36 protein-coding genes, 4 tRNA genes and 1 pseudogene are annotated in these 48994 nt (G+C 46.9%); 12 read left to right on the top strand and 29 right to left on the bottom strand.

What is annotated here, in order from left to right; genetic code table 11:
* Nucleotides 1-105: 105 nt before the first annotated feature.
* The 24 genes from ACERC8_RS05960 to ACERC8_RS05845 all read right to left on the bottom strand — a co-directional run bounded on the left by ACERC8_RS05960 (nucleotide 106) and on the right by ACERC8_RS05845 (nucleotide 29471).
* Nucleotides 106-2517: a glycogen/starch/alpha-glucan phosphorylase gene (locus tag ACERC8_RS05960; protein ID WP_373658984.1), complete on the bottom strand. Its 2412-nt coding sequence runs from the start codon at nucleotides 2515-2517 to the stop codon at nucleotides 106-108.
* A gap of 48 nt (nucleotides 2518-2565) precedes the next feature.
* The gene (gene glgA / locus ACERC8_RS05955) at nucleotides 2566-3993 is read right to left on the bottom strand and encodes a glycogen synthase GlgA (RefSeq protein WP_373658983.1); all 1428 of its coding nucleotides are present in this window, start codon (nucleotides 3991-3993) and stop codon (nucleotides 2566-2568) included.
* Entirely contained in the window at nucleotides 3990-5123 is a 1134-nt protein-coding gene (gene glgD / locus ACERC8_RS05950) for a glucose-1-phosphate adenylyltransferase subunit GlgD (RefSeq protein ID WP_373658982.1), read from the bottom strand. Before glgD ends, glgA begins: the two co-directional genes overlap by 4 nt.
* Nucleotides 5113-6252 carry a glucose-1-phosphate adenylyltransferase gene (locus tag ACERC8_RS05945; RefSeq protein ID WP_373658981.1) on the bottom strand — a complete coding sequence of 380 codons (1140 nt, stop codon included), beginning with the start codon at nucleotides 6250-6252 and terminating at the stop codon, nucleotides 5113-5115. The genes glgD and ACERC8_RS05945 overlap by 11 nt, the downstream gene beginning before the upstream one ends.
* Nucleotides 6253-6280: 28 nt before the next feature.
* Nucleotides 6281-8152, bottom strand: a complete 1872-nt coding sequence (gene glgB, locus ACERC8_RS05940) for a 1,4-alpha-glucan branching protein GlgB (RefSeq protein ID WP_373658980.1) — start codon at nucleotides 8150-8152, stop codon at nucleotides 6281-6283.
* Nucleotides 8153-8224: 72 nt separating this feature from the next.
* Nucleotides 8225-10543, bottom strand: a complete 2319-nt coding sequence (pulA, locus tag ACERC8_RS05935) for a type I pullulanase (RefSeq protein ID WP_373658979.1) — start codon at nucleotides 10541-10543, stop codon at nucleotides 8225-8227.
* 21 nt (nucleotides 10544-10564) lie between these two features.
* A complete protein-coding gene (locus ACERC8_RS05930; RefSeq protein WP_373658978.1) occupies nucleotides 10565-11587 on the bottom strand; it encodes a diacylglycerol kinase family lipid kinase in 1023 nt (340 codons plus the stop codon).
* A gap of 11 nt (nucleotides 11588-11598) precedes the next feature.
* Nucleotides 11599-13557 (bottom strand): NAD-dependent DNA ligase LigA, encoded by a 1959-nt coding sequence (ligA, locus tag ACERC8_RS05925; protein WP_373658977.1) that lies wholly within the window; start codon nucleotides 13555-13557, stop codon nucleotides 11599-11601.
* A gap of 80 nt (nucleotides 13558-13637) precedes the next feature.
* Complete coding sequence (gene nt5e / locus ACERC8_RS05920; RefSeq protein ID WP_373658976.1) at nucleotides 13638-15608, bottom strand: cell surface ecto-5'-nucleotidase Nt5e; 1971 nt, start codon at nucleotides 15606-15608, stop codon at nucleotides 13638-13640.
* A 99-nt stretch (nucleotides 15609-15707) separates the two neighbouring features.
* Nucleotides 15708-16361 carry a uracil-DNA glycosylase gene (ung, locus tag ACERC8_RS05915; RefSeq protein ID WP_373658975.1) on the bottom strand — a complete coding sequence of 218 codons (654 nt, stop codon included), beginning with the start codon at nucleotides 16359-16361 and terminating at the stop codon, nucleotides 15708-15710.
* A 69-nt stretch (nucleotides 16362-16430) separates the two neighbouring features.
* A complete protein-coding gene (locus ACERC8_RS05910) occupies nucleotides 16431-17102 on the bottom strand; it encodes an amino acid ABC transporter permease (RefSeq protein ID WP_373658974.1) in 672 nt (223 codons plus the stop codon).
* A 673-nt stretch (nucleotides 17103-17775) separates the two neighbouring features.
* Nucleotides 17776-18639: a transporter substrate-binding domain-containing protein gene (locus ACERC8_RS05905; RefSeq protein WP_373658973.1), complete on the bottom strand. Its 864-nt coding sequence runs from the start codon at nucleotides 18637-18639 to the stop codon at nucleotides 17776-17778.
* A gap of 108 nt (nucleotides 18640-18747) precedes the next feature.
* Nucleotides 18748-20238 (bottom strand): amidase, encoded by a 1491-nt coding sequence (locus tag ACERC8_RS05900; RefSeq protein ID WP_373658972.1) that lies wholly within the window; start codon nucleotides 20236-20238, stop codon nucleotides 18748-18750.
* A 391-nt stretch (nucleotides 20239-20629) separates the two neighbouring features.
* A complete protein-coding gene (gene thrB / locus ACERC8_RS05895) occupies nucleotides 20630-21496 on the bottom strand; it encodes a homoserine kinase (protein WP_373658971.1) in 867 nt (288 codons plus the stop codon).
* 1 nt (nucleotide 21497) lies between these two features.
* The gene (locus ACERC8_RS05890; RefSeq protein ID WP_373658969.1) at nucleotides 21498-22781 is read right to left on the bottom strand and encodes a homoserine dehydrogenase; all 1284 of its coding nucleotides are present in this window, start codon (nucleotides 22779-22781) and stop codon (nucleotides 21498-21500) included.
* 276 nt (nucleotides 22782-23057) lie between these two features.
* Nucleotides 23058-23831, bottom strand: coding sequence for an alpha/beta hydrolase (locus ACERC8_RS05885; protein ID WP_373658968.1), 774 nt, complete (start codon nucleotides 23829-23831; stop codon nucleotides 23058-23060).
* Nucleotide 23832: 1 nt separating this feature from the next.
* Complete coding sequence (locus ACERC8_RS05880; RefSeq protein ID WP_373658967.1) at nucleotides 23833-24354, bottom strand: N-acetyltransferase family protein; 522 nt, start codon at nucleotides 24352-24354, stop codon at nucleotides 23833-23835.
* On the bottom strand, nucleotides 24355-24729 hold the full coding sequence (locus tag ACERC8_RS05875) for a DUF1722 domain-containing protein (protein WP_373658966.1): 375 nt from the start codon (nucleotides 24727-24729) through the stop codon (nucleotides 24355-24357). It abuts the gene before it with no gap.
* Entirely contained in the window at nucleotides 24726-25052 is a 327-nt protein-coding gene (locus tag ACERC8_RS05870) for a hypothetical protein (protein ID WP_373658965.1), read from the bottom strand. The genes ACERC8_RS05875 and ACERC8_RS05870 overlap by 4 nt, the downstream gene beginning before the upstream one ends.
* Nucleotides 25053-25061: 9 nt before the next feature.
* Entirely contained in the window at nucleotides 25062-25775 is a 714-nt protein-coding gene (locus ACERC8_RS05865; protein ID WP_373658964.1) for a pseudouridine synthase, read from the bottom strand.
* Between the two features lie 3 nt (nucleotides 25776-25778).
* Entirely contained in the window at nucleotides 25779-26684 is a 906-nt protein-coding gene (locus ACERC8_RS05860; protein ID WP_373658962.1) for a YihY/virulence factor BrkB family protein, read from the bottom strand.
* Nucleotides 26684-27544 (bottom strand): methionyl aminopeptidase, encoded by an 861-nt coding sequence (locus ACERC8_RS05855; protein WP_373658961.1) that lies wholly within the window; start codon nucleotides 27542-27544, stop codon nucleotides 26684-26686. The genes ACERC8_RS05860 and ACERC8_RS05855 overlap by 1 nt, the downstream gene beginning before the upstream one ends.
* A 93-nt stretch (nucleotides 27545-27637) precedes the next feature.
* Nucleotides 27638-28921, bottom strand: a complete 1284-nt coding sequence (gene spxR / locus ACERC8_RS05850; RefSeq protein ID WP_373658960.1) for a CBS-HotDog domain-containing transcription factor SpxR — start codon at nucleotides 28919-28921, stop codon at nucleotides 27638-27640.
* A complete protein-coding gene (locus ACERC8_RS05845) occupies nucleotides 28914-29471 on the bottom strand; it encodes a GNAT family N-acetyltransferase (RefSeq protein ID WP_373658959.1) in 558 nt (185 codons plus the stop codon). Before ACERC8_RS05845 ends, spxR begins: the two co-directional genes overlap by 8 nt.
* Before the next feature lie 708 nt (nucleotides 29472-30179).
* Here ACERC8_RS05845 and ACERC8_RS05840 point away from each other — a divergent pair.
* On the top strand, nucleotides 30180-35189 hold the full coding sequence (locus ACERC8_RS05840; RefSeq protein WP_373658958.1) for a S8 family serine peptidase: 5010 nt from the start codon (nucleotides 30180-30182) through the stop codon (nucleotides 35187-35189).
* A gap of 105 nt (nucleotides 35190-35294) precedes the next feature.
* Here the strand turns inward: ACERC8_RS05840 and glmS are convergent, their stop codons facing one another.
* A complete protein-coding gene (glmS, locus tag ACERC8_RS05835) occupies nucleotides 35295-37109 on the bottom strand; it encodes a glutamine--fructose-6-phosphate transaminase (isomerizing) (protein WP_373658957.1) in 1815 nt (604 codons plus the stop codon).
* A 348-nt stretch (nucleotides 37110-37457) separates the two neighbouring features.
* On the opposite strand from glmS, the gene rplS reads away from it, so the two are divergent.
* The 11 genes and pseudogenes from rplS (at nucleotide 37458) to ACERC8_RS05780 (ending at nucleotide 48009) form a co-directional block, all read left to right on the top strand.
* Nucleotides 37458-37805 (top strand): 50S ribosomal protein L19, encoded by a 348-nt coding sequence (rplS, locus tag ACERC8_RS05830; protein WP_018367386.1) that lies wholly within the window; start codon nucleotides 37458-37460, stop codon nucleotides 37803-37805.
* A 161-nt stretch (nucleotides 37806-37966) separates the two neighbouring features.
* A complete protein-coding gene (gene rimM / locus ACERC8_RS05825) occupies nucleotides 37967-38485 on the top strand; it encodes a ribosome maturation factor RimM (RefSeq protein WP_373658956.1) in 519 nt (172 codons plus the stop codon).
* Nucleotides 38475-39188 (top strand): annotated as a pseudogene (gene trmD / locus ACERC8_RS05820) (tRNA (guanosine(37)-N1)-methyltransferase TrmD); the annotation flags it as partial. The gene rimM and the pseudogene trmD, both read left to right, overlap by 11 nt.
* Nucleotides 39189-39890: 702 nt before the next feature.
* Nucleotides 39891-40886, top strand: a complete 996-nt coding sequence (locus tag ACERC8_RS05815; protein WP_373658955.1) for an NAD(P)/FAD-dependent oxidoreductase — start codon at nucleotides 39891-39893, stop codon at nucleotides 40884-40886.
* A 168-nt stretch (nucleotides 40887-41054) separates the two neighbouring features.
* Nucleotides 41055-42404: an NADP-specific glutamate dehydrogenase gene (gdhA, locus tag ACERC8_RS05810; protein ID WP_373658954.1), complete on the top strand. Its 1350-nt coding sequence runs from the start codon at nucleotides 41055-41057 to the stop codon at nucleotides 42402-42404.
* A 128-nt stretch (nucleotides 42405-42532) separates the two neighbouring features.
* Complete coding sequence (gene mvk / locus ACERC8_RS05805) at nucleotides 42533-43411, top strand: mevalonate kinase (protein ID WP_373658953.1); 879 nt, start codon at nucleotides 42533-42535, stop codon at nucleotides 43409-43411.
* Nucleotides 43393-44316, top strand: coding sequence for a diphosphomevalonate decarboxylase (gene mvaD, locus ACERC8_RS05800; RefSeq protein ID WP_373658952.1), 924 nt, complete (start codon nucleotides 43393-43395; stop codon nucleotides 44314-44316). The genes mvk and mvaD overlap by 19 nt, the downstream gene beginning before the upstream one ends.
* Entirely contained in the window at nucleotides 44313-45302 is a 990-nt protein-coding gene (locus ACERC8_RS05795) for a phosphomevalonate kinase (protein WP_373658951.1), read from the top strand. Before mvaD ends, ACERC8_RS05795 begins: the two co-directional genes overlap by 4 nt.
* Entirely contained in the window at nucleotides 45295-45834 is a 540-nt protein-coding gene (locus ACERC8_RS05790; RefSeq protein WP_373658950.1) for a GNAT family N-acetyltransferase, read from the top strand. The genes ACERC8_RS05795 and ACERC8_RS05790 overlap by 8 nt, the downstream gene beginning before the upstream one ends.
* Nucleotides 45827-46834, top strand: coding sequence for a type 2 isopentenyl-diphosphate Delta-isomerase (gene fni, locus ACERC8_RS05785; RefSeq protein ID WP_373658949.1), 1008 nt, complete (start codon nucleotides 45827-45829; stop codon nucleotides 46832-46834). Before ACERC8_RS05790 ends, fni begins: the two co-directional genes overlap by 8 nt.
* Nucleotides 46831-48009, top strand: coding sequence for an acetyl-CoA C-acetyltransferase (locus ACERC8_RS05780; RefSeq protein ID WP_373658948.1), 1179 nt, complete (start codon nucleotides 46831-46833; stop codon nucleotides 48007-48009). The genes fni and ACERC8_RS05780 overlap by 4 nt, the downstream gene beginning before the upstream one ends.
* 440 nt (nucleotides 48010-48449) lie before the next feature.
* Here the strand turns inward: ACERC8_RS05780 and ACERC8_RS05775 are convergent.
* From ACERC8_RS05775 to ACERC8_RS05760, 4 genes are all read right to left on the bottom strand, one after another.
* Nucleotides 48450-48523 (bottom strand) — tRNA-Pro (locus ACERC8_RS05775).
* Nucleotides 48524-48527: 4 nt separating this feature from the next.
* A tRNA-Arg gene (locus ACERC8_RS05770) sits at nucleotides 48528-48601 on the bottom strand.
* A 9-nt stretch (nucleotides 48602-48610) separates the two neighbouring features.
* A tRNA-Leu gene (locus ACERC8_RS05765) sits at nucleotides 48611-48694 on the bottom strand.
* Between the two features lie 13 nt (nucleotides 48695-48707).
* Nucleotides 48708-48779 (bottom strand) — tRNA-Gly (locus tag ACERC8_RS05760).
* Between the last annotated feature and the right edge of the window lie 215 nt (nucleotides 48780-48994).

Here is a 48994-nt window from a genome sequence, read left to right as displayed (position 1 = left end):
CATAAAACGAGAGAAGACAAGAACTGTCCTCTCTCGGTGTTAAGTGGGTCAACCCACTACAGTTGACAAAGAGCCTCAAAAGCCAGCACTAGGCTGACTTTTAGATTATTTCTCCAAGTTCCAAATCTCCTCAGCATACTGGGTGATGGTATCGTCGGAGGTAAATTTATCAGAAGTCGCAATATTCATTAGGCTCATGCGTGACCAGGTCTTCTTGTCACGATAAAGGGCATCAATGCGCTCCTGCGCTGCCACGTAGGACGCAAAATCTTCCAGCAAGAAATACTCATCGTTATGGGTAATCAGAGCATCGTAAATCTCGCCACCTTCGCGCTGACTGTTTTGAATCGTCCCATTTACAAAGGTATCGACCACACGGCGTAGGACAGGATTGTTCTCATAAACCCCACGGGCGTAATAATCATGAGCCGCGTAGTGCGCGTAAACCTCGTCCTTGGTCATACCAAAGATGACAATGTTGTCATCGCCACACTCGTCCTTGATTTCGATATTAGCCCCATCAAGGGTCGCTAGAGTCACGGAACCTGTCATCATGAATTTCATGTTTGAAGTTCCAGAAGCTTCCTTAGAAGCTAGAGAAATTTGCTCTGACACATCCGCCGCTGGGATAATCAGTTCAGCCAAGCTGACGTTGTAATTTTCAAGGAAAACCACCTTGAGTTTGCCATTTAGGTTGGCATCATTGTTGATGAGGTTAGCCAATTCGTTGATGAGTTTGATAACAGACTTGGCAAAGTGGTAGCCAGGTGCTGCTTTGGCACCGAAAATGAAGACACGAGGCACCATGTCCTTGTCTGGGTTATCCTTCAAGTCATGATAGAGTTTGATGATATGAAGGACATTGAGCAACTGGCGCTTGTAGGCATGGAGACGCTTGACCTGCACATCAAAGATGGCATCTGTCGACACCTCAACACCTGTTGTCTCTTTGATATAAGCTGCTAGACGGGCTTTGGCCTGCTGCTTGACCTGATAGAACGTATCAAGCACAGCCTCATCATCAGCAAAGGCAGTCAGTTTTCTGAGCTCGTGAATATCCGTGCGCCAGCCATTGCTAATGGTTTCATCAATGGCAGCAGACAACTCAGGTGCCGCAATTTGCGTCCAGCGGCGCTGCACGATACCATTGGTCTTGTTGTTAAACTTCTCAGGATACAGCAAATAGAAATCGCGCAAGGTATCCTCAGTTAACAGGTCTGAATGGAGCTTGGCCACCCCGTTAACCGAATGCCCACCAATGATAGCCAAATGCGCCATGTGGACCTGACCGTCACGAATGATGCGTGTGCGATTGATTAAGTCCGTATCGCGACCCAAACCAGCTTGTTCTGCGACAAAACGATTATCAATCTCGTGGATAATCTGGGTAATCCGTGGAAGAACCTCTGTAAAGAGACCGGCATCCCATTTTTCCAAGGCTTCTGCCAAGATGGTGTGGTTGGTGTAGCTCATGGTTTTGACGGTCGTCGCCCAAGCCAAATCCCACTCCAAGCCATACTCATCAATCAAAAGACGCATGAACTCAGCTGGTGCAACCGCAGGGTGGGTGTCGTTGATGTGGACAGAAACTTTTTCATGGATAGCTTCCAGCGGCAAGCCCTGCTTGAGATAGGACTTGATGATGGTTTGAAGGCCAGCTGAGGTCATGAAATACTCTTGCGTTAAGCGGAGCTTCTTGCCTTCGATGCTGCTGTCTTCAGGGTAGAGCACTGCAGTGATGTCCTTAACCCGACGACGGCTCTCGATGGTTGGGTAGTGGAGTTCCTCTTCCTCAGGGATTTCGACATCCCAGAGGCGCAAGTTGTTGACCACGCCGTTTTGGAAGCCAATCTGAGGTACATCGTAAGGCACAGCACGCAGGGTCTGGGCATTTTCATAAACAGGCTTAAACTTGCCGTTGTCGTCCATTTGCAGGTAGACATTGCCGTAGATTTTGACATCAACAATGTCGTGGTCCTGACGGACTTCCCAGACGTTACCAATTGACCCGAACCAAGTATCTGGCAACTCCACCTGATAACCATCAACAATCCGTTGCTTGAAGAGACCGTAGCGGTAGCGGAGACCATTACCACAACCTGGATAGCCTGTGGTCGCTAGGGAATCCATGAAGGCCGCTGCCAGACGCCCAAGACCACCGTTACCGATCGCCATGTCGTGCTCAGCATTTTTCACCGCATCAAAATCAATCCCTAGCTCGTTAAAACCTGCCTTAACCGTGTCTAAAATGCCCAAGTTGAGCAAGTTTGTCTCCAGCATCCGTCCTGGCAAGAATTCAATGGAGAAATAGTAAGCAATTTTTTGTTGCTTATCAACCAATTCCTGTTTGCGGTTAAGCCATGGACGGGTCGCATATTTGCGCACCACTCGCGCTAAGGCGACAAAAAGTTCTGATGGCGTCGCCGTTGCCACCTTGATAGCATTTTCCTGATGGAGTTTGTCCTTGAAATCGCGGACAAAATGCTCCACCGTCAGGTCATTTTCAAAAAAAGTCATGTGTTTTAAGTATCCTTTTTATTTTTTTGGCAATGGCAAAGCAGCCGTCTATAATTGCTCATATAAATTGATGTAGGCTAGGCTAGCTGTCTCCCATGAAAAATCCTGAGACATGGCTGACTGCTGTAATGTCGCCCAGTCATCTTGACGATTATAATATACATCCAAGGCATTTTCAAGTGTTTTGGTCAGCAAATACCCTGAAAGCCCTTTAAAGGCGAATCCTGTCCCTGACTTGTCAAATTGGTTGTAAGGTTGAACCGTGTCACGTAGACCACCGACCTCATGCACCAAGGGCAGACTGCCGTAGCGCATGGCCATCATCTGAGACAGTCCACAAGGCTCAAAGGCTGACGGCATGAGGAAAAGGTCGCTAGCCGCATAAATCTGCTGAGCCAACCCCAAATCAAAAGTAATATTAGCCGACAACTTATCTGGGTATTGGCTAGCAAACCAAGCGAAGGTCTGCTCAAAATCGGCATAACCAGTTCCCAAAAGGGCAACCTGCACATCAAATTGCAGGATATGGTGCAGCTCGCTGACCACCACATCAAAGCCTTTTTGGTCGGTCAAACGAGACACGACCCCAATCAGAGGAACATCTGCCCGCACAGGCAGACCCAATTTTTCCTGTAAGAGCGCCTTGTTTATCGTTTTACCAGATAGGTCTCCTGCGGAGAAGTGTGCAGGCAGGTGCGGGTCGGTCTCCGGATTAATCAGATCGGTATCAATCCCATTGACAATCCCCGTCAACTTACCAGCTTCCATCCGCATAATCACGTCCAAGCCCTTGCCGAACTCAGGGGTCATGATTTCCTCAGCATAGGAGGGTGAGACCGTCGTCACACGATCGGCATAGAGCACGCCAGCCTTCATCCAGTTAAGGCAATCATTCCAGCGCAAGGCGCCATCCTCATAACGCTCAGCACCAACCCCAAACAAGTCTCCCAGCATGGCAGGGTCAAACTGCCCTTGGAACTCGATATTGTGAATGGTAAACACCGTCTTAATCCCACGGTAAGCGTCAATCCAGTCGTATTTTTCCTTGAGCAAATATGGCATCATGGCGGTGTGGTAGTCATGGACGTGGAGCACATCTGGGATAAAGCCGACCTGCTCCATAGCTTCCAAGGCTGCCAGTTGGAAGAAGGCAAAGCGCTCGCCATCGTCCCAGTCCCCATAAACCTTACCTCTGAAAAAATAATGCTGATTATCCACAAAGTAGAAGGTCACCCCGTCACGCACCAAACGCTTGATGCCGACATACTGACGACGCCAGCCAACTTGAGTGTAAAAATAGCAAACCTCCTCGACCTGATCGCCGAATTTACCTGCCACCACGTCGTAGTAAGGTAGCATCACCGCCACCTCGTGCCCATGCTGAACAAGAGATTTAGGCAATGCCCCAATGACATCGCCTAAGCCTCCTGTCTTGGCAAAAGGTGCCCCTTCTGCCGCGACAAATAATAATTTCATCCGATAATGTCTCCTGTGATTTCTTGACCCTTACCGATAACAATCGGATTGTCCTTGCTGCCACGAATGGTCACACCAGCTGGAATAGTGACAGACTTATCAATAATGGCATACTCAACCCTTGCCCCAGCTTCGATGGTGACCTTTGGAAAGACCACTGAGTGAGCGATATGAGCACCTTTTTCCACACGGCAAGACCGAGACACGATGGAATGGTCAACCTCACCAGCAATAATGCTACCAGAGGCAAATTGGGAATTGGTCACCTTAGAGCCGTCTGCAAAATAAGTCGCCTCTTCGTTTTTCACTTTGGTGTACACTTTTTGATTAGTGTAAAGGAGTGAGTGGAATTTCTGCAGATCCAGCATGTCCATGTTAGCCTTATAATAAGACTGGACGGAGCTGATATTGGACAGGTAGCCAGTGTATTCAAAAGCCAGAGCTTTTTCAGACACAATCAGCTCGCGCAAGAGGAAGCGGAGCTTCTTCGGATTGTCCTTTTTAGCTTCCTCTTCCATCTTTTCAATCAACCAAGGCGTGTTAACAACATAAATGTCAGCTGACATATTTTGCGTTTCAACCGTGGTATCATTGTTTTCGATACCAACAACGTTGTCCCCCTCATCGATGGTCAAGATGGCATTGGCATCCGAACGAGCCTCTTTTGGCAATTTTTTGTAAACGACCGTGATATTGCGCTTATTGACATTGTGGAGGTGAAGCACACCTTCAAGATTGATGTTGCTGAGGATATCACAGGACATGTAGACTGTCTGGTCAGAGCCTGATCGCTTGAGGTAGGTCAAAATCTGCTCATAGTAGTCCCTGTCCGTCACCTCACTGGCCACATCCGTCTGATAGAACCCAAGGAAATAATGGCTGAGCAGGGTATTTAATCCCCACTCCCGACCAGATCGGATATGGTCGAAGACTGAGCGGATATTTTGCCCACGGAAAATCCCATAGACACTACGAATACCTGCGTTGGCCAGTGTTGAGAGCTGGAAGTCAATCAGGCGGTATTTGCCGTCAAATGGCAGAGCAGCCAGAGGACGGTTGTCTGTCAAGCTGCCCATGTCTGGGTAGCCAACCGCATTGCCTAAAATCGCTGAATACTTATCAATCTTCATTTGGAATACCTACTTTCTCATCGTAACCCACTACTTGCACCTCTTGCGTCCCATCAATCACAACACCGTCACTGATAATCGCTCCTTCTCCGATGATGGCACGAGTAATTTTTGCCCCTTTACCAATCTTAGCCCCGGTCATGATGAAGCTGTCCTTAATCTCAGCCCCTTCCTTGACCTGAACATTGGTTGACAAAATGGAGTGCTCAACACTACCTGCCACAAAGCAGCCATCAACAACCAAAGAATCCTTGACACTGGCTGTCTCGGTGATAAAGTTTGGCGGTGCGATATGGTTTTTGGAGTAAATTTTCCATGAACGGTCACGACTGTCCAGTTCGTTATCAACAGCGATATACTCCATGTTAGCCTCCCAGAGGGATTCGATGGTGCCGACATCTTTCCAATAACCTGAGAAGTTATAGGTGTAAACCCGCTCACCAGACTCCAGATAGGCTGGGATGACATGCTGACCAAAGTCAGACATATCGATATTGTTCTTTTCAGCAGAGACCAAAAGTTCACGCAGACGGGCCCAGTTGAAGATATAAATCCCCATGGAAGCCTTGGTTGATTTTGGCTGGGCTGGTTTTTCCTCGAACTCAACGATACGGTCATTGGAATCCGTGTTCATGATGCCAAAACGGCTAGCTTCCTTAAGTGGTACGTCGATAACCGCCACTGTCAGGCTGGCTTGATTGTCCTTGTGGGTCTGGAGCATGTCATCATAGTCCATCTTGTAGATGTGGTCACCTGACAGGATCAGGACATACTCTGGATTGATGCTGTCAATGTAGTCGATGTTTTGATAAATGGCATGGCTGGTACCTAGGAACCAACGGTTGCCTTCTGTAGCGGAGTAAGGTTGTAAGATAGTCGCTCCGCTATTGATCCCATCAAGTCCCCAAGAAGAACCGTTCCCGATATGGCTGTTGAGCGCCAAGGGCTGGTACTGGGTGATGACACCGACGTTGTTGATGCCTGAGTTGGCACAGTTAGACAGGGCGAAATCGATAATGCGGTAGCGACCGCCAAATTGCACAGCAGGCTTGGCGATGCTTTGGGTCAGCTTGCCGAGGCGCGTGCCTTGACCGCCTGCTAGAATAAGGGCTAACATCTCATTTTTCATAGGTTTTTCCTCTTTTTTATTGTTTTTCTTATTGCTTTCTGTCCCTGCGCTTAACCTTCCAGATGGAAGCACCGAGGGCTGGGAGAGTGAAGCTAAGGGTATGGTGATAATCTTTCCAGAGACCTTGTTGTGTTTTGGTTAGCGGATTATGCTCTTTCCATACGCCACCATAGATTTCAAGTTCTGTATTGAAGACTTCTTCATAAAGCCCTGCCACAGGCACACCGATGGTAAAACCTGGTCGTTCAACAGGTGCCATGTTAAAGACGCAAATCAGAAGCTCGCCTTTGGCATTTTTCCGAATAAAGGACAGGACAGACTCCGCACGGTTATCCGCATCGATAATCTCAAGTCCCTCATAACGGTCGTCAATCTGCCAGAGCACCTTGTTATCCTTGTAGAACTGATTGAGGGTACGTGTGAATGCTTGCATCTTGGCATTCATCTCGTCCTCCAGATTGCTCCACTCCAGCTGGTAGTCGTGTTTCCACTCGAGGAACTGACCGAACTCGCTGCCCATAAAGAGCAGTTTTTTCCCAGGGTAGCAAATTTGGTAGGTGTAGAGATTGCGCAGACCAGCGAACTGGTTGTACCGATCACCGAACATCTTGTGCATGAGGCTCTTCTTGCCATGGACAACTTCATCGTGGGAAAACGGCAGGACAAAGTTCTCATTGAAGCAATACATGAAGCTGAAGGTCACTAGATTGAACTCATGCTGCCGATAGATGGGGTCCATCTCGTAAAAGCGGAGAATATCATTCATCCAACCCATGTTCCACTTGTAGTCAAAACCAAGACCGCCCTGCTCAATCGGCTGGGTAATCGGTGTTGCAGCGGTCGACTCCTCGGCAATCATCATGACATCAGGATGGCGTTCCTTTATGACCCGATTGAGTTTCTGCAAGAATGCAATGCCTTCTAAATTATGGTTCCCACCGTCCTTGTTTGGCAACCAAGGGCCATCATCGTAATCTCGGTAGAGCATGTTGCTAACCGCATCGACACGAATGCCATCAATGTGATAATGCTCAATCCAGTAAAGGGCTGAGGAAATCAGGAAGGACTGAACTTGATGTTTCCCAAGGTCAAAGTTAAGCGCTCCCCAACGGTAGTTGTTGGCCTCATGCTCTCCCTGATACTCAAAGGTCGGTGTCCCATCATAATAGGCTAGGGCATCATCATTTCTGGTAAAATGCCCAGGCACCCAGTCAACCAAAACCCCAATATTGTGCTGGTGACAAGTGTCCACAAAGGCTTGAAAATCCTCAGGCGTCCCATAACTATGCTCAAAGGCAAAATAACTCATGAGTTGGTAGCCCCAAGACGCGCCAAGTGGATGCGCCATCAGGGGCATAAACTCCACATGGGTGTAGTTCATCTCGACCAGATAAGGGATTAACTCCGCCGTTAACTCCTTAAAGGTATAAGGCTTGCCTGTCTCGTCTTGTTTCCAAGAACCAGCATGCACCTCATAAATATTGACCGGCCGCTCCTTAAAGCCCCAGCGCTTGCGCCGCCCCATCCAGAGCCCATCACCCCACTTGTAGGACCAATCGGTCTTGATAACCGCCGCTGTCCCTGGACGTGCTTCTAGATAGCGGGCAAAAGGGTCGATTTTCTCCACCTGCGAGCCATCGCTACGTGTCACCAGATACTTGTAGAACTGCCCTTCATGCGCTTGGGTGCTCACGGCCTCCCAAATACCTGCTTCATCTTTTGCCATGGGCAATGGCTGAGCTGTCCAGTCGGTAAAATCACCAATAAGAGCAACAGCTTGCGCATTTGGTGCCCAAACCCGAAAGGCATAACCATCCCCCTCACGGTGAACCCCTAGAAAGTTCTGGGCATAGTACTGCTCACCTTGTCCAAAGAGCCATGTTACTTCTTGTTTTCCCAAATAAATCCCTCCTTTTTATGTCAAACGTTTGACATTATTCTAAAAAACAAAAACCAACCCTTAAAAAAAGGATTAGTTTTGATTGTCAAGGACCAGATAAGTCAACGGTTCCAATTCTAAATGAGTTAAACGGAAACGTTTACTATTTGTTCCTATTATAGCACAGTTCTCGATACTTGTCATCTGTATTTCGAGATTTTTTCCACTATTATTGAAAAATATTTTGTAATTTTTTTCTCCGCTTACTGAAAATTCTATAATTCCCGAACCTTTATCAGCAAAATTAACAAAAGTCTTCTGGCGAATCTCCTCAAAGGTCGGAGATGAAAAAGCACTGTCCGTCGTTTTCAGAACAATCAAGTTCCTTAACCGTTCAACCATCTCTTTGTTAGTCGTCACCAAATCCCAATCCACCTGATTGACTTCATCAGGAGCATTGTAAGAATTCATGGCCCGCTCTCGGTCATCCTGAGTCAATTGACCATTTTCCCCTGTCGGATAAAGTTTTGTTCGTCCAAACTCCTGCCCCAGTTGAACAAAGCACATGCCCTGCAGGAGCAGATTGAGGGCATTGGCAACTTCGATGCGCCTGAGATGAATTTCCTCGTCATCATCTGGGTGCAAGTGCCAAAAAAGGTCATTAAGGTTGTAGTTGTCATGGGCTTCGATATAGTTGAGAACCTGATGTGGTGTGAGATAGCCATTAAGCTCATCACTGCCGAGAATACTTCTAGCCACAACATCTTCTGTCGCAGCCCCTGAAACAAGACCACGTTTGAAATCACCATAGACTTCTGCCCCTTTGATGGCATCACGTTGGTCGTCGTTGAAAAATCCGACCCCAGGCATCAGGTGAGCATTGGCTTTTTTAGCCTTAGCCTCTGGAATCAAGCCTGTCCCCATGTCCCACCCCTCACCATAGAGGAGAATCCGAGGGTCAACTTCATCAACAGCTTGGCGAATGACATTCATGGTCTCCACATCGTGCAGTCCCATGAGATCAAATCGAAAACCGTCTACCCCATATTCCTTTATCCAGTAGAGGATGGAGTCAATCATGTACTTGCGGAACATTTCCTTGTCACTCGCCGTCTCGTTCCCACAGCCTGATCCATTGTGGAAAGACCCATTTGCCGTCATGCGGTAATAATAATCAGGCACTGTCAGCTGAAAGGCTGAATCACGGTTGGAGTAGGTATGGTTGTAAACCACATCTAAAATCACCCCAATTCCTGCCTCATGGTAGGCTTGGATAACTTGCTTGAGCTCTAAAATTCGAGTAGCTGGATTGTGCGGGTTGCTGGCAAAAGAAGCCTCTGGGACATTGTAATTTTCAGGGTCGTAGCCCCAGTTATAGGCATAGTTCCCCTCGTCATCAAAAGTCTGGTGGTGATCAAAGACTGGTTGAAGCTGGATATAGTTTACCCCCAGAGACGTCACATAATCAAAGCCTGTCTTATCCCCATACTGGTTAATCGTTCCTTTTTCGATAGCCCCTAAGTACTTCCCTCGATGTTCTGGAGAAATACCAGAGGTAGGGGACTTCGAAAAATCACGGATATGCATTTCCATGATGACGGCCTGATTAGGATTATCCAGTCGCCAAGAAGCTGCTGCACCATGAACAACCTCAAATCCTGTCGGAACTAACTCCTCAGGTGCAATCAAGACTGACCGTTTCCCATCAGCTGTTGTCGCTGTGGCATAAGGATCCCTACTGTGCTTAAAGGTTCGCTTGCGGTAGTAAATCCGGTAGCGATAAGCCTGATAGTTATGGTCACCAGGTATAGTCGCAAACCAGACACCGCAGGTGTTTTGCTGATGGTCATCCGGGCTGCTGACCTGACCTCGCTCCATCTCGAACACCTCACGGACACTAGCTCTATCCTCAGTAGACTGATAAAAAATTAGTTCAACGCGTTCAGCGGTCGGTGCCCAGAGGCGAAACTCAGCTGCATCCGGACTATACCTAGCCCCTAACCAACCTGAGAATCCCCACTTGTGATCAAAAGCTCTGCTATTGACCGCCATATCATAGGCATGCGGCTGACGACGACCATAGTGAGGGCTAGCTACTGCTGCCTGACGGGAATAATAGACCATCTCGTCACCATCTACCAACCAAATCTCGGTCTTTTTCATACCAAACTCACGGTGAATGGCGTAGTCACTCGTTTTTTCCCCCCAGTTTTTCGTCTTTATCATCACATAGACCTTGGGGAGGAAATAAGGAGCAGGGTAGGTGAGGTTCGCGACCGCACCAAAGCTGTCAAAATGTTGAAAATGCGCTTCTTTTCCCTCTTGAAAGTCCCGCCATTGCCACAAATTGAGGTCAAAATAATTTTTATACCGACTATGAAAATGAACCGTTACACGGTTTTCTAGTACCATTTTGCTTGTTTTTATCCCCTTCTATTCTTGTTTTGGAGCCCTTTTCTCCCAGTCATCTACCTCATGACTAAACTTTTGAGCCATAGCAAGGCGTTCGAGTTCGGCAGGGCTAGCCACCATCGCCTCATCGGCAATGTCATCTGTATTGACAAAAAAGGTAATATGCTTATTTAGATTTTCCAACTTAATTGGGGCATCACCGCCATATTCGCCATCCAGGTTAATCATCATGCGTTGATCACTTGTTGGGTGAATGGTGATGGTTCTGGTTTTGATGTAAACCACACGCTTGTCCTCGATATGTTTGCCACCGTTTAAGACCAAGCGAATCAAATCTAAAATTTCCAGCAAATTAGCTGTCTTGATTAAAATCAAGGTGAAAAATCCATTATCCAGCTGAGCATCTGGTGCTAGCTGCTCAAACCCTCCAACCGAGTTGGTTAAGGCTGCAAAGATGAGAGAGACTTCCCCTTCAAAAACACCCTCATCGTGCTCAATCCGAAGAGGAATCATGGTCAATTGAGGCAATAACTCCACTCCCTTAACCAGATAGGCGAGGTAACCAAACATGGTTTTGAGTTGGCTAGGCACAGCATACGTCACCTCTGTCAAGCTACCCGCTGCAGCGATATTGATAAAATACCGCTCCCCGTAAGCTCGCCCAATATCCATCTGCAAGACCTGATTTTTACCAATCAGTTTTGCTGCTGCAACAGGATTCCCACGCGGAATTTTCAAAGCCCTAGCATAGTCATTGGTGGTGCCGGCTGGAATAATAGCAAGAGCTGGACGTTTATCTAACGGTGCAATGCCGTTGACCACTTCGTTTATCGTACCGTCCCCTCCACCAACAACAATCAAATCAAAACCTGCCAAAGCAGCTCGCTTGGCTTCTTCAAGCGCTGAATTCGCCTCTGGTTTAGTCTGAAAGGCAGACGTCTCATAGCCAAAACCTTCCAGAATCTCCAAAATTTCCGGCACTGCCTTGAGCATCAGCTCCTGACCAGAGGTCGGATTATAAATCAATCGTGCACGTTTTTGCATTTCGTTACCTCCTACAGGTTCTCGAGCCAAGCTTCATCGCGGACCGGAATACCCAGTTCTTGCGCTTTGGTTAGTTTACTCCCCGCATCTGCACCTGCAACGACAAGGCTAGTTTTCTTAGACACAGCGCCTGAGACTTTGGCGCCAAAGGCTTCTAGCTTTTCCTTAGCCTCGCTTCGGGTCAGGCGCTCCAACTTACCCGTCAAAACTACGGTTAGTCCCGACAGCTGAGCATCTGCCGCCACCCGTTGACCGAGATAAGCGAGATTAACTCCCCTCGCCTCGAACTCCGCAAGGACCTGTTTAGCGCCTTCCGTGGCAAAATAGCTGAGCAGGTTGGTGGCAATCACCCCACCTAAACCATCTATTCCAGCGATGTCATCTTCCTCAGCCGTCGCTAGCGCTTGTATACTCCCAAACTTTTCTAGGAGGAGCTTGCTGGCTTTACTGCCCACATGCCGAATGCCCAAGCCAAAAAGCAGTTTCTCTGCTGAATTATCTTTACTAGCTTGGATAGCTTCGTAGAGCTTGGTAGCTGATTTTTCCTTGACATTTGGTAAGGTCAGCAACTGGTCGATGGTCAACTGATAAAGATCAGCCACATCATGTACCAGCCCTTTGGCAAATAATTTCTCAACCACAGATGGACCTAGACCTGCGATGTTCATGGCATCACGACTGGCAAAATGTTCCAGACGAGCCTTCATCTGGCTAGGACAGAGCGGGTTGATGCATCGCAGAGCTACTTCGTCAGCGTAGTGATCCAGTTCTGCCTGACAGGAGGGGCAGGTGGTTGGAATTGCCATAGGCTCTTGCAGGGTACGTTTGCTTTCTACCACACGCAGAACAGCTGGAATGATGTCACCCGCCTTATAGACGATAACCGTATCTCCAATCCGAATATCCTTGTCCGCAATGTAGTCAACATTGTGCAAGGTCGCACGGCTGACAGTCGTTCCTGCCAACTGGACTGGGGTCAGATTGGCAGTCGGTGTCACCACACCTGTCCGACCAACGGTCCAATCCACCGACTGGATAACGGCTTCTTTTTCCTCAGCCGGAAACTTATAGGCGACAGCCCACTTGGGCGCCTTAACCGTAACCCCCAATTCCTCCTGCATGGCTAGACTGTTAACTTTGATCACAATCCCATCTATATCGTATGGAAGACTGTTCCTCTGCTCGGCTATTTCTTCAATAAATCGCCAAATTTCCGCCATATCACTAGATATGAGCGAACGATTGTTGACCGAAAAGCCCAGATGGCGCAGATTGGCTAACACCACCTCCTGACTGTCTAGGCTGATTGCCCCTGCTATCTGATAGAGGAAGGTCGCCAGCTGACGCTTGGCAACCACAGCCGTATCCAACTGACGCAAGGTCCCCGCCGCCGCATTTCGTGGATTGGCAAAGACAGGCTCGCCTGCTTCCTGCCGCTCTGTGTTGATACGGTCAAAGGCAGCCCGTGGCAAATAAGCCTCTCCCCGAACAGTCAGGTCGACGGGCTCAGGCAGAGTCAGGGGAATATCCTTAATCCGCTTGAGGTTTTCGGTGATATTCTCACCGACTGTCCCATCACCACGTGTCGCACCCACAACGAGTTTCCCTGCCTCGTAAGTCAGCGAAATTGACAGCCCATCAATCTTTAGCTCTGCCAGATAGGTCGCTTGTGGGAACTCCGCCTTTACTCGACGGTCAAATGCTTCTAACTCCTCTAAAGAAAAGACATCTTGTAAGGAAAAGAGGGGATAGGCGTGCTGGTGTTTGTCAAAACCTGCCAAAACCACACCACCCACACGATGGGTTGGGCTATCAAATAAGACAAACTCAGGATAAGCAGTCTCTAACTCAACCAGCTGACGATAGAGCTGATCATACTCACTGTCGGACACACTGGGATTATCCAAGGTATAGTACTCATAAGCATAGCGGTTGAGTTGCTCAACCAAGGTTTTCATCTGTTCTTGCATAGGACTATTATACCATACAAAGTGCATCAGTGAACATGACAAAACACTAGACTGGCATCACCAATCTAGTGTTTATTAGCTTATTTAGAGCGTCTTCTCAAACCAGCCAATCCTAGAGCTGCAACAAGGGCTGCACTTCCGAGAAGAGCAACGCCTGAGCCTTGCTCTCCTGTATTTGGCAAGCTTGGTTTGCTAGAGTTTATTGGAGTTTGCGCTGACACTGATGATGCTGTCGGCTGGTTTGTCTGGATTTCAGCTGTTGGGGTAGACGTTGTCGGTTGGCTAGTTACTGGCGGAGTTGTTTTACCTGGATAATCGTTCTTGTCTTCTAGATTCGTCTCAGCTAGAAGCTCTACATAATCTACAAAACCATCGCCATCGGTATCCAGGTCTTTTTTAACAGAAACGAGACGAGTTTCTGGGTTAATCTTACCGTAGCGCTCTTCTGAAATTTCAGTTTTTCTGAGGAAATCGGAGAGCACGCTATCCATGCTTGGCCCTTCTTCGCGTTTACCGCCGAGCATGTTGTAGCCATCACCACCTGCTGCTAGGAAATCGTTGGTTGCTAGGTAGTAGGTCTTGGTTAAATCCAAGTCCTGATAGCTGTCAGTTACCTTGTCATAAATTTTAATGCCTAAAATCCGTTCCTCCGCAGGTAGATTGGTATCATAGACGACGTATGCCCCAGACACATGGAGGAAGCCACCGCTAGCTTCAAGTAAGGGATTGCCATTGCTATCAAGAACCGGCTGACCGTCCTTTTGCTGTGTGATAGAACCCAATGACTTGGTAAACATGTCTTTAATCTGCTGACCAGTCACTTCGATCTGGGAAATAATGTTACCAAATGGCAAAACAGCAATAATATCACCCTTGGTCACTGGTTTATCCTTAGCGATGGTCGCACGAAGGCCACCACCATTTGTCACTGCTAAATGAGTCGGATGACTGAACCCTGTTTGACCGTAGTCCCAAAGGGCATCAGCAACCAAATTCCCCAAATTGGTTTCACGAACGCGAACATTTTCGCGGTCGCCATTAAGCTCAACAGGGCTATTGTCCAGAACAACAACAGCGTTCTCTGCATCGTATTTTGCTTTGATGGCAGCTACCTTTTCAGCAATAGCTGAGTTAGCTGTTAAAGCTTTGCCGTCTTTCATCGTAATAAGACCAGCTTCTACACCTGCTTGAGAAAGCGTGATTTTACCAATATTATTAAGGTAGCTTCCTGTCTGCGTGTAGGTCACATTAGTGCCATATTTGGCTTGAGAAACAGTATGTGAGTGCCCGTCAATGACAATCACCCGCTTATTTTTCAAGAGTTCGTTAGCTGCTAAGGCTTCTGCTAGGGTACTGCCCTGCCATGCCACAGGAGTTGTGCTATCAATCCCCAAGTGGGCTAGGATAACGTAGTTGTTATAGGACTGGCGTGCCTCAATCTCAGTGATAACATTGTTCACTTCTGTAATCGGATCACGAAACTCAACGCCGTTAACGTTATTTGGATGGGTTTTAGTTGATGTTTCAGGTGTGGTCACACCGATAACGACAAACTCATCACCAGAGACGTCAGGTGTCTTGTCAACAATCGTGGACGCTTCAAACAGACGAGCACCATTGACATAAGTGTTGGCACTGAGAAGCGGGAAGTTCAGAGATTGTTTATACTTTTCAGCCTGTTCCAAACTAAAGTCAAACTCGTGGTTCCCAACTGCCATCGCATCATAGCCGATGTCGTTCATGAGCTCAGCCATGTCCTCACCCTTAGTCGAGTTAGAAATCGGTAGACCTTGGAAAGCATCACCAGCATCTAAGACTAAAGTCGGTCCTTCTTGACGGGCTTCTTCCACTGCTGTCGCAAGCTTGGCCATACCAATCACATCACGTCCTTCCTCAATTCGACCATGAATGTCGTTGGTGTGAAGAATGGTAACCTGGTCAGATGATGGCTGACTTCCAGCTGTCTCCTCTGCCTGAACTGTTGTGGACAAGATTGTCGCAGACAAAAAGAGACCAGACAATGTTGGCAATAGCAACGATGTTTTCTTCATCATATCCTCCAATAATAAAAACGTTTCACACTTTTTATTATACAGGAATATCGTTCAAGAATAAAGTAATAATAGTTTATTTTTACAAAATATTCGTCTTTAACGGAGCCAATCAATTTCTAGCAAGCCCCGACTAGTCAAAAATGCATTTGCCTTTGAAAAAGGACGGCTGCCAAAAAAACCACGATAAGCCGATAAGGGGCTAGGGTGGGCTGATTCTAACACCAAATGCTGAGGGTTAGTCACCAGTGCTTTTTTCTTTCGTGCATAAGATCCCCAGAGGATAAAAACAACTGGTTGCGCTTGCTGATTAACCACCCGGATAACCGCATCTGTAAAGGTCTCCCAGATAAGACCAGCATGCCCATTGGCCTGACCAGCAGGCACCGTCAAACAGGCGTTTAAGAGCAAAACCCCCTGCTCAGCCCATGGTGTCAAATCATGATGAGACCGCTCACCCAAATCGTCAGCTAGCTCCTTGAGGATATTTTGGAGAGATGGCGGAGCAGGCAGGTCATTAGGAACAGAAAAAGACAAGCCCTGCGCTTGCATGGGGCCGTGATAGGGATCCTGACCTAAAATAACCACCTTGACTTCTTCTAAGGCTGTTGTTTGCAGGGCAGCAAAGACCTTATCCTTTGGCGGATAGACTGTTCCCTGTGCATAAACGTCATTTAAAAAATGATTGATGTTGGCAAAATACCCCTCAGGTAGCTCTGACTTAATCAAGTCATGCCATGTTGAATGTGCCATGTTTCGACCTCTTTTTTTGGCTTTATTGTACAGGACTTAACCTAAAAAATCAAACCATCCTTGAACCAGTTAATAGACCTGTAGCCGCTTTTCCAGCTCTGCTTGCCCCAAAGCATAGAGGGTACAAATCACCCAATAAATCAGCGACACACAAATATAAACGGTCATGTAGTCCCACCTGGCTCCACCGACGATTTTTGCCTTTTGAAACATCTCTGGAACACTGATCATGGCGGTAATGGCTGTACTTTTAACCATGTCCAATAAGACATTACTCAACGGCGGTAAGGCAATCCTAAACGCCTGGGGAATAATCACCTTACGGTAGATGCTAGCGATGGGTAACCCTAGAGCACGTGCCGCCTCCCATTGCCCCTTGTCAACCGCCTGCAAGGAGGAGCGAATTATTTCTGAAATGTAAGCACTAGACATGATGCTAAAAGCCAAAATGCTAGAGGTTACCGCATCAAATTTTATCCCAACATAAGGTAGACCAAAATAAATCAAAAAGAGAAACACCATCATAGGAATCCCCCTCATCAGGGATAAATGTGCCTGCACCAGCCAGCGCAAGGGAGCAAAACGCGACAACCGAGCCACTGCCACGAAAAAGCCTAATAGTGTTCCTAAGCCAAAACCAATCAGTGATAAGCCCAAGGTCCAGGGCAAGCCCTCTAAAATTTTGGGGATAGCTTCCTTGGCCACCTCAGGGTTAAACATTGCTTCCCAGCGAATATCCATATTTTTTCTCCTTTTGATCTATTTATGCTATTGATCTCCAACACGAGAAGATGAGAGGCTAAGTCAAGCGCCAAACCTCAACTGTACTTTTCAATATGTCAGACCGCCAAGCCTGGTTCATTCACTAACAGTCAAGCCTTAACATTCATTAGACCTATCTTGAAAAAGCTCGTCTTCCACTCAACACTGCCATTTCCAAAGCTTCCTCTAGGCTTTCTATCCATCGATTCGTTCAAGGATTCACGCACGATTTGAAACATTTTGTATTTTTTGATATAATACAATTATAATATATAATAAGCACTCAAGCGATGTTAAACACATCGTCGCAAGACATTAGAAAGGATGCGCTAAGCGCAAGTGGTAACTTTTCATAGTATATAAAGTCATCTTTTTTTGGATCTGCCTTTTGATCGTTCTTTTTTCTGATAAACTTTTCAAAAAGCATACCCTTGCTTGGAAAATAGTTTTCGCTATCCTAGCAGCAATCGCTTCGATATCGTTTATGTTCTAGTAACCACTTTAAAGACCTCCTTTGGGAGGTTTTTTAGTCACCTCCTCTTAAAAAAGTTCAGCATGACCTACTAATCCATATAACGTTTAGGACTTTTCATCAAAAAAGAGCGACAGCACCGACTGCTGTCAGTCTGGTTGGCTGTCCCTCTATGATGTTTTATTTTGAAAAATCAACTACTGGCAATTTATCCGCACCCTCTTCAGGCTTAGTCAAATCAGCACCTGAATAGTATTTTTCAGACAAAGCTTTTAAAGTGCCATCAGCAATCATCTCTTCAATGATTGGATCGATTTTCTGTTTCAAGCTGTTATCAGCCTTGTTCATCACCATGGCTTGTTTGGTTGGGTTATACTTGGCTTTACCCATGGCAAGGTTAGGGAACTGTTCCTTCATCATTTCGACATAGAGCGCTTGGGTGTAGTAATCGTTTGGAATGAAATCTGTTCGACCATTCTCAACGTCGCGTAGGTAAACATCGCCTGACACGTTGTCATAAGTGACCAATTCTGCACCAAGTTTTTCTGCCAATTTCATAAAGTTGGTTCCTGCTTCACCAGCAGCTTTTTTGCCCTTCCAGTCAGACAAGTCAGCTTTTTCGATGCCTGATGACCCATCTGCACGGACAATCATCCCACTGACAGAGTATTTGTAAGGAACAGAGAGATTATACTTTTCCTCACGCTCTGGGGTACTGTCTAGATTGTTCACAAAAAGGTCAACACTACCGTTATCAACAGAAGCAAAGGATTCTGCAAAAGCCAGTTCTTGGTATTCCACCTTGATACCGAGACGCTTAGCAATTTCGTTTAATAGCTCAATTTCGTACCCTGTCAATTCGTCCTTGTCATTATGAAACGACGTCGGCCAATAGGTTCCTGGCGTTGCAACTTTAATGACACCTGCTTGTTCAATCTTTTCCCACTGGGTGGTTTCTTTAGCAGTATCAGCTGACTTGCCAGAACAAGCCACTAGAACCAGCGACAAACCGAGAGTAAATAGAGCACTTAGTTTTTTCAACATGAGTTAGCTATCTCCTATTTTTTGTTGGTAAACCTACCACGTTCTATAGATTAACACGTCAAATCACTTTTGGCAAGCGTTTTTAACCGAACAACTCACATTTCTAACCTATAACAGTTGGGCAACTGCCAGCTGTTTTATAGCACCTGTCTGATCCAACTGCTCAGCTATTGAAAGGAGCATATCCTCCCGACCCTTAGCCGCCATGAGTTGAATACCGATAGGCAAACCGTCTGATCGCTCATAGGTTGGCAGGCTGAGCGCAGGCTGTCCTGTCAGATTGGCATGCGCTGTGATTGGTGTCACGGCAAGGGCTGGCGCAAACATCTCCCAGATCAGCTCCTGCTGCTGGCTCATGGTATAGTGATCCATTTGGATTAATCGCTGACGCACCGCATCTGATGGGGTTAACTGACCGTGTAGAGGCGCCACATCAGCCACTGTCGGGGTCAACAGCACATCATAAGTCTCATGGAAGACCGCCATCTGATGACTGAACCGATCCCAGTCTTGCAGCGTTTTTGAATAGACTTGAGCTGGAATGGTCAAACCACTCCGATAAATAGCCCAGGTCATCAGTTCCATATCATCAGGCGTCACTTGCCGTCCCAGCCCCTCTTCGATCTCAGCGAACATCTGAGCAGTTTCCACGCTGTTCATCAGGTAATAAGACTGCAAGAGCGCCACCGCATCGACAGGGTAGTCGTCCAGTTCAACCACATCATGCCCCAAGTCACGCAGGGCTTGGGCGGCTTCTGCCACCGCTGCTTGGGCGGCTTCTGACAGCTGTGTTCCCACAGGAGACTGGGGAAAATAGGCGATCTTTAACGATGTCTTAATCGGCTGATAAAAGCTTTCCTGAGATAAGGTCGGCAGAGGAAATGGGCTCTCCAGCTGGCAAGTCTGCAAGTCCCAGAGCAAATTTCTGGTGTCACGAACGGATTTGGTCAGGGCAAAATGACTAGACGCTCCCTGCCATCCTCTGAAAGACGTCGGACCAACTGGCACCCGACCACGACTAGGTTTAAGTCCGATTAAGCCATTAAAACTAGCCGGAATCCGAATAGAGCCGCCGCCATCACTAGCTCCTGCTAGCGGCACAAGCCCAGCTGCCACCGCTGCTGCTGCGCCTCCGCTAGATCCGCCTGCATTTCGGGTCAACTCTCGAGGGAGATTGACTGCACCGTGTAAACTACTATCAGAGATATTTTTGAAGCCAAACTCAGGCGTATTGGTGCGACCAAGAATGACAAAACCAAGCTCCTCCAATCGTTTGACCAGGTTATCTGTGGTGCTGGCACGATAATTGGCAAAAAGCCGTGAGCCAGAAGTCGAGAGTTGCCCTGCTTGGTTTTGACCTAGGTCCTTGAGCAAGATAGGAACACCCGCAAAAGGACGGTCTGACGTCCCTTGTCGGTCTAACTGGTCAGCAATCGCTAACGCCTCCTCGTACTGGGTACTGACAACCGCATTGATGAGCGGATTGAGACGTTCTATACGCTGGATAGTCTTCTCCACCAGCTCACGCGCCGTCAGCTCTTTTTGGCGAATCAGCTCTGCCAGCCCCGTGGCATCCTGACGGATCAGCTCTTCTTCCATTCGTCTTTCTCCTTTCCTCTATCACAACATTCCGTTTCCTTAGCCATGTCCTGCAAGTCATCTTTTACATCTGGTTCAATCGCCAACTCACCCTGATTAAGCATGTCAAGTAGTTCATCAACGACCAGCCCCCATTCATCGTGGTCTAGAAAAGTCTGAAAACGGTACGTGTCCTGTTCTGACAGACTCTCACTGCAAGCCTCAAGTCAGGCTTGCAAGCGACTTTTCATGATAGCTAGCGGCATGATTTTCTTAGTGATGTGCATCTTGCATGTCACCTTGTATAACGCAACTAAAGGTTATAAAAGCACTTGGCAATGGACAAATGTCACCTTTTTTAGCAAATGGGAGGAGGTCAACTCCCGCCACAAGCAACTGCACCTTTGCTGGCTTACTTTTCTACCCTTAGCCCCTGGGTGTCGACAATCAACTGCACTAGCTCACCATCGTGACCCAAACGGTTGACCGCCTGACTGATGAGTTCTACCTTGTCTCTAGGGGCTAAAATCATGATGGTTGGACCTGCTCCTGACAGATAGACCCCGTAAGCACCAGCTGCCAGAGCAGTCGATTTGACACTGGCAAATTCTCTGACGAGACGTTGACGGTAAGGCTCATGGAAATGGTCATTTTGAATAGCCTTGCCAGCCAGCACCATATCACCTGTCAATAGGCCCGTAATAGCCATATTGGATACCGCACTGGCCGCTACTGCTTCCTTGTAAGACAAGGTCTCAGGCAAGACCCCACGGCTCTCGCTAGTCTTGAGCTCATAGCTCGGAATGTAAGCCAAGAGCGAGCAGACAGGAAAGGGTGCTACCAGATGGCTCAGTTCCCCATCCACATAAGACGCCACGACGAGATTACCAAAAATCGCTGGGGCAACGTTGTCAGGATGCCTTTCAATGCTGTTGGCTATCCGTAATTTATCCTCATCAGACAGTTGCAAGTTCCCCAGCTGATTAGCCAGTTCAATCCCCGCCACAATCACGGAACTCGATGACCCCAGCCCTCGAGCCAGAGGAATATCACTGCTCATCTTTAACCGATGTGGCAACAGGTTCTCACTCACTTCAAGCGCTGTTGTAATGAGCAAGTTGGTCTTATCAGCAGGAATCTCCTCACCCAAGTCATGCTCGATGATCCAGTTTTCTGTACCCTCTAGCACCTCAACCGTCAGGTATTTGGACACTGCCACACCAACCGAGTCAAAACCCGGTCCGATATTGGCTGAGGTCGCTGGAACGATAATCTTCATCTCACACCCCCAGTACCTTAAAGTGATTGAGCAGGGTTACTTGATCTGCTGTTGCAATTTGCGTCCGTACCCGATCCAGCTGTACTAAACTCATCTCGTGGGTGACAATCACAACACGAGCGGTCTCGCCGTCCCCTTCAGTTTGTAGCACCTGTTGGAAGGAGATGTTTTCCTTGGCAAATAGCTGAGCTAACTTAAAGAACTGACCTGCTTCATCCTTGATGGACAGAGCAAAATAGTAGGAGTTCGTCACGTCCTCAGGCTGAGCCAGATGAGTCTCTTGAGCAAAACCATTAAAAGCTGAAATCACTTGACCATTTGTGATGGCTCTGCCCAATTTGACCAAATCCGCCACGACAGACACCGCTGTCGGTTTCTGACCTGCTCCTGGTCCATAAAACATGGATTGACCGATACCGATAGACACCACAAAGACAGCGTTCATGACGCCGTTGACGCTAGCCAGCGGATGCGATTTTGGCAAGAAGGTCGGCGCCACCTCAACTGATAAGCCTGATGCTGTTTCACGCACATCACCAACCAGTTTGATGACATAGCCCAGTTGCTGAGCCATGATCACATCAGCAGGCGTGATGGTCGAAATCCCACTGTGACGAACGGTCTCAAAATCAACCGTCATGCCAAAACCAAACTGACTAAGGATAGCAGCCTTGTAGGCCGCATCTATCCCCTCGACATCGTTGGTCGGATCGCTCTCCGCATAACCCAGCTCCTGTGCAGTTGCCAGTGCCTGCTCATAAGACCAGCCTTCGTCCACCATTTTGGTTAGCATGAAGTTTGAGGTGCCGTTGAGCACCCCCAACAGACGAGTGACCTTATCAGCTGTCAGAGAGTTTGCTAGTGTCCGCAAAATCGGAATGCCACCAGCCACCGCCGCCTCATAGTAAAACCCAACCTGGTGCTGATTGGCCAGCGCCAACAGTTCCTTGCCATGCACCGCAATCAAGTCTTTATTAGCTGATACCACGTGCTTGCCTGCTGCCAATGCCTGACTGATAAAGGTTTTTGCCGGCTCAATCCGTCCCATCAACTCAACCACGATCGCAATATCTTGGTCAGTCATAATCTCTGCCACATCGGTAACAAAATGATAGTCCTGACCAGCCTCTACAAGACGTTGTTTTTCTGATTCGTCCTTAACCAGAATTTTGGAAATCTCTAGTCGTCCTCCGACAGCCTGCTCAATCTTGCTGGCATTTTCCTCCAACAAGAATGGCACACCACTGGCTACCGTTCCAAATCCTAATAGTGCAATTTTAATCACGTTTGTCCTCACTCTTTTTTCTAAATGATGTATCTTTCAAATTATAACACAAACAGGTTTACAAAAGCTAGCCGAATCACCTCGTCTTCACTCTCTTAGGGATGAAAAAACACCTGTAACAGTTTCACTATCACAAGTGTTTTTTTCAGAAAAGTCATACTCCCCTCTTGTCGACTGCTGTCCTAAAATGAAATAGCAAGAGCAAGTAGACTTAATCCTTGAGTGAATGATTTCCTTCATCGGTTTAACAGGTTTGACTAGCTGTCTGTTGCTGCTTTAGTCCAGTCGCTCTTCCATGACAAAGTCGATTGGTAGCCAGTTGAGAATGTCAACCAGATGCTTTTCCCAATAATACCAGTCGTGAGTTCCTGCGGAGTGGCTAAAAGTCACCTCTAATCCTAGCTCTCTCAAGCGGTCAACAGCCGTCAGGTTAGCCTGATAGAGAAAATCTTCCTCACCGCACCAGGCCCAGAACTGGGTCTCTTTGTCGTGCTGCTCTGCCATTGTCTCCAAAGCATAAGGAGAGGTCGTCCAGTCATCCACCTGACCAAAGACGCCCTGCCAGTAAGCGGGCTTGGCCAGCTCCTTGGCTGTAAAGTTTTCAAAGGTGAGGGCCCCAGATAGGCTAGCCGCATAACCGAAGCGGTTGGTCTTGAGAGCTAAGGCAAAGGCACCATAGCCACCCATGGATAGACCTGCGATAAAGGTCTTCTCGCGCTTGTCAGTCATATTAGGGAAGAAACGCTTGAGCACGCGCGGCAACTCCTCAGCGATGGCGGTATAGTAGGCATAACCATACTGGGTATCCGTGTACCAACCGTTGCTGGTGTTGGGCAGAACCACAATCAGATTGGTCTGACGAACCAAGCGCTCGATGTGACTGCGTTTAAGCCAGCTGTTGTGGTTGCCATTCATGCCATGCAAGAGATAGAGCACAGGAATGTCCGTCAAGTCGGGCTCATTCACTCGACTAGCATCTGGGTAGATAACATTGACGTTCCACTCCATGTCCAAAACTTGCGAAAAATACTCGATGTTAAAAACAGCCATCTTAATTGTCGTCCCTTCTCGTGTCTTTATACCGCCTAATGACAAACTCATGTCCAGCGATGAACGCCGTCTGCACCGTATCAAAAACCTCTGGTTGAAAATCCTTACGAATAGTAAGAGTATTCAAGCAATCATAGCCTAATGATGTATACAAGTCTATGGCCGCCAGATTTCTCGCCGCCACTTCAATATAAAGCGAGGCAGAGTAAGCCCTAACCTTTTCTTCCAAGAGTCTCATGACCTGACGCCCAAAACCTCGTCCCTGATAGTCAGGACGAATAAAAAAATCTTCCAGCCAATCAATAGCACCACCTCGAGCACCCAGATGGGCAAAACCAATAAGTTCTGAACCATAAGACACCAGATAAAACAAATGCCCTTGCCCTGTCCAAGTCTGATAGTGTGTTAACAGCACCTCATCGGCCACCTGTTCCTGATTATGAACCAGCCAAAACTGAGCAATCAAAGACAAAATGGCTTTCTTATCCCGCTCATTAGCCAAACGCAAACTGACCATTCCCATCTACAATCCCCCATCCTCGTAAAACTTAGAATTCACCAAATGCTTAGGCTGGTAATTCTCAATCATCTGTACCAAAAACTCACCCAACTCCTCGTAGGTCGTCTCGTCCCCAATCATTTCCTTATAGGCATCCCGCTCTTCATCATTGGCTACTTTCTTAAAATAACCCCAGATGTGCTGGTAGGCAGTCCTCAGGGTCGCCCCTGTCGGGGCAATGGCTTGCGCTTCAGCCAAGAGGCGATAAAAATCCTTTTCTTTATCTGCCGACCAGTCATTGCCCTTAAAAAGCAGGCGAATAGCATTGTAATGAGCTTGCGAGTGTCCCATGACCCAGTACTTATGATAAGCCCACTGGGCTTGAATGGATGTCATCATCTCTTCCTCCTCAACCTTAGCACACTTGCTCGCCAGATTAGTCTGGTCAACCTCAAGCAGCGCAACAACCAAAAAACAGTCGCAAACAACAAGATGAGACCTGCCCCAATCAATGCCACTTGCTCTGCTTCAATCAGCTCAGTTCGAATCAGCAAAACAGTAGCAAGAGCAAGAACAGCCAAAAGGCAGAGATGAAGCAGATAAATCACCCAAGCCAAGGCATACATTAGCCATGACAACGGTGTTGGGCGATCTGCCGCCACATCTTCGACAAAGAGTACAGATAGGTTCGCCAGCAATTCCAGAAACATCTCCAAAAACATGATAACCTCCTACACTAGCGCTAAAAGCGCTGTGACTTCGTCTGCGGTCAATCGACGATAAGCCCCCTCAGGCAGGTCATCAGGCAGGTTCAATGGTCCCATGCTGAGGCGCTTGAGACCGGTCACGGTCTTGCCACGGCTAGCCACCATGCGCTTGACCTGATGGAACTTCCCTTCTCGAATGGTAATCCGCACCCGACTGGTCTGCTCTGCCATGTCCAACAACTCCAAAACCGCCGGTAGACACTGGTGGTCACTAAGGGTAATGCCGGCCGCAAAAGCCGCCACGTCATCCTCATCCATTAGCCCATCTACATCTGCCTCATAGGTTTTGTCGACGTGTTTTTTTGGGGACAGCAGAGCGTGTGCCAGCTGTCCGTTATTGGTCAAGAGCAGGAGGCCTGTCGTATCCTTGTCCAGACGACCGACAGGAAAGACCTGCTTGTGGCGAGCAGTGTCATCCAGCAGGTCTAAAACCGTCCGTTGCTTGCTATCTTCAGTCGCTGAGATGACACCTGCAGGCTTGTTAAGCAGGTAGTAGACCAAATCCTCATAGAGCAGAGGCTCCCCTTGATAAGAGACCTGATCAGCTAACTCATCGACCTGTTCCTTGGGCGAAGTGATGACCTGACCATTGACCGTGATCAGTTTTTTCTTAAGCAAGGTCTTGACCTCTGTCCGAGAGCCCAAACCGACTTCTGTTAGAAATTTATCCAGACGCATCCCTTACTCCTTTTGCCCTGTAACCAGCTGTTTAACAGTTCCTCGTCTAGGAATCAGTTCCCCTTCGCGATAGGCCTGATAGGAAGCGTTCAAGACTGCCCCAAAAATCAAAACCTGACTAAAGAGAATAAACCACATCATAAGGGCAAAAAGTGCCACAGAACCAAGAAATCGCAAATTCTCCATCCGCATGATGGTCTGACTGACGTAAGTCCCAAAAAGGTTAGTTGTTGTTAATAAGACAAAACTGGTAAAGAGCGTTCCAGGGAGTAAATAGCGCTTTTTGGTGATCCGAATATTGGGCAAAAGATAGTACAAAATAAGAAGAGCAATCCCAAAAACAAGCCAGACCATGGGTTGCAACAAGGTCCCCAGAAGCTCATAGAGCTCTGTCACTAAAGCAAAACGCTGGTGGAGCAAATCCAGCAAACTGCGCCCAAAGGTAGACAAGACGATACCCAGAGCTAGGAAAACAATGAGAATAACACCTGACAAGAGCCCTATCAAGCGCCCCAATAGAAAATCTCGGTGCTCTTCACTGTTATCGTAGGCCTTGTTGACTGCCTTTTGCAGGAAGAAAAACCCTCTGGACATGGTCCAAAAACCAGTCGCCAAAGACAGCCAAACCAAACCTGTCAGAGGTTGATTGAAAATATTTTCCACTAAACCAGAAACAATATCATAGAGTTCCTTAGGCAACTGCTCCCGTAAAAAGGTTAGTAAATCAGCGGTATCAATGTTGAAATAAGGAAAAATATTAGCCACCAGTACCAGTAAGGGAAAAAGTGTCAATAATAAATAATAGGCAACTGCAATGCTAGACAAATCAATCTCTGCACTCTGGTAGTGACTGATAAACTTCTGAACCAGAGTGTGGGCTTTTAACGTTTGAAATCGTTCTTTTAGCATCAGTAGGTACGATCCTCACCCTGACTGGTCAAGATGCGAGGACCGTCCTTCGTAATCACAAATTGGTGCTCATACTGACAGGACAAGCCACCATCCAAGGTTTTGTGCGCCCAACCTGTCTTCATGTCCGTATCAATCTCCCAAGTGCCTGTGTTAATCATCGGTTCGATAGTCAAGACCATCCCTTCCTTGAGGCGCAGGCCTCGTCCAGCCACACCGTAGTGCGGTACCATAGGCTCTTCGTGCATAGTTGGACCGACACCGTGACCGACCAAATCACGCACCACACCGTAGCCACGTTCTTCAGCATATTGCTGAATGGCTGCGCCAATATCCCCGATACGATTGCCAACGACAGCTTGTTCCATCCCGACATAAAGACACTCCCGAGTGACTGCCATCAGGTTTTTAACCTCATCAGATACCTGACCGACCGCATAAGCCCAGCAAGAGTCTGCCAAACCGCCTTTATAGGACTGGGTGTGCTTTTTCATCTCAGCAACATTGTCAAAGTTTAGTTTGGAGACATCAAGAACGCTTTTATCCAAAGGTTCGCTCATGACCATATCAACCTTGAGCAAGTCACCTTCTTTTAGAATATAGTGACGCGGAAAAGCATGCGCAACTTCATCGTTGAGACCGCAACAGGTCGCATAAGGATAGTCCATGACATGACCGTCCACACCAATTTGCAGCGGCAATACATTTTCCGCCTTGCAACGTTTGCGAACATATTCTTCCACAGCCCACATGTCTGCTCCTGGCTTAATAATCTCACGCAGACCGATATGAATGCTGGCTAGGAAGTCACCAGCACGATCCATGGCATCAATTTCTCGTTGGGATTTTAAAGTAATCATAAATTCTCTTTCTAAATATAACGGAGATTGGGCCATCCGCCCCTCTCTTTTATTGATGTGGCTGACTAATTTTAGCCAAATATCAGCAGGTGCCTAGCTCATCTTACTGGTCACCAGTGCCTTGACGACAATATGGCTGTTGAGGTGAATTTCGACATCGATGGCAGCACTGCGTCTCGTTTCAGTAATGATGTTTGGTACGATGGTAAGGACATCGTCAATTTGAACTGACTGAAGGAAATAGATTACCATCTGCTCAATGATGATGTTTTTCTTGTTTTTAGACATTAAGCGGCGGTGAACAACCTCTTTGATGAGTTCTGCTAAAATGCCCTGAGCAAGGTTACCAGAGTTGTCCACCATGGCTGGTTCAACAGCGAACTGATAAGTGTCGTTTTCTAATTTCAAATTGGACACAATCTGCTCACTATAGGTATGGAGATTGGCATTTTTACTATCTTGCAAGCTCTCCATGACCCGCCGTCTGGTCACGACACCTAGCAGTTTATGGTTTTCGTTAACCACTGGTAGCATGTCATAATCTTCAAAAATCATTTTCTGACTGATGGTGGCTAGACTGACATTTGGCGTGGTGACAGCAGGGTCTTTGGACATGACCTCGGCAATGCTGATATCGCCATCTTTACCAGCTAAATCGCGCATGCTGACGACGCCAAGTACCGTATCGTGCTTATCCACAACCGGAAATCGGACATGGTTATGGTGCTTGAGCATCATGATGTAATCACTGACATGGTCGGTATCCAGCAAGCAGCCATAGTCATTTTTGAACTGGTAAATTTGGTCAACAGTTTTGACATCCGTCTTGATACGGACATTGGATAGGGCTTGATTGATCATGGTCGCTACGGTAAATGTATCATAGCTGGTCACCATGACAGGAATACCGAGCTTGTTTGATGTATCAATCACACGGTCTGAAATCTTGAAGCCCCCTGTCACAAGAATGGCATTAGCATTTTCTAAGGCTAGTAACTGAATCGCTTCGCGATCTCCAACAATCAAGAGCCCACCCTTCACCAAATAACGAAGAATATTGTCCCGCGTCATGGCACCAATCGAGAATTTGCTAAACTCGTGACCCAGACCCGAGTGCCCCGCCAATACTTCTGAATCACTGACTCTGGCAATCTCCGCATAGGTCAAGCGATCCAAGCGTTCCTTGGTTTTCTTTTCCACACGAACGGTCCCACTTCGTGGTCTTGTTTCAACCAGACCGCGATTTTCCGCTTCTTTTATGGCACGATAAGCGGTTCCGTCACTGACCCTGAGGTGATTGGAAATGCTCCGAACACTGACCCGTTTACCGACGGGTAATTTTTCCAGATAAATCAGTATCTCTTGATGCTTACTCATAGCGATAATCTCCCGATGTGAGTTGATAAGTTAGGTAGGTTCTAATCTGATGTGTATAGCGGTCACTACCACGGTGACGCTTGATGAGGCGAAAACCTGCTTTTTCAGCGACACGTTGACTGGCTTTATTGTCAATATCACAGACGATGATGAGCTCCTTTAACCTGATTTCATAAAAGGCTGTAAAGGTCAAGGTTTTAACAGCTTCCGTCATCAACCCTTGACCCCACTTGGATTGCTTGAGCAGGTAGCCCAGTTCAGCTCGGCCATTGTTTACATCTAAACGATCCAAGCGAATCAGCCCGATAAGCTCATCTGTCGGTTTCTGACAAATGCCCCAAATCCCTAGCGGTCGCGTCATAAAGGCCTGCACCAGCAGCTCATCGCTCTGCTCTTGCGAGGTAACTAAGGGTAGGATAAAGCGAGCATTGTCAGGAACACTGACCATCTCATAAAAGGCATCTCTATCCTCAAAACGGATTGGTCGACAGACCAATCCAGCGGTTTCAAAGCTGGCATATTTTGCCAGTGCTGTCCAAATCTTCTTCATCTCTGTCTAGTATAGCATAAAAACCCTATCTTGGCTAAATTGGTGACGGATTTAGGGGAAAACGCAGTAGAAAATGTCGATACAATTATAAACTCGTTCCGCTATTCTGGTACATTGTTAGAATAATAAAACTTGACAATTTAAATAACTTATTAGTAAAATATGATTGTATCCGATATTCACACCTTAAATCTAGATCACGAGAGCAACTAGAGAAAGCAGATTCCCTGCATAAAAGTTAGTCACTTTCTAAACAATATCAATTGAGTGCTGCACTTGCTATTAGTTAAAGAGGTAACTTTTTGCTCTATTTATCTTTGATCTCATTGAGAATATTAGAACAATGTTCGAATAAGCTTTTCGGGTAGTTTTTATGCGAAATATCTATTTTAATATGCGGTTTTCGGTCTAAAATATGTCCTGATTGCTTTTCTTGGGCGAACATTGACTCCTAATTCAACGATATGTCCTTTCTTAACTCCAGTAAACAATTATGCTATATTTTCTGAACTTCGCTATATCCCCTCTAGTTCCGAAGAAATGCCATAAAACACTGCACAAAGAAGAACAATCCCGTCTAATTAAGAGACCCTCGTTTTAATAGACTTAATAAAATTGTTGTGAATAAGGGAATTTAATTCTTAATTTTTAATCTTAATCATCTTAATTTATTCTGTGAATGGAGGTACTTAGAAAGATGAGAATATCATGAATAAAAAAATATCCGTTGCAATTGCAACATCTGTTGTAATCGGAAGCGCTAGCACATCCTTGGCATGGGCTGATGAAATTGAACAACCTCTGATCAATAACGAGATTGGACAAGCCAATACTCCAAACAAGGAAGAGTCAGAACTAAATAAAGCCTCTTCTGATCAAGCACCATTGAAAGAGGCGTTAGAAGAGCTGAAAGATATTCGTAAAAAACACCATGTCGATGGGCGGGGCAAAATTATCGCACTGGTTGACTCCGGAGTCGACACCAATCACCCAGACTTGAGATTAGACGATGACGCTATTTCTTCTAGCAAAATAACACCGTCCGAGAATAAAGATGGGAACACCGACTTTACCGCTAAAATTCCTCACGGCTATAACTATACTGAGGGGAATTTTCGACTAAGGGATGATGTTCCAGACCCTCACGGACAGCATGTCGCAGGTATCTTAGCAGGAAACAGTAAAGACCCTAACGGTGTTGTCGGTGTCGCTCCAAATGCGCAACTGCTCGGCTATAAAACCTTTTCTGACAGTACTCAAAAAATCTCTCCAGGAGCAAACGATGCAGTGGATCACGCAATCAATGATGCCGTTGAACACGGGGCAGATGTGGTTAACTTAAGCCTGGGACTTGAGGGTTCTGGATTACCTGGAGATATCCATGGTGAAACAATCAAAAATGCGGTGGATAAAGGGGTTGTTATTGTCTCCTCAATCGGAAATTACTCCTCTTCTACCTCTAGCAGTACCTATGACCATTATGCTAACCGTGGTTTAGCGATGAAAGATAGTGCCGCCATGGTTGCTCTTGCAGCAACTCCTCAAGCTATCGGCGTTGGAGCTGTTCAAAACAAGGTGCTGTACGCAGAAAACATGATTGTCGATGGGGAATCTTACCCACATTGGAATGTCGGAAAAGCCACCCAAAGCCTCAAACCAAGACAGGAACAGACTGTTGAACTGATTAATGCTAACCTTGCTACGCAAAAAGATGTTGACACACTAGGAGACAAGCTTAAAGGAAAGGTTGCCTTAATCTATCGTGGTGAAGATGCTGTTTATAAAAAAGCTGAACGCCTAAAAGATGCTGGAGCTATTGGGGCTATTCTGATCAATGCTCCTCTACATGCTAGCCGTGAAGATTACCGAGAAAAATTCATTACGTCCTACGAACATATTAGAACTTCTGATTTTTGGTATGTCTCAGTTTCTGGGAAAGCTGGTGAACAATTAGTCAAACCAATCGCTAATATCGGTGATACAAAAAACATTAAGCTTCGATTCACTACCGAAAAATCACCCTATGTGCTCTCACAACATGACCGCATTGCAGGATTTTCTAGCTGGGGACCGACCAGCGATTTAGAACTCAAGCCTGATTTAGTTGCTCCAGGTCAAGACATTCGTTCGACCTTTAACGATGGCAGTTACGGTGTGATGTCAGGAACTTCTATGTCATCTCCATATGTTGCAGGAGTCAGCACGCTCCTTTCCGATAAAATTAAAGGAATCACTGGCAGCAAAGAGCGCCTAGGATTTTACAAAGGATTTTCAAATGTAGAGCTTAACAAGCTCTTGCTCATGAACACTGCTAAGCCTCTAAAAGATCTCGGTTCAACTACTGGTGATTTGGAATACTCTCCAAGAGTACAAGGTGCTGGTCTAGTTGATGCTGATGCCGCTTTATCCACCAAAGTATTTGCAACTGGAACAGGCAAAAAAGGCGTTGTCACCTTGAAAGAAATCAAATCTGATGAGGTGACATTTACCGCAACCTTATACAATTTTGGAGATACTGCGCAACAATTTGACATCAAACACAGTAAAGTTCTGTCTGAGACTGTTATCAAGAAAACCAAAACTGAGCGCGAAGCTACAAGTTCCATTTTCACCAAAGATGAGACAGGAATCTTTACAGAACATATTAACGAAGTTCACCCTATAGCAGTTGATGGCGGGGAGTTAACCAGTGACCACCAGGTACTAATTCAGCCAAATAGTTCTGCAACTGTCACTTTCAAACTGAAAACTGGACAGGTTAAAGATGATTTTGTTGAAGGCTTTATTTACTTTGTACCAAAAGATAAAACTCAGCCTGAACTCTCCTTACCTTACTTTGGCTTCAAGGGAGATTGGAGTGCTGAGGCTGCGATTGATGCCCCTAGATGGGAGAAATCTAACCAAGCTGGGCTAACCGGTATCTTCACAGCTTACGACGGTAAAAAAGGACATAATGTTGTTAGTTACCTTGAAAAAGGTGTAGAAAACAAAGGTGATATTCCAAACCCTGATAACATCGCCTTTACCAACCGCCATGATACTTCTGAAGCAAGTAGTCGGAACGTTGTTCCTCGTTTATCATTCTTGAGAAATGTTCGGGATTACGAAGTGGCCATCGTTGATGGAAAAGAAGAAAACAGTAAGGTGCTACAAGTTGTTAAAACAGGACATTTCAAACGTAAGTTATTCTACAGCACGTTGACCGAGGCTAACCACGCTAACGCTGCAAATGCTGCAATAGAGGCCGACCTTAGGTGGGAAGGGAAAGTTTATAATCCTGAGATTGGAGACGATGATACTGTTCCAGAAGGGCAATACTACTACCGTATCCGAACCAAAATCCACGATACAGCTCCAGTTCAAACAATGTATCTGCCATTTAGAATAGATAATACTGATCCTACCTTAACTGCTAAATTAAGCGAAGATAAGAGCAAAGTCACCATCAAAACCACCGATAATCATAAGATTTGGAAAGTACTTGCCATGGCTGATAGTCAAAGTGTTGCAGTAGATAAAGTCGCAGAGAATACCTATGAAATCAAAGATGTTGATAAATTGAACGCTTATCGGTTGAGAGTGCGGGCTATGGACTTTGCCGGCAACCCATCGGAAGAAAAAGAATTTATTCTAAACGAAGAGAAAGGCCGACCTCGCCGTAGATTGTCACTGTTAGACGAAGCCATAAAATCCCTCTTTGATCAGGATATCAAGCCAGAACCTCATGAAGAAAAAGTGGCTGAAGACCAACCTGCCTACATCAACATGTTCAACTGGTCCATGTATGGTAGCTTTACTGGAAAAAATAAAATTAACGAACACGATGGAAAGCTTTATTATGATTTAAATATGGCTATCCAAGATGGGCACTATGCTGTCGTAACCACAACTAACAAAAGTGCAACAGATCCCGAGATGGGACAATCAAAAGACTATGCTCCAATATTTAGCAAACGATTCAAAGCAACTGGGCAATACCGCTACAAAGACTTTCCCGTCCTCATCAAAGAAGGCTTTAACATCATCAATATCAAAATTTATGATAAAGACGATAAATTAGTCATGGAAGAAGGCAATATCCTCTACTACGATGAGCACACGCCACGCTTGCAGTTGAAAAATCAGATTGATTTAGACGATGAAAAAGACAATATGGCTGATGGTGCATTAACTGGTATCGAGGGCATTATCTATGCTCGAAATGGACGTGTTGTTTTGGAGGGAACCGTCGCAGACAATGGTCCAAAATGGGTATTGACTGTAAACGGCAACAATATCGCAACCCATCACCAATACCAAAAAGAGGGTGATAATGAGAAACCGTTCAAACATGAATTAACTGTAAAAAAAGATGATGAAATCAAAATCAAACTGATGGATGATCAAGAAAATGCGCGAACAATCAGATTAACAGTTAAAGAGGATAATCAAGCCCCAACAATCACTACCAACTTAAAGCCAACGATGGCCGAAACAGATATTCCTGAAATCGAACTAAACGATAATATTTTGAGTTGGGACGAAACAGCCCCTAACAACATCGTCACCATCAATGGTAAACCGTTTGACTTTTACGGCGAAAAGCCTTTAAACTATTATAAACTGGAAGAAGCCCCTAATACTTATGTCGTTCGGATTAAAGCAGTTGATAAGGCTGGGAATATTGCGGAAGAAACGCACGTCATCGGTGAAAAACCATTTGGTCTAACAGCAACATTGAAAAAGCAAGTCATCACAGCAGATGAGTTGACAACGATAACTAAACTGATTGATGTTCCTAAGCATGCTAAGGCTGACATTCTTGAAACATCAATTAGTGACATGGGTGAAGTCACAACAACAATTGCCTTGTCAGACATTTTTGGTCGCCAGACAACCCAAGTTTTAACCGCTAAATTAGCCTCTAACCAAGACTCATCTATCACAGCTAAATTGACCAAACAAATTTTCAAAAAAGATGAGCTTAATGACATCATCCAGATCTTAAATTTACCTAAAGATGTCAGTGCTACTCTAATTCGTCCGATTACGGTTCCAGATAGTTCAAAACCAGAGCAAGTAACTGCTAGGGTCAGACTGTTTAGAAATGGTAAAGTCAACGAAAGAGATTTCACCTTTACAGTGGTAAGCGATAAACACCTGAACGCAAGATTGAGAAAAGAAACGATCAACATTTCTGAGACTTATGATTTGAACGGTCTCTTGGAATTACCTGAAGGTGTTACCGCTGAATGGAGCGTTCCTATTGCATACGGCAAAAAAGGAAAAGTAACCTTCAAGGTCATTTTGAAAGATCAGTATGGACAAACAGTAGAAAAAGAGTTTACAGTAACGGTATTAGAAGAACAATTGCCAAAAACAAACCACGAAGACAACTCTAAAACTAATAAAATACCAGAAATTAGTACAGAAAATGCTGGGGTCCAAAAAACACGGGACATCCAATCAGATTCAAGAACCACTAATGCTCGTAACGAATCAGCTCTGCAAGAACAACAACTGCATCAGCTAAGCGCTCCCCTTAGCCAAGAAAAGCATATAGAAGTTAACCGTCGTAAAACTTCCGAATTCACAGTTCAACTCTCCACTAGCCAAAAATTACCTAAAACAGGAGAACAATCAGCGTTTTGGAATGTCTTAGGTGGTTTAAGCTTACTGATGTCGAGCAGTCTTGCTTTTAGACAAGCTAAACTGAGCAAAAAGAACAGCCTTCATTAAGAACCTGAGTAGCGGCTAAAAGTCCCGGTACGAAAGATTAACCCATGTAAAAATAGTATGTCTGTTAAAATCGTCACACGACTGATAAACAGACATACTATTTTCTTACTCAACAGTGACAGACTTAGCCAGGTTACGCGGCTTGTCAACGTCCAAGCCCCGTTGCAAGGAAGCGTAATAAGCAATCAGTTGGGTCGGTATCACCATGGCAATCGGTGACAGGTAGAGGTGCACCGCCGTCACGACAATATCATCTTCAGCTTGTGCTACGCCTTCTTCTGCGATGGTTAGGACACTGGCTCCACGAGCAACAACTTCTGAGATATTACCACGCGTATGGCTAGCCACCGTTTTGTTGTTAGATAGCAGAGCGATGACTGGTGTGCCATCCTCGATGAGGGAGATAGTTCCATGCTTGAGTTCTCCCGCAGCGAACCCTTCGCACTGGATGTAGGAGATTTCTTTCAGCTTTAGACTGGCCTCTATGGCAACGTAATAATCGCTGCCGCGACCAATGTAAAAGGCGTTCCGACTGGTTGACAAGAGTTGCTCCACCTTGCTGGCGATTGCTTCTTTCTCTGACAGGCTGGCCTCGATAGACTGGGCAACCAGCGAGAGCTCTCTGACCACATCAAAGGCTTCTGCTCGGATATTGCCCATCGCCCGACCAACCGCTGTCGCCAAAATCGCCAAGGTCGCCACCTGAGCTATATAAGCCTTGGTCGATGCTACTGCGATCTCAGGTCCAGCATGGAGAAGTAAGGTATGGTCTGCCTCACGAGACAAGGTTGATCCTGGGACATTAGTCACGGTTAGGCTAGGAATCCCCATCTGGTTAGCTTTGACCAAGACCTGACGGCTATCAGCCGTCTCACCTGACTGACTGATGAAGATAAAAAGTGGCTTCTGACTGAGCAAAGGCGTGTGGTATCCCCACTCTGAAGCAATACCCAACTCAACAGGTGTCTGGGTCAAGTCTTCTAAGAAGGTCTTCGCTGCAAAACCAGCATGGTAAGATGTCCCTGCTGCGATGATGTAGAGGCGATCTGCCTCCTGAACAGCCTTGATAACCGCCTCGTCAACGACTAACTGACCTGACTCATCCGTATAATTTTGAATAAGTTTGCGCATGACAGCAGGCTGCTCGTCAATTTCCTTGAGCATGTAGTAGGGATAAGTGCCCTTGCCAATGTCAGACAAGTCCAGTTCAGCAATGTAGCTCGCACGCTCAATCGGCTGACCAGCATAGTCTGAGACTGTCACCTTGTCCTTGGTCACGATAACCAGCTCTTTGTCCTGAATCTCCATGTACTCGCTGGTCTCACGAATCATCGCCATGGCGTCTGAGCAAACCATATTGTAACCATCACCAAGACCAATCAAGAGCGGCGACTTGTTCTTAGCCACATAGATGGTGCTTGCGTCAGCCTTATCCATCAGCGCAAAGGCGTATGAACCTTCAATCACGCTTAAGGCCTGACGAAAAGCCTCTAGTGTTGAGAAACCTTGTTGGGAAAAATGCCCAATCAAGTGCACTGCAATCTCCGTGTCCGTCTGCCCAAGAAACTGGTGATCCGCTAAATAAGTCTCCTTAATCTCTTTATAGTTCTCAATCACACCGTTGTGCACCAACGTAAAGCGCTGATCTTCTGACTGGTGAGGGTGGGCGTTAACCTCGCTAGGCTTCCCATGAGTCGCCCAACGGGTGTGACCAATCCCTGCTGTCCCTTGAATATCAATGCCCAGTTTATCACGCAAATCGGCGATACGACCGACTGATTTAATCAACCGTGATTGATCAGCTCCGGATGTCACATAAATCCCAGCTGAATCATAGCCGCGATATTCCAGCTTTTCCAAACCTTGCATCAAAATATCTGTTGCATTTTTATTGCCAACAACACCGACAATTCCACACATGTTCTCTTCCTCCAAAAATTGGTCTAGTCAGATTTACAGACCTCATTTATCACTAAACAACCATATCACTTTATTTTTTAGAAGTCAACAAAAAAATTGGTCTAGTCAGGTTTTGAGCGTCAAATTATAAAATAACCATAAGTTTGATAGTTTGTACTTTTTCTAAGTCTTGTCCTCATTTCCTAAAATAAACCATCACTCATTCTACTGAGAAAAAAATAATTCCATACCTTTACAAACTACTTGTTAGTGTGGTACAATAGACGATGTGTGTAATGGACGCACAAAAATACAGTTTATCCGCTGGGTTTAAAAGCACCTATGATTGACAAAGATAGGAGTAAATACATGAATCCATTAATTCAAAGTTTGACCGAAGGTCAATTGCGTACTGATATCCCTGCTTTCCGTCCTGGTGACACCGTTCGCGTTCACGCGAAAGTTGTCGAAGGTACTCGTGAGCGTATCCAGATTTTCGAGGGTGTTGTTATCTCTCGTAAAGGTCAAGGTATCTCAGAAATGTATACGGTTCGTAAGATTTCTGGTGGTATCGGAGTTGAGCGTACTTTCCCACTCCACACACCACGTGTTGACAAAATCGAAGTTATCCGCCACGGTAAAGTCCGTCGTGCGAAACTTTACTACTTGCGTGCCCTTCAAGGTAAGGCTGCTCGTATCAAAGAAATCCGTCGTTAAGGCGGTCAAAGCAAGTCCTGTAGATTTGCTCTGGACAACTACTCTTGCTGCTTAAGTAAGAGTAGTTTTTTATATGTCCAATAGAGGTAAGTGTAATCAGTATGTCCTGCATAGTTGCCTGTTTTATGGTAAAATAGATAAAAAATCAAATTGGAGAACTCATGAATTATTTTAACGTCGGAAAAATTGTCAATACCCAAGGCTTACAAGGGGATCTGCGTGTCCTTTCTGTGACGGATTTTGCAGAAGAACGTTTCAAAAAAGGCAGTAAGTTAGCCCTTTTTGATCCTAAGGACAACTTTGTCATGGAGGTGGAAATTGCCAGCTACCGCAAGCAAAAGAACTTTGATATCATCAAGTTTAAGGGGCTCTACCACATCAACGAGGTTGAGAAATACAAGGAGTATACCCTCAAAATCGCAGAAGAACATCTCTCTGATTTGGAAGAGGGCGATTTTTACTACCATGAGATTATCGGTCTGGATGTTTACGAAGGCGATGTCTTGATTGGGCAAATCAAGGAGATTCTCCAGCCGGGTGCCAATGATGTTTGGGTGGTTAAGCGTAAAAGCAAGCGAGACTTATTGCTGCCTTACATTCCACCAGTGGTGCTCAAGGTTGACATCGCAGCCGGTCGGGTGGATGTCGAGTTGCTAGAGGGATTGGACGATGAAGATTGATATTTTAACCCTTTTTCCAGAGATGTTTGCGCCTTTGGAGCATTCCATCGTTGGCAAGGCCAAGGATAAGGGGATTTTGGACATTCGTTACCATAACTTTCGAGATTATGCGGAAAAAGCTCGTCATGTCGATGATGAGCCCTACGGGGGTGGTCAGGGTATGTTGCTCCGTGCCCAGCCGATTTTTGATTGCATCGAGGTTTTGGAGAAGAGAGAAAAACCGCGTGTGCTCTTATTGGACCCAGCTGGTCGCCGATTTGACCAGGCCTTTGCAGAGGAGCTGGCTCAGGAAGAGCAGCTGATTTTTATCTGTGGGCATTATGAGGGCTATGATGAGCGGATCAAGACCTTGGTGACCGATGAGGTCTCCTTGGGGGATTTTGTCCTGACGGGCGGAGAATTAGCCGCCATGACTATGGTGGATGCGACGGTGCGTTTGATTCCAGAGGTCATTGGCAAAGAAGCCAGTCACCAAGACGACAGTTTCTCATCAGGTCTCTTGGAATACCCTCAGTATACCCGCCCTTATGATTTCCGTGGTATGGTAGTGCCTGATGTCCTCATGAGCGGTCACCATGAGAATATTCGCCTCTGGCGCTTGGAGCAGTCCCTGAAAAAAACCTTGGAACGCCGACCAGATTTGTTGGCACAGTATCAGATGACGGAGGAAACGGCTCAGATTTTAGACACGATTCAGTCAGAAAAATGGCGCGAGTCCATCTACCAAGCCTTTGATCTAATGGATCAGGGGGATTTACAGGGAGCTTTGGCACTGCTAGATCGTCTCGAAGTGCCTGAGCGTTCTTCAGCCTATTATGATTATCTTTCAACCTACGGTTATGTCTATGCTGAGCTGGGACAGACAGAGGCTGCTTTGGCTAGCTACCAGCATTATCTGAATAAGGCTCAGGCAGAGCAGAATCATAGCCATCAGCACCAAGCCTATCATCAGCTAGCCATGGTTTACCGTATGGCAAGGGATTACACGGCTGCTCAAGAGCAGTTGGCACATGAGGAGCAGCTGATTCGCAGGCATTTTCGTAAAAACCACTTGATTTGGGCGGTTCACCTCTATGAAGTGGGCTATCTGACCTGTCTTTTGGGCGACAATGGCAGAGCTGAGACCATCATGCACAAAAGCCTTGACCATGCTCTCCAGACAGACGATGTCGTTGCTCAGGCCTGTGCCTATCGAGGCTTGGGTGAAATTCTTTCAAATAGAGACTATCTTGAAAAAGCGCATGCGCTCTTCTCCAGTTTAGATGATGCCAGAGGCGCCCAGGATGTCCATAGCCTACTGACTAACCTACCCTCATCAGATGCCTAAGGTTGCCGAGCAGGACTGATCAGCTATTTCCAAAAAAATATCACCAATCGGCGTGAAGCCGATTAAAAAAGGAGTACCATGACACAAGAAATTGTTGATATTGCGATTATCGGAGGAGGTCCTGTGGGACTCTTTACCGCCTTTTATGCCGGTCTGCGTGGGGCGACGGTCAAGGTTATCGAGAGCCTATCAGAGCTGGGGGGACAGCCTGCCATTCTCTATCCTGAGAAGACCATCTATGATATCCCAGCCTACCCTGAGATTTCTGGAGGTGATTTGACAGCCAAGCTTCTCCAGCAACTGGAACGCTTTACTGACCGCGTGACTTACTGCCTCAAGGAGGAAGTTTTGTCATTCGACAAGACTGGCGACCACTTTACCTTGACGACCAGCAAGGGTCGGCATGAGGCCAAAAGTATCATCATCGCCTGTGGCAATGGTGCTTTCTCACCTCGACCACTCGGACTTGAGGGTGAAGAGCGTTACGCAGACACCAACCTGTTTTACAATGTCCGCCAGTTAGACCAGTTTGCTGGACAAGATGTGGTCATCTGTGGCGGTGGCGATTCAGCGGTGGATTGGGCCTTGGCTTTAGAAACTATTGCCAAATCAGTCACACTTATTCATCGTAGGGAGGCTTTCAGAGCCCACGAACACAGCGTGGAGTTACTCCAGCAGTCAAGCGTCCGTCTGATGACACCCTATGTCCCACTAACCTTAACAGGAGATGACGAACGGGTCAGACAACTGACCATTCAAAAGGTCAAATCAAATGAAACAGTTGATATCCCTCTAGATAGCTTGATTGTCAGCTTTGGCTTTGCGACCTCAAACAAGAACCTCAAACAATGGGGATTAGACAGCAAACGTTCCAGCCTACTGGTCTCACCGCTCTTAGAGACCAGCCAAGAGGGAATTTACGCTGTTGGTGATGCGGCTAGTTACCCAGGCAAAGTTGATTTGATTGCGACAGGATTTGGCGAAGCACCTCTGGCAGTCAGTCAAGCCCTCAACTACATCTATCCTGACCGAGATAATCGTGCGGTTCACTCGACATCCTTGATTAAGGACTAGGCAGCTAGGTTAATACACTAAACATACCCACTTTCTCTCTTAAATTGAGATTTAAGGGGTATTTTTTTCATTTGCTTTAATTTTTTTCAAAAAATGCCTTGACAAAATTAGTCAGAAAATTTATACTGTTTTATATATTGAAATTTCTTGAAAACGAAAGGAAAACAAATGACAAAAGGACAAGAATATGTGAAGCGTGTTTTCGAACAGGTAAAGGCAGATAATGCCCATGAAGCGGAGTTTTTGCAGGCAGTTGAGGAGGTTTTTGACTCTCTTGCTCCTGTTTTTGACAAATACCCTCAATACATTGACGACAATATCTTGGAGCGTTTGGTTGAGCCTGAACGCGTGGTCTCCTTCCGTGTGCCATGGGTTGATGACCAAGGTCAGGTTCAAGTTAACCGTGGCCATCGAGTTCAGTACTCTTCAGCTATCGGTCCTTACAAGGGAGGCTTACGTTTTCACCCATCAGTGAACCAGTCCATCATTAAATTTTTGGGCTTTGAACAGATTTTTAAAAACTCTTTAACTGGTCTGCCAATTGGGGGCGGTAAAGGGGGATCTAATTTTGATCCTAAAGGCAAGTCTGACCGTGAGATAATGGCTTTTACTCAGAGCTTTATGACTGAATTACAGCGTCATATCGGTCCAGATGTAGATGTGCCAGCAGGGGACATTGGTGTTGGCGCGCGAGAGATTGGCTACATGTTTGGACAGTACAAACGCCTCAACGGTTACCAAAATGGTGTCTTGACAGGGAAAGGCCTGACCTACGGTGGCTCACTTGGTCGAACAGAGGCTACAGGATATGGAGCAGTTTACTTTGCAGAGCAAATGTTGGCATCTATCGGTCATCATTTTGAAGGAAAAACAGCTATCGTTTCGGGCTCAGGTAATGTCGCCATTTATGCGATTGAGAAATTGTATCAACTAGGTGCTAAACCTATTGCTTGCTCCGACTCCTCTGGTTACATCATTGATGAGAATGGGATTAATCTTGAGACCTTGAAACGCTTAAAAGAAATTGAACGCGAGCGGATTTCTAAATACCTCGACTATCATCCAGAAGCCCAGTTTGTGCCGACTGGAGAGTCAACAATCTGGACCGTTAAAGCTGACCTTGCCTTCCCATGTGCCACTCAAAATGAGCTCAATGAGGACGATGCCAAGACCCTGATTGCCAACGGTGTCATTGCTGTTGCAGAAGGTGCTAACATGCCGTCAACCCTTGAGGCTGTGACGACCTTCCAAGAAAATGGCGTACTCTTTGGACCTGCCAAGGCTGCCAATGCAGGCGGTGTTGCGACATCTGCGCTTGAAATGTCCCAGAATAGCCAACGTCTGGCTTGGAGTTTTGAGGAAGTCGATGAGAAACTGTATGGCATCATGAAAACCATTTACGAGAATGCTGCCGCTGCTGCTGAGGAATTTGGACAACCAGGTAACTTGGTCGTTGGAGCTAATATCGCTGGATTTCTCAAGGTGGCTGAAGCCATGTCCGCTCAAGGTGTGATTTAAGTCAAAAAAAAAAAAAACTGGGTTACCCCAGTTTTTTTTTTTGACGCCTATCAGGCTAAGGTCTGAAATTTAGTCTACCCAGCAAAAAATAATCGCATTTTCAGGCATTTTATACTAAAATAGAAGAGATGAAAAAAACAGTCGGTGTGGGTCTTGCCCACAGTAAGATTATTATGATGGGTGAGCATGCGGTGGTCTATGGCTATCCCGCTCTTGCCCTGCCCTTACCTCGAGTGACAGCCATTTGTCAGGTCACCGCTTGTAATCTGCCCGTAGTCATCGACCCGCTGGATCCGATTGATACAGCACTGTCAGTGGCATTGACGGTTTTAGACATCGCAGAGCCTCGCATTGCTTATGCGGTCAATTCAGCCATCCCAGAGCAACGTGGCATGGGGTCATCAGCAGCGGTAGCGATTGCCGTCATTCGAGCGGTTTTTGACTACTATAATCAACCCTTATCAGATGAACTACTGGAGGATTTGGTCAACAAGGCAGAGCAGGTGGCTCACGGTAACCCATCTGGGCTGGATGCTAAGACTTGCTTAAGCGATATGCCTATTTGTTACCAACGTGGTCAGGGCTTTTCTCCTTGTCCAGTTCGTCTAAAAGCCCATTTGATTATTGCGGATACGGGTGTTTATGGCAATACCAGTCAGGCGGTTCAATGGATTGCCAAACAAGGTGAGACTGCCTTGCCTATGCTATCAGACCTTGGTGGTCTAGCTCAAAGCTTTTTAGAGCGCCTGCCTGAAGGACACTTGCCTAGTCTGGGGGAATTGATGACCCAAGCTCACCGCAAACTGGCCGCCTTAGGCGTTTCCTGTCCAGAAGCGGACCAGCTGGTCGAGGCTACCTTGTCTGCGGGTGCCTTTGGTGCCAAGATGAGCGGTGGCGGTCTCGGGGGCTGTGTCATTGCCCTGACCGATACTGATGAGGCTGCGCAAGCCATTGCCCAAAACCTAAGAGAAAAAGGAGCTGTCAACACGTGGATAGAGAACCTGTAAGCGTGCAATCTTACGCCAATATCGCTATCGTCAAGTACTGGGGAAAGGCGGACGCAGCAAGCATGCGACCTGCGACCAGCAGTATTTCCCTGACCTTGGAAAATATGTTTACCGAGACGACCCTGTCGGTGTCAGACCGAGATGCTTTTTATATCAACGGCGTCCTGCAAGATGAAGCTGAGCAGAGCAAGATGAGCCAGGTCTTGGACTTGTTCCGCAAGGACAAGTCAGTTTTTGTACGGATTGATACCCACAATAACATGCCGACAGCAGCTGGTTTGTCGTCGAGTTCGTCTGGTCTGTCGGCCTTGGTTAAAGCAGCGGCTGACTTTTTTGAGACAGGGCTCAGTCAGGCAGAGTTAGCTCAGGTGGCTAAGTTTGCTTCAGGTTCGTCAGCTAGGTCCTTCTTTGGCCCTTTGGCGGCTTGGGACAAGGACACTGGGGAGATTTTCCGTGTGCAGACGGACTTGAAATTGGGCATGATTATGCTGGTTTTGAACGACCAAAAAAAAACAATATCCAGCCGTGAGGGCATGAAGCGCTGTGTGGAGACCTCGACCAACTGGGCGGACTGGGTCAGACAATCTGAAGACGACTATACTGCCATGCTACAGCACCTAGAAGCTAATGATTTTGAAAAAGTTGGTGAATTGACGGAGCGAAATGCTCTGGCCATGCATGCCACCACACGGACGGCTACTCCTGCCTTCTCCTACCTGACTGAAGACAGTTACATCGCCATGGAGCGGGTGCTAGAATTGCGTCAACAAGGCTGGCTCTGCTATTTCACCATGGACGCTGGCCCAAATGTCAAGGTTCTCTGCCGCGAGGAGGATTTGGAGGATTTGGCGGCGATTTTCGCTGGGGACTATCGGGTGATTGTCTCGAGGACCAAGCGCCTATGACACGGACAGTTCACACCTGCGGGAAACTCTATTTGGCGGGGGAGTATGCCGTGTTGACGGCGGGTCAACCAGCCTTGCTGGTGCCGATTCCTATTGGCATGACGGCAACCATCGACTGGGCGGAGGCGTTTGCCTTACGGTCTGACCTTTTTGATTATGGGGTGGATTTGACCCCTGATTGCAACTACGCTCTGATTCAGGAGACGATTGCGTTGTTTGAAGCTTATCTGGGGCAGCCTTTGCGGCCATTTGCTCTGACCATTACCAGCCAGATGGCGCGTGATGGTCGCAAGCTCGGTATCGGGTCTTCTGGGGCGGTGGTGCTTTTAGCCCTGCGAGCCATGGCAGAGCTCTATGCCCTAGACTTGTCAGCAGACCTGCTCTTTCGTTTAGCAGCGGCTGTCCTCCTCAAGCGTGGAGACAATGGGTCGCTGGGTGACTTGGCCTGTATCGCCTATGAGGACTGGGTTTATTATCAGTCCTTTGACCGCCAGCAGGTTGCAGACTGGCTGGCGCATCAGCCCTTGTCAGAAGTACTATCAGCCGACTGGGGCTATGTCATTAAACCGATGCGCTTAGCGCTAGCAGCGGACTTTTTGGTCGGTTGGACAGGCCAACCTGCCATTTCTAGCGACTTGGTCAATCAGGTTAAGTCCGCTATCCCGCCTGACTTCTTAGCAGCTAGTCGGTTGACAGTTGACGGTCTTTACCAAGCATTAACGACTGGGGATAAGACAGGGGTGATGACCCGACTCGCACAAGCGGGTCAGCTCCTGAGCGCTTTGCACCCAGCCATTGTAACCCCAGCTCTTGAGCGTTTGTGTCAAGCGACAACTGGTCTATCCGCCGTTGCCAAGTCCAGCGGAGCAGGAGGTGGTGATTGTGGGATTGCCCTTGTGTTTGATGAGACGGACAGCCAGACCCTGATTGACCGCTGGGAAGATCAGGGCATTCAGTTGATTTATAAGGAGAGGTTTGATGAGTGAGTTGACATTAGTGGTACCATCGGCAGCTTATGGTGAGCAGATTTTGGCTTATCGAGCAGATTTTGATCAATCAGGAGAACACCTCCACGTTGGGGCACGCTTGGAAACCCTGTCGGATTTAGAGGACTGGTTGCGTCATGTCGCTGCCATCACCACCCCAGCAGGTGTTGAGCAAGGCCGTGTCCCTTCGTCCACCTTTCTATGCCTCCGTCAATCAGACCAGAAAATGGTCGGCATTTGCAATATCAAGCACTCTCTAGACCAGCCTTTTCTGGTTAACTTTGCTGGACATATCGGCTATTCCATTCACCCAGAGGAACGGCGGCAAGGTTACGCCAAGGAGCAGTTGCGACTGGCTCTGCTTGAGGCTGGTCAGTTAGGGCTTGACCGTGTCTTGGTCACCTGTGATGAGGCCAATCTGGGATCTGAAAAGACCATCCTGGCCTGTGGTGGGCAGTATGAGAACACCTATCAGGACCCTGATGATGGCAGCCGTAAAAAACGTTTTTGGATTGAGGTACCCCATGAGTAATCGTAAAGATGATCACATCAGGCATGCGCTAGCTTATCAGTCGCCCTATAATGGCTTCGATGAGCTGGAACTGATTCACTGCTCCCTGCCTGATGTCGACTTGGCAGATATTGACCTGACGACCCAGTTTGCTGGGCGCAAGTGGGAGGTTCCCTTTTACATCAACGCTATGACCGGAGGGAGCGAGTGGGCTAAGGCTATCAACCTGAAACTCGCAGAGTTGGCAGAGCGCTGTGGGCTTCTCCTAGTGACGGGCTCTTACAGCGCTGCCCTTAAAAACCCTAATGACGACAGTTTTCCGACCAAAACCAGCCATCCAGCTCTGCTATTGGCCACCAATATCGGCATTGACAAGCCCTACGCCTTGGCGCGTCAAGCTGTCGAGGCGGTTGAGCCCCTCTTTCTTCAGGTGCATGTCAACCTGATGCAAGAGCTGCTTATGCCTGAAGGGGAGCGGGCTTTTGCCCAATGGCCGAGCAACCTAGCGGCTGTTGTTCAGAAGTTACCAGTGCCTGTCGTCCTCAAGGAGGTCGGTTTTGGCATGGATCGACAAACGGTGCTGCGTGCTAGGGATATGGGTGTCAAGACCTTCGACATTTCAGGCCGTGGGGGGACGAGTTTTGCCTATATTGAGAACCAGCGTGGTGGGCATCGTGCCTATCTGGACGACTGGGGGCAGAGCACGGTGCAGACCCTGCTCAACCTGCAAGATTTGACCGATGAGGTGGAGATTTTGGCATCTGGTGGGGTCAGACATCCACTGGATATGGTCAAGTGCCTGGTCTTGGGAGCTAAGGCGGTCGGTTTATCTCGATCCGTCTTGGAGCTGATTGAGACCAAGCCGCTTGAAGAGGTCATCGCAATCGTCGAGGGTTGGAAGGACGATTTACGCCTGATCATGTGCGCGCTGAATTGTCGAACTGTCGCTGACCTCAAGACCATTGACTACCTCTGCCACGGTCGTTTGAAGAATACTTATCAGAAAAGAGAGAAAAGATGAAAGAAGCAGTCATCGTTGCTGCCGTTCGGACGGCCATCGGTAGTTTTGGAGGTAGCCTCAAGGACTTATCAGCTGTTGACCTAGGCGTCGCAGTGGTCAAAGGTGCCTTGGACAAGATTGGTCTAACACCTGAGACCGTTGACGAAGTGATTTTGGGCAATGTTCTGGGGGCTGGTCTGGGACAAAATCTCGCCAGACAAGTCGCTCTGAAGGCAGGTTTGCCAGTGACCAGCTCTGCTATGACCATCAATAAGGTCTGCGGTTCAGGTCTAAAGGCCGTGCAACTGGCGGCTCAAGCGATTCGTCTGGGGGATGCTGACATCGTTATCGCTGGCGGTACAGAAAGCATGAGCCAAGCGCCTCACGTCCTCCTCAATCAGCGGTGGGGGATCCGTCTGGGTCATGTCCAAATGGTCGATACCTTGCTCAAGGACGGTCTGACCGATGCCTTTGACCAAACCCATATGGGCATCACCGCAGAAAACGTGGCAGACCAGTATCAGATTAGCCGTGAGACTCAGGACGCTTTTGCGCTCCGCTCTCAGGAGAAGGCGCTGGCTGCCATTGCAGCTGGTCGTTTCAAGGATGAGATTATTCCCCTTGACATCCCTCAACGTCGTGGTGAACCGATAATTTTTGATCAGGATGAGCATCCGCGTGCCAACCTTACTATGGAGAGACTGAGTCAGCTCCGTCCAGCCTACAAACCCGACGGTACGGTTACAGCTGGCAATGCTTCTGGAATCAACGATGGAGCGGCTGTTGTCGTTGTTATGAGCCGTGACAAGGCAGAGGAGCTGGGCTTGCCTATTCTGGCCAGTATTGCTGCCTATGCTAATGCTGGGCTGGATCCGAAAATCATGGGCTGTGGTCCCATTGTTGCCAGCCAGAAGGTCTTGGACAAGGCAGGCTGGGCAGTGGCCGATTTAGACTTAGTAGAGGGCAATGAAGCCTTTGCCGCCCAAGCCTGCGCCGTCAACCAAGCACTTGGCATCAACCCAGACATCGTCAATGTCAACGGCGGTGCCATCGCCCTTGGTCACCCTATCGGGGCATCTGGTGCACGGGTGCTGGTCACCCTTCTGCATGAGATGGCGAAACGTGATGCCAAACGTGGGCTTGCTACCCTTTGTATCGGCGGTGGTATGGGAACAGCGCTTCTAGTTGAGCGATAAGCAAAACCACTAATGAAATTAAAAACTCATCAAGAGATTCTATTAGTATCCCGTTTGATGAGTTTTTTCTACTTCTTGAGCTCTATTAAGCATTGCTAAATGTCAGGCGATTGACATTGAATGAAGATTATGTGACAGAGTAAGTGCATCTATTCAGCAGATGATGACATGTAACCAGTTAAACCACTACTGAGCGAGAAGTCTTGTCTTAGGTAAATATAATTAGATATTCATTCTATCTTGCCACCTTGGCTTGTCAAATTATCAAAAAATATTCTGAATAGAGTAATTTTTATCTCGTCTTGTTTTAAGACGATAAAAAAACTAGACAATCGCCTAGCATTTACAAACTTCTTCNCTGAATAGAGTAATTTTTATCTCGTCTTGTTTTAAGACGATAAAAAAACTAGACAATCGCCTAGCATTTACAAACTTCTTCATCGGGAAGACAGGATTCGAACCTGCGACATCTTGGTCCCAAACCAAGCACTCTACCAAGCTGAGCTACTTCCCGAAAATGCACCCTAGAGGAGTCGAACCTCTAACCGCCTGATTCGTAGTCAGGTACTCTATCCAATTGAGCTAAGGGTGCTTATCAAAATGCTGAGGACCGGAATCGAACCGGTACGAGGTTGCCCCCGCAGGATTTTAAGTCCTGTGCGTCTGCCAGTTCCGCCACCCCAGCCTCATACAAAGAAAGCGAACGACGGGATTCGAACCCGCGACCCCCACCTTGGCAAGGTGGTGTTCTACCACTGAACTACGTTCGCCTAACATAATTTTTAGATGTTTCACCAACCATTATAGTTTAACACATAGGAAATGAATTGTCAATATTTTTTTGAAAAAAGTCTAAAATATTTAGCTTGGCAAGTCCTAAAATAAAGTTAACCACTTAAGAGTATGAAATGAATCGGTTACACTAAACTAGACAGAATTTATAAAGTGTTCTACACTAAAGAAAACAGGAGAACTCTATGTCTAG

Source organism: Streptococcus sp. E29BA, from assembly GCF_041807805.1.
GTDB lineage: Bacteria > Bacillota > Bacilli > Lactobacillales > Streptococcaceae > Streptococcus > Streptococcus entericus.
This window is presented reverse-complemented; position numbering and strand designations above follow the sequence as displayed.

Excerpts from the sequence above, each read along its gene's own strand:
- ACERC8_RS05910 (WP_373658974.1), bottom strand. The coding sequence starts at position 17,102 with ATGGATATTCGCTGGGAAGCAATGTTTAACCCTGAGGTGGCCAAGGAA.
- ligA (WP_373658977.1), bottom strand. The coding sequence starts at position 13,557 with ATGCAAGAACAGATGAAAACCTTGGTTGAGCAACTCAACCGCTATGCT.
- ACERC8_RS05930 (WP_373658978.1), bottom strand. The coding sequence starts at position 11,587 with ATGCAAAAACGTGCACGATTGATTTATAATCCGACCTCTGGTCAGGAG.
- glgA (WP_373658983.1), bottom strand. The coding sequence starts at position 3,993 with ATGAAATTATTATTTGTCGCGGCAGAAGGGGCACCTTTTGCCAAGACA.
- mvk (WP_373658953.1), top strand. The coding sequence starts at position 42,533 with ATGAAAAAAACAGTCGGTGTGGGTCTTGCCCACAGTAAGATTATTATG.
- gdhA (WP_373658954.1), top strand. The coding sequence starts at position 41,055 with ATGACAAAAGGACAAGAATATGTGAAGCGTGTTTTCGAACAGGTAAAG.
- spxR (WP_373658960.1), bottom strand. The coding sequence starts at position 28,921 with ATGAGTAAGCATCAAGAGATACTGATTTATCTGGAAAAATTACCCGTC.
- ACERC8_RS05790 (WP_373658950.1), top strand. The coding sequence starts at position 45,295 with ATGAGTGAGTTGACATTAGTGGTACCATCGGCAGCTTATGGTGAGCAG.
- ACERC8_RS05855 (WP_373658961.1), bottom strand. The coding sequence starts at position 27,544 with ATGATTACTTTAAAATCCCAACGAGAAATTGATGCCATGGATCGTGCT.
- ACERC8_RS05885 (WP_373658968.1), bottom strand. The coding sequence starts at position 23,831 with ATGGCTGTTTTTAACATCGAGTATTTTTCGCAAGTTTTGGACATGGAG.
- ACERC8_RS05945 (WP_373658981.1), bottom strand. The coding sequence starts at position 6,252 with ATGAAAAATGAGATGTTAGCCCTTATTCTAGCAGGCGGTCAAGGCACG.
- ACERC8_RS05875 (WP_373658966.1), bottom strand. The coding sequence starts at position 24,729 with ATGATGACATCCATTCAAGCCCAGTGGGCTTATCATAAGTACTGGGTC.
- ACERC8_RS05870 (WP_373658965.1), bottom strand. The coding sequence starts at position 25,052 with ATGTTTTTGGAGATGTTTCTGGAATTGCTGGCGAACCTATCTGTACTC.
- ACERC8_RS05840 (WP_373658958.1), top strand. The coding sequence starts at position 30,180 with ATGAATAAAAAAATATCCGTTGCAATTGCAACATCTGTTGTAATCGGA.
- ACERC8_RS05880 (WP_373658967.1), bottom strand. The coding sequence starts at position 24,354 with ATGGGAATGGTCAGTTTGCGTTTGGCTAATGAGCGGGATAAGAAAGCC.
- ACERC8_RS05795 (WP_373658951.1), top strand. The coding sequence starts at position 44,313 with ATGACACGGACAGTTCACACCTGCGGGAAACTCTATTTGGCGGGGGAG.
- pulA (WP_373658979.1), bottom strand. The coding sequence starts at position 10,543 with ATGGTACTAGAAAACCGTGTAACGGTTCATTTTCATAGTCGGTATAAA.
- thrB (WP_373658971.1), bottom strand. The coding sequence starts at position 21,496 with ATGAAGATTATCGTTCCAGCGACCTCAGCCAATATCGGACCGGGTTTT.
- glmS (WP_373658957.1), bottom strand. The coding sequence starts at position 37,109 with ATGTGTGGAATTGTCGGTGTTGTTGGCAATAAAAATGCAACAGATATT.
- ACERC8_RS05865 (WP_373658964.1), bottom strand. The coding sequence starts at position 25,775 with ATGCGTCTGGATAAATTTCTAACAGAAGTCGGTTTGGGCTCTCGGACA.
- ACERC8_RS05845 (WP_373658959.1), bottom strand. The coding sequence starts at position 29,471 with ATGAAGAAGATTTGGACAGCACTGGCAAAATATGCCAGCTTTGAAACC.
- ACERC8_RS05815 (WP_373658955.1), top strand. The coding sequence starts at position 39,891 with ATGACACAAGAAATTGTTGATATTGCGATTATCGGAGGAGGTCCTGTG.
- ACERC8_RS05905 (WP_373658973.1), bottom strand. The coding sequence starts at position 18,639 with ATGTTGAAAAAACTAAGTGCTCTATTTACTCTCGGTTTGTCGCTGGTT.
- ACERC8_RS05900 (WP_373658972.1), bottom strand. The coding sequence starts at position 20,238 with ATGGAAGAAGAGCTGATCCGTCAGGATGCCACGGGGCTGGCAGAGCTG.
- rimM (WP_373658956.1), top strand. The coding sequence starts at position 37,967 with ATGAATTATTTTAACGTCGGAAAAATTGTCAATACCCAAGGCTTACAA.
- nt5e (WP_373658976.1), bottom strand. The coding sequence starts at position 15,608 with ATGAAGAAAACATCGTTGCTATTGCCAACATTGTCTGGTCTCTTTTTG.
- ACERC8_RS05960 (WP_373658984.1), bottom strand. The coding sequence starts at position 2,517 with ATGACTTTTTTTGAAAATGACCTGACGGTGGAGCATTTTGTCCGCGAT.
- ung (WP_373658975.1), bottom strand. The coding sequence starts at position 16,361 with ATGGCACATTCAACATGGCATGACTTGATTAAGTCAGAGCTACCTGAG.
- ACERC8_RS05780 (WP_373658948.1), top strand. The coding sequence starts at position 46,831 with ATGAAAGAAGCAGTCATCGTTGCTGCCGTTCGGACGGCCATCGGTAGT.
- fni (WP_373658949.1), top strand. The coding sequence starts at position 45,827 with ATGAGTAATCGTAAAGATGATCACATCAGGCATGCGCTAGCTTATCAG.
- rplS (WP_018367386.1), top strand. The coding sequence starts at position 37,458 with ATGAATCCATTAATTCAAAGTTTGACCGAAGGTCAATTGCGTACTGAT.
- ACERC8_RS05860 (WP_373658962.1), bottom strand. The coding sequence starts at position 26,684 with ATGCTAAAAGAACGATTTCAAACGTTAAAAGCCCACACTCTGGTTCAG.
- glgD (WP_373658982.1), bottom strand. The coding sequence starts at position 5,123 with ATGAAGATTGATAAGTATTCAGCGATTTTAGGCAATGCGGTTGGCTAC.